The following is a 57,168-nucleotide window of genomic DNA, read 5'->3' as shown; positions in this document are numbered from 1 at the left end:
CGAGGGCCCAAGATAATTCGCTACCAGGCGATCGGCAGGCCGCGCCGAATGGCCTCCAGAGCCGCACTGGATGTGCCGTCTTCCTGATGCGTCACCAACGGCGCCAGCAGCCTGACCGGCCCGCGCTTCAGGCCCTTTCGCCCCCGCACCAGAACACGCCGGGCCTCCTCACGCTGCTTTGACGCGATGGGCAGAACCGTAATATCGCCGGTCTGACGCTCAAAGACGGACAGGATACGCGCTAGTTCAGCCGCGCGGTGGATTATGACCAACGGGGCACGCGGCCTGGCGGCAAAGGCCATCGCCTTGATCCAGCTCTCCAGGCTGAGGGATTCCAGATAGGCGACCTGCTTGCCTTCGCCCGGCGCGGTAATGCGTCCCGGCTGGAAATAAGGGGGATTGGAGAAGACGAGATCAAACCGGTTTTCCTTGCCACGCACCCAGAGGCCAGCATCGCTCGTCTCGACGCTTACGCGGTCTGTGAAATTGTTGGCATCAGCCGCCTGCCTGGCCAGAGAAGACATGCCATCATCAATATCAATCCCGGTGAATGTGACACCCGGCAAACGGAAGGCTGCCGTCATCAGCGCGCCGCCGCATCCGCAGCCAACCTCAAGGGCGTGGCCTTGCGGTTTTTCCGGCAGCGCAGCCGCCAGCATCAACGAATCTGTCCCTGCCCGGAACCCCTTCTCCGGCTGGAACAGTTTCACCCGCCCCTGATAGACAGTATCCTCTGTAATGCCGCGCACTAGCCGCGCTCTACCTCTGCGAGGGCAGCCTCAGCCTGAGCCTTCAGCTCTTCCGGTACCATTACGCGACGGGGAAAAGCGCCAATATTACCCTCCACAGCGGAAATGTGCTGATCCGCAATGAAATAGCGGATACCGGCTTCCTGTAGCAGATGCTCGATATAGCTCAGCTTGACCATGTCATTGGTCCGGAAAACTTCTTCCATTATTGCATCGCACTTCGCAGATTGATCTCGACAGAACGGGCATCATAGGCATTCGGGTTATCCGGCTTTTCGCCTGTGCCTGTTACGATTTCCAGCACTTCCGTAACCGTACCTCCCGTACTGCCGCCAAGCGGAAGGCCGATCCCGACGCCCACACCGACACTACTGCTGCGACCATAGGATCCCGTGCCGCCGCCAATCGATACGGAGGACCGGCTGCGCGGCTCCTGCGCCACATCGGTATAGCCGCTGACAACTTCGAACCAGTCCCCGCCTTCCAGCAATGTCAGTTCAGCCGCGCGTAGCAGCGCATAGTCACGCGCGCGACGTGGATCACTATCAGTATAGGCGATCTGGAAGCGGTTCGTCTCAATCTGTTGGGTTGTGTATCCATCCGCACCGGCCTTGGCTGCCGGGCCATAGGGCGTGGTTGTTGTACATGCTGCCAGAAGCAAGGCGGCGGACAGTCCAATCAGAATTCTCATGCGTTTCTCTCCCAAGGCTCATTTGCTGTAACTGTCGCATAGGCAAGGCTGCCGTACCATAACAGATATAGGTCAACCTGCGGCCCGCTGCCACGTCGAGCTTGAAGCCCATCGCGCCTAAGTATATTTCCGGAAGCACTGCATATAGGACAGGAGCCTTCAAAACGTGACCCTTTCGCCCAAGCCAAAAGGCAAAGCGGCCATCGGTTCCATTGTGGAGCGGATGCAAACGCTGGTGTCCGAAGACCTTGCGGCAGTCGAGGCACTGCTGGCTCAACGGGCCGCCAGCCCTGTCGCCATCATTCCTGACCTGTCCGGCTATATCGTCTCTGCAGGCGGCAAGAGGCTGCGCCCGCTGATCACGCTGATTGCTGCCCACGCCGTGGGCAAGGCCAACTCGGCAACCCATGCTCTGGCCGCCGCTGTAGAGTTCATCCACACGGCCACCCTGCTGCATGATGATGTCGTCGACGAAAGCGACCTGCGACGCGGCAAGCCCGCCGCAAAAGCCATCTGGGGCAACAAGGCCTCCATCCTGGTGGGGGACTTCCTGTTCGCCCGCGCCTTCAATTTGCTGGTCGAAGCCAACAGTCTGGACATTCTGAACCGGCTGGCCACGGCGTCTACCATTATTGCCGAAGGCGAAGTCCGCCAGCTGGCCGCCATGCAGTCTGGCGAGCTGCCGACTGAAGATTACCTGGCCATTGTAGAAGCCAAGACGGGCGCCCTGTTTGAAGCGGCGGCTGAAACAGGCGCGATGTCTGCCGTTGGAGACCAGTACGCTCATGCGCTGGCGACCTATGGCAAGAATCTCGGGCTGGCCTTCCAGATCATTGATGATGTGCTGGATTATGGTGGCACGACGTCTGTGATCGGCAAATCCGTCGGCGATGACTTCCGCGAGTGTAAAATCACCTTGCCTGTGATCATCGCCAAGCGCCGGGGCTCTGATGAAGACCGGGAGTTCTGGGAAAAGGCCATGAACCCGGATACGCAGGAAGAATCAGATCTGGCCCATGCCGTTCACCTGATCCGCGCAACCGGTGCAGCCGAGGCCACGGTTCAAGAGGCGGAAGCCTATGCCGGTCTGGCGAAAAGCGCGCTGCGCACCCTGCCGGATACGCCCTATCGCGAAGCACTGGAAGATCTCGCAGATTTCTGCGTCAGCCGCGCTTACTGATCGGCCGGGATCGCTCCCATAGCCAAAGCCCTAGACCAAGCCCTGTCAGACCCGCCAAAACGCCTGCCTGCAGCAATGGGACATAAGCGGCCTGCCCCCCCCCTCTCACCTGCATCTCGAAGAACAGTGTAAAGGTCGCTGCAACCATGCAGACCACCGTCATGCCCCACCAGACGAGCGCCGCTTTGACATGGCCCCACCCTTTGGCCCGGAGACGCTGATAAGCGTGATCTGTATGGGCCACGAGCAGGTTTCGCCGCTTCAGGCTCCGCCATGCCAAAGTCAAAAGCACATCGACCAGAAATGGCAGGCATAGCGTGAGGGAGAACAGCGCCGCGCGCAGCCCCTCCATGCTGGCAGAGACGAGATAGAGTCCCATCAAACCGAACAGGCCACCCGCACCGAGGGATCCGCAATCCCCGGCATAGAGCACCCCCTGCATGTTCCAGAACAGGAAACCCACAACCGCGCCAAAGAAAGCAAATTGCGTCAGCAAGGCGAGGCCGCCCACATGATCTGGCCGACATGCGACCCAACACATCATCGACACCGCAAACAGAGGGAACAAGCCAAGCACCATGAGGCCGGAAGACCCAATCGCAAGCCCGTTTGATCCATCCATGAAGTTCGTAGCGTTTGTGATTACAATGAGCCAACCGATAGCCAGAATGCCGGTCACACCTCCCATGAACGTTCCGGATAGAAAAAATGGCGATGCAGCCGCGATAGCCCATACCAGTAGCAGGCCAAGCTTGGTCAGAGCGCGCAAGCCAAACCAGTCATCTGCAAATCCGATCAGAAAAGGCGTGATCACCAGCGCGACGGCCCCAGCCACTCTCCAGAATGACGAGCCGTCCTCGCGAAAAAGACCGTGGACCGCCGCACCAATGGCGACAATGATGCAAACCGTCAGCAGGATACCCAGCCCACCCGTACGCGGGACAGGCGCAGCCTGCTGCTTGCGCCCGCCATCTGGCGCATCCAGCAGAGGCAGATATTTTACCAGCCCGCACAGCAGGAAGGAGACGACTGAGCCCCCGGCAAACAGGACGAGCGGATAGTTCATCGCGCATCTCCCAGTATGGTCGCACGTACCCACCAATCCGGCCGCGCCTGACACATTACGACTTCGGCAGCCGTGGCGGCACCCTGTGTCTCAAACAGGGCAAAACATGTTGCGCCCGAACCGCTCATCCGCACAAGACGCGCGCCTTCAAGGCCGGAGAGCGTTTCCAGAACAGTCGCAATGGCAGGTACATTCGAAATAGCCGGTGCCTGAAGGTCATTCCGTTGGTCCCGTAGCCAGTCGATCAGTGCTGGCGCATCCACAAACTCTGGCAGGGCGGAAACCTCGCGAAAGCCATCGCCGCCCCCTGCTTCATCATAGGCCCGGAAGATCGGCCCGGTTGGACAATCCAGCCCCGGATTGACCAGGATGGCGGGCAGTTTCGGCAAGCCACTGACAGGGCTGACCCGTTCGCCTTCTCCTTGCATCAACGCGGTGCAGCCGATCAGTGCAACCGGCACATCCCCGCCGAGCCGCGGCGCGATTTCCTGCGCCAGCGCCGCATCAGCTTCCCACAGCTCCGTCAGAAGACGTAGCGCGGCGCCAGCGTCTGCTGAGCCGCCACCAATTCCTGCAGCAACCGGCAAATGCTTCTCAAGATGCAGGCGCGCGCCATGTTGCGTGCCAGCAGCGGCATTCAGGGTTTCGGCGGCCCAAAGAACCAGATTGCTGGCATCGGCCTCCAGCTCCTCGCCGCGCGGGCCGGACACGCTGAGAGTTAGGTCTTCAGCGGCCTCCGCCGTCACAAGGTCAGCCGCCTCCGGGCCAGCGAAAACAACCAGCGAGTCAAGCGGATGTCGCCCATTCGGCTTAATGGGACCCACATGCAGGTAAAGGTTCACCTTGGCTGGCGCACGGGATGTCAGCATATCCGGAGGGCCGCCCTATGGCTGTTGCGGAATCGGCAAGCCATTGCTGTCCGATTCTGCGTGCTTTACGGATGACGTGCCCGGGCCGCTGACCAGTTTCACTTCGATCCGTTCCCGATCTGCAATTGATGGGTTCAGGCGCAGCGAGCGCTGCCACTGGAATCGCGCTTCCAGCTTACGACCTGTCTGCCAATAAGCATCGCCGAGATGGTCGTTCAGTACGGCATCCCCGGGCTCCATCTCGACAGCACGCTCCAAATAGCGCACAGCCATTCCATAGCGCCCCAAGCGGTAATGAGCCCAGCCGAGGCTATCGAGAATAAAACCGGACTCAGGCTCGATTTTTGCCGCCTTGCGGATCATGTCGATTGCGGCATCGAGATTTTTGCCCCGATCGACATAGGAATAGCCCAGCGAGTTCAACAAGGCAGCATCATCGGGATTGAGCGCGAGGGCCTCCACCATATCCATTTCAGCTGCCGGCCAGCGGCCCATCTTTTCCCGCGCAAGGCCGCGCGCAAACAGAAGGCGCCAGTCCTGCCGGTCAGCCTCCGCATCCTCATCAATTATCTGCGTTAGAATGGTGTCAGCCTCACCATAGCGGTCAAGCGAGCGGTAAAGATCTGCCAGCTGCACTTTCAAGGCACGGTCAGGCTGATGCTTCAGGGCTTCGGCAGCCACTGACAGGGCTGCTTGGTTACGCCCGCTATGGCGCAGGGCCCACGCAATCTGGCCACGTGATGTGGCATAAAAAGCCGAATTCTCCGGCACACTGGCCAGCACAGCAATCGCCTCTTCATGCCGCCCTGCATTGTCCAGCGTTTGCCCCCAGAGGGAACGAGCGACATGCAGATCAGGGTCGAGCGCCAAGGCTAGTACGAAATAGACCGCCGAGACATCATCTTCGGTCTGCGTCATCAACGCCGCCGCCGGAATGTATACAGCCAGCGCAGCCCCTTGCGACGGCTTCAGCCGCCTGACCTTGATTTTATCGCCTGCTTCAATAGCGGCGCGCAGCCAGTCGAGCGAGGCATTCGTGCCAACTTCAGAGCGAAACGCGCTGAGCAGACCAAGCGCTTCTGCCCTCTGCCCGCGGTTGGCCAGCAGGCGGGCATGCGCCTCGACACCAACCGCCAGCCGGGCGCCGGACTGCCACAAGGTTTCAAAGGTCGAGAGCGCAGCATCATCCTGTCCGGCCGACAATTGCACCAGCCCCATCATATAGAGCGTTGCGCTGTCCAGCCGCGGATCGCCCGTCAGGCCTTCATTCAGATACCGGACCGCCGCAGCTGAGCCTTTCGTATCCACGACGCGCCAGGCGGAAAGCCCGCGTGCGACCACGCGATTGAAGGGCCCAAATCGGGTTTCGTCCAGCATTTCCTGCGCGGCAGAATCCTTGCCTCTGCGCAGGGCATCCACGCCAAGGGTCAGCCGAACAAGCGCTGCATCACTGCCGAGCCCTTCGGCCCGTCGCGCCAGCTTCACGCCCTCATCATAATTGCCGGACAGCAAGGCCGCGAACAGCGCCCGATCTGCAATGCCGGACTTTTCCGGTGCGCTATCAATGGCGGCCGCATAATGCGCTGCCGCGATTTGCGGGTCATTCGTCATCGCCGCATAGCGGGCAATCAGGAAGTCACTATAGGCCTTTGCGTTATCGGGTCTGCCTGACTGGATCAGATTCCGGTCCAGTACGCCCAAACTCTCCGGAGTGCTCACGCAGGAACTCGCCAGCGCCAGACAGGCTGGCAAAATCAGGAGACGTAGTGACATCATCAGGTCCAGCTTCTCAGCAACAGAGTGCTACGGCAAGGGAATTCAAAGGGCTCATCCCTGCCCTGCCAGCAGGACGTCCTGCTTGTCAAAAAACCGGTCGATGCCGCGCTTGACCGCCCCCATGGCCTTGTTCATGGCCTTGTCGGATTGCAGGCGCTTGGCGTCTTCACGATTGGTCACAAAGCCCATTTCCAGCAGCACAGCCGGTACGTCCGGCGCAAGCAGGACATAGAATCCGGCATTGCGGTGTGTATTGCGCAGGACAGGTCCGGACTTTTTCAGCTCCGGCAAGAGCATCTCGGCAAACTCGGCTGAGCGGGTCTTTGTTTCCCGTTTCACGAGATCTTCCAGAATACCACTCAGCTGTTTAGGCGCACCATCCTCAATCGGGATGCGCCAATTGTTCTTGTTGGCTTCCTTGTCGATCCGGCGCTCGCCATTGGCAGAGATCGTGTAGACCGAAGCGCCAGCCGTTTCGGAGGATCTGGCCGCGTCCGCGTGAAGGGAAATGAACAGGTCAGCGCCCCAATTGCGTGCCATGGTCACCCGGTCTTCATGCTCGATATAGATATCCGTGTCGCGCGTCAGACGCACGGAATAGCGCGGGTCCACTTCCAAGTGCTTCTTCAGCGCCAGCGCCGCACGCAGGGTGATATCCTTCTCCGTGCCACCCGTAATGGGCAGTGACCCCGGATCCTTACCACCATGCCCTGCATCAATCACAACGACATATTTCTGGCCTGAAGCGCGCCGTGAAGAAACAACCGGCTCATCCGGACGAAGCGAGGCCATTTCGCGGTTCATGGCCGCCTTCTGCTCCTCGGCCCGAAAGGCGCCCAGCTTGCGCATGTCACGCTTGGCGACACTGCTGAAGCGCGCGGCTGAAACAGTCTGCAAGTCAATAATTACACGGTGAAGAGGCTCATTTCCCGCGGGCGGCAGGCTGAGTACGCGCGCCACCATCAACGGCTTATCGAGGGCAAAGCTGAGCGTGTCATTGGACAACGCCCAGGTTTCCACACCGCCCATGCCATCCCCGGAGCGGGGGGCAACGACGTCATTCAGGGGCAGGATCAGGCTGCGCGCACCACCGGATTCCGCCAGGAAAGCGCGGGCATCCTGGGCTGTATCGCTCCAGATCGTTATCCGTGTGGGCTCTCCATTGCCCACAACCTGCACCCGGCGCACCTCTGCAGAGGCGGACAATGCTATGCAGAGACAGGCAATAGAAAGGAAAATCAAACGCAAACAGGGCATCAGGCGATCACTCAAACCGGATTAGAGTGACTCTCCCTAACAGACCGAATATTAACCCAGCATTGACTACAGGAAACGTAATACAGCTGTTACTGCTCGCATTTTGGTCTTTTCTTGAGGCACAAAATTGGGCAGTATCAGATGGTAGCCGACAGATTGGCCTACCAAACAAGTTTCCCATAGTCGCGACAGCGATCCTGGCTTCACCGAAAAGGCAAGCGGGCGCCGCGCTCCGGAAAGCAAAGAAGATGTATATGGGTGCCGTAGTCAAAACCAACGAACCTGTGCTGCCATTGCTGCAGTCGGGACGGTATGACACCACCCTCCCCTTAAATTTACAGACCGGCCCTGAGGCTGGCTTGAGGTGCCCAAAGGCACCCTATGCCGCCCTGCCGGCTCAAAAGGTTCTCATACATGAGCAAACTCATGCTAATCGACGCCGCCCACCCGGAAGAGACCCGTGTGGCGATCGTCAACAATGGTCAGGTCGACGACTTCGACTTCGAGACAACTGGTAGCGAACAACTCCGCGGAAACATTTACCTGGCAAAGGTGACGCGCGTTGAGCCGTCCCTGCAGGCAGCTTTCGTTGAGTATGGCGGCAATCGCCATGGCTTCCTGGCCTTCAGCGAGATCCACCCGGATTACTACCAGCTTCCTGCCGAAGACCGCGAAGCCCTGCTCCGTGAAGCTGCCGAGGAAGCCGCTGCCGCCATCGAAGACGATGACGAAGATGATGATGACACCTCCGAGAATGGCGATGATGAGGCAGATGAGTCTTCCGCTTCGGACGAGTCCGATAGTGATGACGAGGAAGAGGATGACTCCGAAAGCAATGGAGAGGCCAAGTCTGAAAAGGCCCGCAAGCCAAAAAAATCCAGCCGCACCTCCATCTCCAAGCGCTACAAAATCCAGGAAGTCATCCGCCGCCGTCAGGTGATGCTGGTGCAGGTCGTGAAGGAAGAGCGCGGCAACAAGGGCGCCGCCCTGACCACCTATCTCTCACTGGCTGGCCGCTATTCCGTGCTGATGCCGAACACGCCACGTGGCGGGGGCATCTCCCGCAAGATCGTGAATGGCGCTGACCGCCGCCGCCTGAAATCCATCGTTGCCGAACTGGATGTGCCGGACGGCATGGGCCTGATCGTGCGGACAGCGGGCGCAAAGCGCACCAAAGCCGAGATCAAGCGCGACTATGATTATCTCTCCAAACTTTGGGAAACCATTGTAGAGAAGACGCTCTCCTCAGAAGCCCCGATGCTGATCAATGCCGAAGGCGGGCTGGTCCACCGCGCGATGCGGGACATGTTCGATAAGGAAATCGAGGAAGTCCTTGTGCAGGGCGAGGACGCCTATCGCGAGGCCAAGGATCTGGCCAAGCTGATTATGCCCAGCCAGGCCAAGAAAGTTCAGCACTGGAAGGATGAAGACCCGATCTTCGTCGCCGAGGCGGTCGAGCAGCAGCTCGATTCCATCTACTCCCCGGTCGTTCAGCTGAAATCCGGCGGCTATCTGGTAATCAACCAGACCGAAGCGCTTGTCGCAATTGACGTGAATTCCGGTAAATCCACCCGCGAACGCAACATCGAGCAGACGGCTCTGCGCACCAATCTGGAAGCGGCCGAAGAGGCCTGCCGCCAGATGCGCCTGCGCGATCTTGCTGGCCTCATCGTGATCGACTTCATCGACATGGATGAGAACAAAAACAATCGCGCCGTCGAGAAGAAGCTGAAAGAGCATCTCAAAGTCGACCGCGCGCGGGTGCAGCATGGCCGCATCTCTCAGTTCGGCCTGATGGAAATCTCCCGCCAGCGCCGCCGCCAGGGCGTCCTGCAGGCAACATCTGATCCGTGCGAAGCCTGTAATGGCACAGGCCGCCGCCGCTCCATTCCATCTGCTGCGCTGCAACTGATCCGGGCCATCGAGGCACGCGCCTCCATGGGCGGCCTCAAGGCAATCTCCGTGAAGGCGCCGACAGATGTCGCGCTTTACCTGCTGAACAATAAGCGCGAGGCGCTGGTGGAAGTTGAGCGTATGGCCGGCTTTGCCGTCTCCATCCATTCTTCCGAAGACATGCTGCCGGGCGACTTTGTGATCGACGCAGAGCGCGACCCGAACGGCAAACCGAAAAAACGCAAACCCCCGCGCTCGCTCGCCAAGCCTTCCAAGCAGGAGGTTACTGAGGACGAGGCAGACGAGGACGAAGAAGACACCACCGCCGACTCCTCCGAACAGGAAGAGGAAAACACGGGCGGTCGCCGCAAGCGTCGTCGCCGTCGTGGCGGACGTGGCCGCAAGTCCGAGAGCGCCGAAACGAGCGACGAACAGTCCGCCGAGGACAGCGAGGACGATGACAGCAATGACGACGAGGCGGACACCTCTTCGGAAAGCGACACGAACGAGGATGGCTCACCTCGCAAGCGTCGCCGCCGAGGCCGTCGCGGAGGCCGTCGGCGGCGCAAGTCCAACGAAAACCGCATCGACACAGGCGACGAAGCCCCCACAGACGGCGGCGCCTATCTGGACGGCTTGTCTGCGAGTGCTGCGGAAATGCTCGACGATGTTCCGGCGAGCGAAGTAAAAGCCGCCGAAGAGGCTGAAGCCGCCAAGGCCGCAGAAGCTGAACGCGCCGCCAAGGCAGAAGCGGATGCAGCAAAGGCTGAAGCGAAAGCCGAGGAGAGCGCCGCCAAGGCCGAAGCACAGGACGACGCGAAGTCTGACGAGACATCATCCGAAGAGAAACCGAAGCGCGCCCGCCGCTCTCGCAAAAAGCCAACCAAAGCTGAGGCGGAGGAGGCTCCGGCCGCTGCAGAGAAAATGCCTTCCAAAGAAGACAAGGCCCCGGAGCTTGAGTCTGAGAAGATTGAACCTGCGGACGAACCTGCTGAAGCTCATGTTGCGGAAAAGGCTGAGCCTGCTCCCGCACCGGAACCTGAAGCCAAGCCAGAACCAGAGCCTGCAGCCGAACCCGAAACGGTCGACGCGGAGCCCGTCATGGCTGAGGCTGCTGAAACCAAACCTGCTGAAAGCGCCGAACCTGAGAAAAAGGACACGCGTCCCAAACGCACCGGCTGGTGGGCCCGCGCCAAGCGCGACTAGTGCCTCCTCTCTACAAGGTAAAACAAAAAAGGCCGGAGCAATTTTGCTCCGGCCTTTTTCTATATACTAGTCTGTTGGCTGATATCAGGAACCTGTTTCAATTTCTTCAGTAACAGTTTCAACGACCTCTTTAGTTGCCGGTTTGACTTCCGCATCACCAGCCGGGACAAGCGTTGCCACCATCGGGTTTGGCTTGAGATCATTCATCGCACCTGTAGACGCATCTACGGCCGCACCGATAACACCACCCAGAAGAATATTCCCGGCCATGCCTGCAGTTCCGTCGCCAGACAGTTTCGGCTCCAACAACTGCACCCAGGTTTCATAACCTTCCTTCGCTATCTCAACCGAGTATGTGTATTTCCGGTTCAATTCCATTGTGCACGGAGTTGTACATCCTGGTTGATTGATACGTCCGCTCACCTCGTTGAACGTCACGGTCGCCCCCGCAGGCGTTGATTCAAATGAGACAGTATCATCCGTTCCCTTCGTGACAGTCGCGCACGCACCAAGGCTCAGGGCTGCGCCCAGCACTACGAATAGCTTCATGGAATTCTCCCAGTTATTCCCCACGACCCATCTGATCGTAGAAATGTAATTCTATCTACAGTTTCTAAAGTCAATATAAAAAAGAAGGCTGTCACCCAATATTTGCGACAGCCTTCTCTATTGCGGGAAAATACTCGCGAAGAACTCGCCTAAAGAAGCTTACGCAGCTACTTTCTCAGCCTTACCAGCAGGCGGGAAGCGATCGTAGAAGCCTTCGCCTTTTTCGGCCATGTCGCGCAGCAGGGCTGGCGGCTCAAACCGTTCACCATACTTCTTGGCCAGACGATCTGCTTCGGCCACGAACTCCTTGATGCCCCAAATGAGATCCACATAGGAACAACAGCCACCCGTGTACGGCGCGAAGCCCCAAGCCAGGATGGAGCCGATGTCTGCGTCGCGCGCATCCGTTATGACGCCTTCGTCAAAGCAGCGAGCCACTTCGATTGCCTGACGTACGAGGAAGCGGTTCTTCAACTCCTGCTTCAGTTCCGGCGGGCATTCGTCCACTTTCACTTCGAGGCGGGTGTTCAGGTCGGGCCAGAGCTGGTCCGGACGACCCTTCTCATTATAGTCGTAGAAGCCTTTGCCGGCCTTGCGGCCAACGCGCCCCTGGTCTTCGACCAGCCAGGCCAGGAACTGCGTACGATCATCTGTCTGCAGATCGATGCCTGCCGCTTCAGCGGTTGCGCGCGTCACTTTCAGGGCCGTATCGAGACCGACCGAGTCAGACACTTCCAGGGGGCCCATCGGCATGCCGGACTGACGCCCGACATTCTCGATGATGGCCGGCTTGATACCTTCCGCCAGCATTTCCATACCTTCGCGGGTATAAGTGCCGAAACAGCGGGACGTGTAGAAGCCGCGGCTATCATTGACAGCAATCGGCGTCTTGCGAATGGCCAGCACATAGTCGACCGCCTTGGCAAGTGTCTCTTCGCTGGTCTTCTCACCACTGATGATCTCCACCAGACCCATCCGCTCAACCGGTGAGAAGAAGTGGATGCCGATGAAATTCTCAGGGCGCTTGGAGGCTTTCGCCAGACCTGTGATCGGCAGCGTTGAAGTGTTGGAGCCGAACACCGCGGTCTCGTCCAGAACAGCCTCGGCCATGCCTGTGATCTTGGCCTTCAGCTCTTCATTCTCGAACACCGCTTCGATGACCAGGTCAGCGCCTTTGACATCGTCATAATTGTCCGTGGTCGTGATCAGGTCGAGCAGCTTGTCGCCTTTCTCCTGAGTGGACTTGCCTCGGGAAACGTCCTTCTCCACGAGACGGCGGGAGTAATCCTTGCCCTTCTCGGCGTTTTCCTTGGAGACATCGACCAGAACTGTCGGGATACCGGCCTTTGCCTGGACATAGGCAATGCCTGCGCCCATGAGACCCGCCCCGATGACGGCAATCTTCTTGAACTCCGTCTTCGGATAACCTGCCGGACGGTTGCCGCCCTTGGACAATTCCTGCATCGACAGGAAGAGAGAGCGAATCATTGCTTTCGCTTCAGGGCGCTGCTGGGTGTTGATAAAGTAACGTGTCTCGATACGCAGAGCGGCATCGATCGGCACCTGGATTCCTTCATAAACACAGGAAAGAATGTTCTTCTGGGCCGGATAGTTGCCATAGGTCTTGGCAGCCAGCATGGCATTCGCCATGGTCTGGACCTGACCGGCCCCAGGGCTTCTGTGCGGCACGCCGCCAGGAACCTTGAAGCCTTTTACATCCCACGGCGCTTTCGCTGTCGGGTTCGCCTTGACCCATGCCTTGGCCTTGTCGACCGTCTCGGAAGACGGCGCGAGCTCTTGCACCACGCCCATGGAGAACGCTTTCTCTGCATTGAAGCTTTCGCCCTGCAGGATTAGCGGTAAAGCCGCCTGCACGCCAACCAGGCGCGGCAGGCGCTGCGTCCCGCCAGCGCCCGGCAGAAGGCCGATCTTGGCTTCCGGCAGACCGAATTGCAGCTTCGGATTGTCGTTCGCTGCCACGCGGTAATGACAGGCGAGCGCCACTTCGAGACCGCCGCCAAGCGCCAGACCGTTCAGCGCGATGGCCACAGGCTTGCCGCAGGTTTCCAGTTCACGGAGCGTCTTGTTAAGGGAGAAGCCTTGGTCGAACTGTTTCTTTTTCAGTTCGGCTTCGGAGAGGTCTTCCTTCTTGCCGCCACCAGACCGCTCATTCATTTCCCCCAGATCAGCCCCTGCGCAGAAGCCGCTTGGCTTTCCGGAGGAGATGACGAGGCCCTTGATGGCGTCATTGGAAGCAACTTCCTGAGAGATCGCGATGATGTCTGCGACAGCTTTCGCCGTCAGCGTGTTCATGCTGCGGCCCGGCACGTCAAAGACTGCGTGCGCAATGCCGTCACCATCGACGTCCCAACCGAATGTTTCGAGTTTCATATCGTATATTCCGTTCGTCTGTATTTGATTAAACGCGTTCGATGATCGTGGCCGTGCCCATGCCAGCACCGACACAGAGCGTGATCAGCGCGGTTTCCTTGTCGGCCCGCTCCAGCTCGTCGACCATGGTACCGAGGATCATGCCTCCGGTCGCGCCCAGTGGGTGCCCCATGGCAATTGCGCCACCATTCACATTCATCTTGTCGTGCGGAATGTTGAGGTTCTGCATCATGAGCAGGACAACCGACGCAAAGGCCTCGTTCAGCTCATACAAGTCTATATCTTCCGGGTTCATGCCGGCTTTCTTCAAAACCTTCTGCGACACATAGGTCGGGCCCGTCAGCATGATGCCAGGTTCGGAGCCAATGGAAGCCATCGCCTTGATGCGTGCACGTGGTTTGAGTCCAAAGGCTTCACCCATTTCCTTTGAGCCGAACAGCACGGCAGATGCGCCATCCACGATGCCGGACGAGTTACCAGCATGGTGCACATGGTTGATCTTTTCGAGTTCCGGATAGCGCTGCTTGATAACTTCATCGAAGCCCATCGCACCCATGCCGGCGAAAGACGGGTTCAGGCCAGCCAGAGACTGCATATCGGCATCTGGGCGCATATGTTCATCATGGTCGAGGCGGATGCCGCCCATCTGATCCTTGACCGGAACAATGGACTTTGCAAAGCGACCTTCTTTCCAGGCCGTGGCGGCGCGCTTCTGACTTTCGACAGCGAAAGCATCCACATCGTCACGGGAGAAACCATATTTGGTGGCAATCGTGTCGGCACCGATGCCCTGAGGGGCGAAATAGGTTTTGAGTGCGACTTGCGGGTCAGAAGACCAGGCACCGCCGGATGCGCCCATCGGTACGCGGCTCATGCTTTCGACACCGCCGCCAATGGCCATGTCGGCTTCGCCAGTCATCACCTTGGAAGCGGCCATGTTGCAGGCCTCCAGACCGGACGCGCAGAAGCGGTCCACCTGCACACCGGCCGTGGTTTCTGCGTATTCGGCATTTAGGACAGCAACGCGTGCAATGTCTGCACCCTGCTCGCCCACCGGGCTGACGCAGCCAAGCACGACATCGTCCACCTTGGACGTGTCCAACTCGTTCCGATCACGTATCGCCTGCAGAACCTGCGTGGCGAGGCTCAGCGAGGTGATTTCGTGCAACGCGCCGGAGGACTTTCCCTTGCCGCGGGGCGTGCGCACCGCGTCGTAGATATATGCTTCAGTCATTGGAGAGGCTCCTTCTAGAACTGGTAATCATTAGGTCGGCTTAAGTACCGGGTTCAGTGTCAAACTCGCGGAAGAGCGGGCCGCTTCCTTGCCGCGGGAATCATAAAGCTCTGCTTCGGCAAACAGCATGGCGCGGCCAACATTTCTGAGGCGCGCAACAACTTCAATCTGGCCCTTGCGAACCGGACGCAGGAAGTGCGTGTGCAGATCTACCGTCGAGGGCAGCTTGCTCTTGCCAGCCTTCATTCCGGCCAGCATGCCAATTGTATCATCCATCATGGCCACAAGATAGCCGCCCTGGATCACGCCTGCGGGATTACAAAATTCCGGCCGCCCTTCAAATCGCACCCGCGTCGTCAATTCCTTCATGTCCAGGGCCAGAAGCTCAAAGCCAAGAGACGTCGAGCTGGGGCTTGGCGCAGGAAAGACATCGCGGATGAGGTCTTTATCAGGCATCGGAACTTATAGCGTCCTCGCGATCAGCATTTTCATCACTTCATTCGCACCACCATAGATGCGCTGGACGCGGGCGTCGGCATACATCTGGGCAATCGGATACTCGTCCATATAGCCGAAGCCTCCATGCAGCTGCAGGCACTCGTCTATGATCTTGCACTGCAGGTCAGAGATCCAGTATTTCGACATGGACGCCGTCGCTGCATCCAGCTGTTCTTTCAGCAGAAGATCCGTGCAGTGATCAGCAAATACTTTGGCAACGGTCGCCTCGGTCTTGCATTCGGCCAGCGTGAACTGAGTGTTCTGGAAGTCGAAAATCGTGCCACCAAAGGCCTTGCGGCCCTTCACATATTCCACGGTTTCGTGGATTGCGCGCTCGATCATACCAACGCCCTGAAGGCCAATGATGTGACGTTCCTGAGGCAGTTTCTGCATCAGCTGGATAAAGCCTTTGCCTTCCACTTCGCCCAGGAGGTTGGAGGCCGGCACGTGGACATCGTCAAAGAACAGCTCGGACGTATCGGCCGCATGCTGGCCAACTTTTTCTAGGTTCCGGCCACGGCGAAAACCTTTCACCTTATCCGTTTCAACGCCGATAATGGAAATGCCCTTGGCACCCTGGGTCGGATCGGTCTTCACGCAGAGCAGGATCAGATTGGCGGACTGGCCATTTGAAATGAAGGTCTTCGAGCCATTGATGACATATTCATCGCCATCGCGCTTGGCCGTCGTCTTCATACCTTGAAGGTCAGAGCCTGCGCCCGGCTCGGTCATTGCAATGGCGGTGACGATCTCCCCGGTGCAGATGCCCGGCAGCCAGCGGCGTTTCTGCTCTTCCGTGCCATAGGCGGTGATGTAGGGCGCGATAATGGCGTTGTGCAGCGTGATGCCGAAGCCATCGACACCTTTCCATTGCTGCTGCTCAATGATGATCGCCTCATGACGGAAATCACCGCCCGCACCGCCATATTCTTCCGGTACGGATGCCCCCAGCAGGCCTATCTCGCCAGCCTTCTTCCAGATTTCGAGCGGCACCTTGCCATCCTTGCGCCATTGCTGGACATGCGGCACACATTCTTTCTCGAAGAACTGGCCTACCGCATCGGAGAATATGTCGAGTTCCTCTTCCTGACGCCAAGCTGGCTTCGGGACATCCAATGGGCTCTCGTACATATTTTCCTCCAGTATTTTATCCGGCTCAAGCTTGCCGCTTACGTTCACGTAAAGATGTAGCGGCTGGTCCAGTCTTTTCCCAGCCCTCCCGTTGCGTCAAAACGGCTGGAATGACATGAAATTTTTGTGGGGTGACGGATGAGCTGGTCGCCTCACCCGCCACTCAGCTTGGACGTTTATCAGAAAACCTCTGCCGGCAGAGCCATCATGGAGCCTGCGCCGGTCTTCACCTTGGCTAGGTGCGCGGCAGCATCCGGAAGCATCCGGTCAAGGAAATAGCGGCCGGTGGCCAGCTTTTCTTCATAATATGGATCGCCGGAACTTTTCTGCTCCACGGCAACCTTGGCCATGCGGGCCCACATATAGGCCAGCGCCGTAATGCCGAAGAGATGCAGATAATCGTGGCTGGACGCGCCGGCATTGTTGAAGTCCGTCATACCGTTCTGCATCAGCCAGGTTGTGGCTTCCTGCAGCTGGCCTTTCACCTCTGCAAGCCCCTCCGCAAACTGCTTCAGCTCTTCATTGCCCTCGATGTCGCTGGCAAAATCATCCAGCTCGGCAAAGAAGCTGAAGACCGCACGGCCGCCATTCGCGGCAAGTTTGCGCCCCACCAGGTCCAGCGCCTGAATACCATTCGTGCCTTCATAGATCAGCGTGATCCGGCAATCGCGAACAATCTGCTCCAGACCCCACTCGCGGGTGAAGCCAGACCCACCATGCAGCTGCAGCCCCTGATTGGCCGTTTCAAAGCCCTTGTGGGTGAGATAGGCCTTCACGACAGGCGTCAGCAGGGCCATATAGTCGCCCGCTTTCTCACGCACTTTCTCGTCCGGAGATTTGTGCTGCAGATCACCCTGGAATGCGGTCCAGTAGGCAAAGGCGCGCGCGCCTTCAATAAAGGCCTTCTGGTCCATCAACATACGGCGCACATCCGGGTGCACAATGATAGGGTCGGCAGCCTTCTCCGGCTCTTTCGCGCCGGTCAGCGAGCGGCCCTGAAGGCGATCTTTCGCAAAGTCTACGGCATTCTGATAGGCGATTGAGGCTTGCGCCAGGCCCTGCAGGCCAACGCCGAGGCGCGCTTCGTTCATCATGACGAACATGGTGCGCATGCCTTTATGCTCTTCGCCGACGAGCCAACCCGTCGCGCCATCATAATTCATGACACAGGTGGCATTACCATGAATGCCCATCTTCTCTTCCAGGCCGCCACAGGAGCACGCATTACGCTCACCCAGTGAACCGTCTTCGCCGACCATGTATTTCGGAACGAGGAACAGGGAGATGCCCTTGATGCCTTCCGGGGCACCTTCGATGCGCGCCAAGACCAGGTGGATAATATTCTCGGTCAGATCCTGCTCACCGCCGGAAATCCAGATCTTCTGGCCGGTCAGCTTGTAGGAGCCGTCAGGTTGGGGCACCGCCTTAGTCTTGATCAGACCAAGATCCGTCCCGCATTGCGGCTCAGTCAAATTCATCGTACCGGCCCATTCGGCAGATGCCATCTTGGGCCCATATTTCTGCTTCAGCTCATCAGAGCCGCCGGCCATAAGCGCCTGAAACGCGCCATGGGTGAGGCCCGGATACATGCCAAAAGCCATGTTCGAAGAGGACACCATCTCGGTCCACGCAATGTTCACAACGTGCGGCAGGCCCTGCCCGCCCATTTCCGGCGTGGTGGACAGCAGCGGCCAGCCACCTTCCACCAGCTGGCGGTACGCGTCCGGAAAGCCGTCAGGCGTCTTCACGCTGGCATCGTCATTGCGCTTGCAGCCCTGCTGGTCGCCCACAGCGTTCAGGGGAAACAGAACCTCTTTGGCAAACTTGCCACCCTCTTCCAGAATGGCGTTGATCAGGTCTGGCGTTGCTTCTTCAAAGCCCGGGAGATTTGAGTAGTTCTGGATCTGCAGCATCTCCTGCAGGATGAACTTCATATCGCGGACGGGAGCATCATAACGGGGCATGAAAATTTTCCTGTTAAGTATGGAATGAATGGCTACGCTGAATAGCGCGCCATTCTGGAAAAGTCGTTCTAGAGACCACTGCCTTCCGCAAATGGAAGGGCAGCCAAGGTCCTAAACCTCGTCAAGTTGCCTGCGGGCAATCTCGTCATAAGCGGCCAGCTGCCGCTTGTTCTCATCAGACGGTCCGGTGTTTGCAATTTGCGTTTCCAGCCAGGCGATGCCCTTGCGCAACTCTGTGAGAGCAGTGTCAATGTCGCTGCGCTGAATTTCCAGCTCCTTGGCCTGCTTGCGGAATTTCTCCAGCGACATGCGCATCTGCGCCCGCTGGCCGTCATCCAGAACATAAAGGTCAAGGATTTCGCGGATATCCGCGAGCGGCAGGCCGAGCCGTTTCAGCCTGACGATGATGGTGAGCCGGGCCCGGTCCCTGTTCGAATAGACGCGCGTCATGCCATCCCGTGCCGGGTGGAGCATGTCCTTGTCTTCGTAGAACCGTAGCGCCCTTGGCGTTACGCCGAACTCGCGAGCAAGCTCGGAAATTGTGTAAGTGCGAGAATCCGCTGCGGAGATTTTGGAGAGCTTGTGGGTCATGCCGTAAATCTAGATCAGCCCTTACGCGAACGTCAACGTAAACTTTTATTGACCAGAAAACTGCCGCCTCATCTTCGCGCCAGTATTACCAATTTCTCTGATTTTCTTTACGTTTAACCCACTTTTAATACGGCGCCTGTCATCAACAATCTAAATGTGAACGAATCCGCCTGATCGGTTAATCCCGATAGGTGATTCAACCTGTTCAGGAGATGGGGATGAGCCAGACAGGACCCTGGAGCGTAAAAGGGATCGACCAGCGCGCAAGAGATGCCGCGCGGGAGGCTGCCAGTGCAGAAGGCCTTACGCTCGGGGAGTATCTGAATCGACTGCTGATGTCAGCGGAAGCCCCGCGCCCGAACGAAGTATCTGCACCCTATGAGAGCCGCCGCCTGAGACCTGACGCGGCTTCCAGCACAATCGACAAGCTGACCAAGCGAATCGAAGCGACAGAGGCGCGCTCGACCCTGGCAATCACCGGCATGGATCACACCATACTTGGTCTCGTCGCCCGGCTTGAGGAATCCGAGCACAATACGGCTTCGATGACAGGCCATGTCGAGAGCCTGCTGGATGAGCTGCGCGAAACGCATGAGGCTCTGCAGGCCAAGGTGCGTCGCATGGAACAAGACAGTTCTGCGCGCGAAAACCTTGAAGCCCTGAAATCTCTCGAAGAGGCCCTTGGCAAACTTGCCAGCCACGTGTTCGAGGAAAACGAACTCGCGCACAACGAAGCCCAGGCCATAAAGGGCCGGGTGGAAGCAGGATTCTCAGACCTGAGCGAGCGCGTGGAAGGCATGGAAACGCGCGTTGAAAACACGTTGTCTCATGCAGTCGCCCGCGTGGAGAAGGCTGTCGAGCAGGCCGAACTGCGCGCCGAAGGTGCCGCGCGGCACCTGTCCGAACGGCTCACTACACTGGAAGGTCGGGTCAATCAGGATATTGCGCATCCTGGCAATGCCGCCCCGGACATGGAGGTGGTAAACGCCCGGATCTCCGAGGCCGTGGACTCCATGGATTCCAAGATAGAAGGCATTCAGGACCGCCTAAACCGCGCCGAAACAGCCACGGACACAGCTCTGCAGAGCCTGGAAGCGACCTACAGCCAGCTCGACGAGAAGATCGGAGCTCTGTCTGAAAGCGTTGACCCAGACATTGCCCGGAAGCTGCGCGAGGAATTCAATGCGCGCTTTGAAGACATCACCCGCTCAGTACGCGAAACGGTCGACAAGGCACGCCAAGAACTAGTGGAAGAAATTTCCCGCGCAGCCTCTGCGGATTCCTCCGAAGCCGTCGACGAGCTGTCGTCCAGCTTTGATAAGCGACTGCAGGACATCGAAAACCGCGATGACGCGCTGACCAGCGATGCCATCCGCGAAGAGATTGGCCAATTTGGCGATATGGTCAGTGAACGCATGGACGAAATGGCGGGCCATGTAGACCGGCGCGTCAAGGAAAGCGAACAACGCAGTGCTGACGCCATCTCGCAGATCGGGGATCAGGTGGCAAAGGTCGCCACGCGCCTGCGAGTGCGCCAGGACAAGGCCTTGCAAACCCTGGCAACGCAGATCGATGAAAACCGCAAGCATTCGGACAATCGCCTGTCCGATGCCCTATCCAATGTATCTGAACGTCTTGAGCAAATTCAGACCCAGACCACATCCTCGCTCTCGCCGCTCCAGAAGGCAATCACCTCTCTGGCGACGCGCCTTGAAAGCCTGGAAGACTTCACCGCGCCCGCGTATGCCGGCCGGAATTCAGAGCCATCTTCTGTTGCCCCCCGCGTGGCTGATGACGTGCCGGAAAACCTGTTTGCAACGGATAACGATGAAATAGTCGAGATTGAAGACTCTGTGTTCGAAGAGGACTTTGAACCCGGTCTTCCGGATGCGGAGTTCACAGCGGAAGAACAGAAAGAGGCCCTACGGGACAGCCAATCGGAACAGGCATCGCCCCCTCGGCAGACATCATCTCTCTATGAGTCCGCAGACGATGACTCCCCATTCGTCGAACTGGACGAAGATGAAGACAACGATGACGATCTCAGCTTCTTTGAGACGACTTCCGATTTCGGCATTCAAATGGATGCAGTTGAAGGCGAAGAAGGCACCGGAGCAACAGACCCCCTGTCTGCCCTCATGGGCCTGGACGACAGCCATACTGAAGCCCGCGATTCAGACATCTTCGATGCCGAGGACTTCGACAGCGAAGCCGATCTGCACAGCTTCATCCAAGAGGTTCAGGACACCGAAGAGCCGACATCCGAGCCCGAAGCTGTGGCCGAGACTGAAGAGACAGAAGAGACGGAAAATTATATCGCAATGGCACGCCGCGCGGCGATTGCGGCCTCTAACGGCGCACCCTCTGCGCGCAAGGACAAGATGGCGCCCGCAAAGGGAAGCCGCTCCAACAGCAAGATGCCGCTCTATGCGGCTGCGTCTGCAGTCGTAATCACCGGCGCTGCTGTCGGTGGATATTTGTACCTGCGTGGCACTCAGGACGCGCCTCATGTGTCGACAGCCGCAACGCCCGTAGTGCCTTCTGCGGCCACACCGGCCTCTGAAGAGACTGCTCCGCAGGGAGACGACATGGCTTTTAAGGCAGGCTTGCCCGAGGCCGCAGGAACAGAGGCTGAGGCGGTGCCCGCCAATGTCGATATGGAAGACATGCTGTTTGGCCGTGAAGCGGAAACGGCGCCCACCTCTGAAGCCAGTACGGAAACCAGCCCAGAAGCCACCATCGAGACCGATCCTGCCACGAAGGCCGACAACCCGTCGATCATGTCTGCAACGATTGTCCAGAAGGCCCCCGCCTATGAGCCGATCCCGGAAACAGGCACGCTGAAAGGCGCCGCCGCAGCAGGAAACCCCGTCGCACGCTACACACTAGCGCAGGCATATCTCGCCGAAGGTAGGCTTCAGGACGGCGCAGACCTCATGCAGGAAGCGGCTGTCGGCGGGCTAGCCATTGCGCAGTACAGACTTTCCAAGCTGCACGAAAAAGGCACAGGCGTTCCCAAGGACCTCTCCCTTGCACGCCAATGGACAAAGCGCGCAGCCGAGAATGGCAACATTAATGCCATGCACGACTATGCCGTCTACATGGCACAGGGCGATGGCGGGCCGCAAAGCTATGCTGGCGCGGTTGAATGGTTCCGTCAGGGTGCGGAGTATGGCATCGTCGATAGCCAGTACAATCTCGGAATCCTGTACGAGGAAGGACTCGGCATCAGCCCCGATCTGGAAGAAGCGCTCTATTGGTTCAACGTGGCCGCCCGCAATGGCGACGCAGGCGCGCCGGCGAAAGTACGTGAGCTGAGCGCCAGGGTTTCACCGGAAGCCGACGCACGCGCCCTGAACCGCGCGGATCTGTGGAATGCTGCGCCGGCCAATGCTACAGCAAATGGTCGGTTCGAGCTTCAGTCTTGGCAGTTGGGGAACCCTCAGCAGGTAAAAGCCATTCAGGCCGCCCTGAACACGATGGGCTACAACGCCGGCACTCCGGATGGCATTCTCGGGACTGGCACAGCCGCAGCGATCCGCGAATACCAGTCCGACACCGGACTTGCCGCCACAGGCCACGTGACGCAAGAACTGATCGAGCAACTCAACGCAGGCGCCTGACCCGCGTTGAGCCTTTGATCTATCAGGGTTTGTGATACGCCATGGGGCGCTCGCTCTCATCCAGATTGAGATACCGGTCCCGCAGACGTGTCTGACGGGACTGAAGCGATTGCGCCTCTCCATCAATGATGACCGCGACGGGGCTCGAAGTAACTTCCAGCGGATCACCATCCCATGCCACAACATCGGCATGTGCGCCCGGAGCAAGTGTTCCATATCCGGTCATGTTGAAGATCTCTGCCGGAACAACCGTCAGGGCAGCAAGCGCCTCATCAAAATCCAGCCCATTGGCCACCGCATTGCCTGCAATTTGGCTCGCCAGACGGGCCTGCTGGGCAGAATCGCCGACATTCGCAATCGCAAAGGCAACGCCCGTTTCAGCCAGCCGGCTGGCATTCTCTGATGTTGCCGCCAGACGCTCAAAGCTGGAAGGCAGGTTGGAAAAGGCGTCTACGATAACAGGAATATCCAGTTTCGCCAGTCGCGGCGCAACCCGCCAGGCCTCATCCCCGCCCACAATCACGAACTTCAGATTCGGCTGTTCTTCAGCCAGATCCATTACCGCGTTAAGGTCGCTAGCGCGATGCGCCTGAACCATAATCAGTTGCTGGCCGCGCGCTGCCGGGCTGAAGGCCTGCGCGTCCAGACGCTTCAGCGCATCACCCTCGCTATTGGCAATGTAGCGCGCAGGATAGGTCCGGCCATCATCCAGCGCGGCTTTCAGCGTTGCCATGGCAGACGCCCGCGACCCACCCGTCAGCCCTGCTCCAGCTTCGCCAAGCGCGATGAAGGTGAATGCCTTCTCCGTAAGCGGCGTATCGAGATCACCGCTCGTGTCGGCAATGAAGCCCTGTCCACCAAACATGGTGTTGCCTGTCTGCGGCGCAACGACTAGGCGCGTAAACCCTTCGATACGGGTTACATCAATCGCCGTCGAATCCGGATTGAACCCGTCTGCCGCATTGAGCGAAATGGAATAGACTGATGCCGCGGCCAACGCATCATTGGTCGGGTCTTCCGCGCCAACCTCAACCAGCCCCGTCTGCGAATAGGCTGAGATCAGGCCGGGCGTGACCCATTTTGCGGAAATTTCAGAGGCCCCATCCGGCACGGCCATACTGGCCCCGCCAACGGCTGTGATGCGATCATCCTCGATCACAACAACACCATTCTTGATGGTTCCCTGGCTTGTACCTGTCCAGACGCTCTCCCCACGGATCACATATGTATCTGCCAGAGCGGGTGTGGTCAGCCAGGTAAAGGCCGCGAGGGCTGTTGCAAGACTCTTCCTCATTTTCGGTCTCCTTCGCCAGGCTGGCCAATTTCAAAGTCCGTCACCGGATCAGATTCAGGGGTGCTGCGATCATACATCAGGGCGCCATCAATGAAGACCTGATCTGCCTTGGTATAGACACTGAACGGATCGCCGGACCAAATCACCACATCGGCCATTTTGCCGGGTTTCAGGCTGCCCGTGCGGTCATCAATACCAAGCGACTTTGCTGGATTGATGGACAGCCAGGTCCAGGCTTCCTCCTCCGGAATGTCGATGCCGATCTTGCGGCCATCAGACCATGCCTTGGCGGCTTCCTGGTTCAAGCGCTGGATGCCAACATCGCTGTCAGAGTGCACAATCGCACACGCGCCCGCCTTGTGCACCAGCGGGATGTTCTCGCGAATACCGTCATAGGCTTCCATCTTGAAGCCCCACCAATCCGCCCACATGGACGAACATGCGCCATACTCGGCCAGCTTGTCGGCAATCTTGTAGCTTTCGACAGCATGGTGGAAGGAGGCGACCTTGTAGCCAAACTCCTTCGACATATCCATGATCTGGGCCATTTCGTCGGCGCGATAGCAGTGCATGTGCACTAGGATGTCACCATTCAGCACACCCGCAAGCGTGTCCAGTTCCAAATCGCGAGCCGGTGGCTCGCCGCCCTCTTTCTCATACTTGTCCCATTTACGCTTGTACTCCGTCGCGCGGATCCAGGCTGAGCGATAGCCCGCCATATTGCCCATGCGGGAATATGGCGCGCCGCCCGGAAAACGTCCGCCGCCATAGCCATAGACTCGCTTCGGATTCTCGCCGCATGCCATTTTAAGCGTGTAAGGCGCATTGGGGAATTTCATGCCCTGTACGGTGCGGCTCGGCACATTCTTCACAATCACACCTCGACCGCCAATCAGGTTCGCACTGCCCGGCAGGATCTGCAGAGACGTGATGCCACCAGCCAGCGCGCGGGTGAAGCCTGGATCCTGTGGCCAGACGCCATGCTCGGACCAGACCTCAGCCGTCACCGGCGCGGAAATTTCGTTACCATCCCCGTGCGCACTAACGCCAGGGGATGGGTACACGCCCAGGTGGCTGTGATTGTCGATAATGCCAGGCGTTACCCAACGGCCTGACGCATCAATCGTCATCGCACCTTCCGGGGCCTCCAGGTCGCTGCCAATGGCGGAAATCTTGCCGTCTTCCAGCAACAGGCTGCCATTCTCGATCCGTGCCCCCTCGCCATCCAGGATGGTGGCATTGGTGATCAGAACTGGCGCATTGGGATAGGGTGAATAAGTGGAAGGATACGGGTTCTTGTCGAACGTAATTTCCGCCTCCTTTTTCTCCGCAGCTTCATCCTTACCACCACCGCAAGCCGACAGCATGAATGCTGCCGCCACGCCGGCAACCAGTCGGTGTGATATTCTCATCTCGTCTGAGCCCCGTATAACCGCAATTCTGCGGCTATAGTGCTTACATTTGCAACTATCGCAAGTGTGTCAGCCTTTCGGCTCTGCATCCGATGGCTGAAAGCGCACGCCGGTCAGCAATTTAGACACTATCTGCCGTCTGGATGAACATCTCGCTTCTCGCGCCCGAACACGAGCCGCATCAGCCAGTTCGGGGCGAAACGCTCAACCCGGGGATGACGGGCCAGCACGCTCTCCATCCATCGGCGCCCCCACATCGCATTGCGGCCCAGCAACACGACGCCGAGAATGGCGATTGGCAGGCCAACCGGAATCACCGGTGTGAGAAACGCAATCGGAATGGCAACAGCAATCATGATGAGGCCAAGCAGGGCCAGCACCTGACGGAAAGCCACATACACCCCGTTACGCAGGGGGCTGATCGGTTTGGCTGTGATTGTACTCTGTTGATTATCCACGGAAGTCTCGTCGTCCAGCATTTCCGAAATATGATACTCGTGTCAGGCCGCGCCACATAAAACAGCAGGTTGTCTTCAAAGTCTGGCGTGGACGTTACCTGATTGCTACACCACCTTGAACTCCCAAGTGGAGACCTAGTTGCGTGAGGCCCCTGATGAAGCTGCAGTCTGTCCAGGTATTGAGAGGTTTGGCTGCCCTCATCGTGGTGCTCTATCATATCCGGTCTCTTGAGAGTCTGGGGATTGAAGCCAACGGCCTGACCGAGCACGGTATTGTCAGTGGCATTTTCTCAAATGGCTATGCAGGCGTGGATCTGTTCTTCGTTATCTCCGGCTTCATCATGGTCTACGTCACCAATGACCTGAAGACCGGCGTGAAGAGTTCTACTGACTTCCTGTTCGCTCGAATCACCCGCATCTATCCGGTCTGGTGGCTTTTTGCCGGCATGATGACTGTATACATGGTGTGGATGCATGGCTTATCCGGCCATGGCCAAGGCTGGCAGGCCATCTCGCGCAGTGAACCGCTGATCCCGTACCTGCTGAAATCCTTTGCCCTTCTGCCACAAGGCGAGCACCCGATTCTAGGCGTTGGCTGGACCCTCGTGCATGAGGTCTACTTCTACTTCGTTTTTGCCATTCTGCTTCTGCTTCCGCGGCGATGGCTGCCGGCCCTGCTGCTGATCTGGGGCGGCTGGGTTATCGCAGGGTCTCTTATGGGCCTGTCCGGCCCGCTAGCCGTCGATCTGCCTGCCCTGTTCTTTTATCCGATGACAATGGAGTTTATCCTGGGCGCTGCCGTTGGCCTGATTGTCATGTCCGGCCTGCATTGGCGAGCAGGGGCGGTGACACTTCTGGCCACGCTGTGGCTGATGGCGGCGCTCTGCTACCAGGGTCTGGAAACAGCTCATACGTTGCAATGGGGCCGGGTGATGTGGTTCGGTCTACCAAGCGCTGCTCTGATCTACGGACTTGCGATGCTGGACCTGCAACAGCGTCTCGCCTGGCTTGTACCCGCAGCCACAGGCACTCTCGCCTGCACGGTGATCTACCAGCTCTACGGCCTGGATGACAAAAGCGCCGACGCCATCCGCTTGAGTGCCACCATATTGGCGATCAGTGTCGGCGCGATCACCATGATGGTGACGATCTGGCTTGGATGGCTGGCGGGGCAGTCAATGCCTGAACGGATGCTTGCGCTGAAAGGGCCGCTGAACAAGGTACTCGCCGCCTGTGTACGACTCGGCGACTGGTCATTCTCACTCTATCTGTGCCACATGCTCGTCTTGAGCCTGCTTCGGCGCATCTTCGACCATCTGGGCAGGATTGACGCGCTGGCACCTGTGTTCCGTCTCGGGGTCCCCGGCCCACTGGACAATATCGCCTTTGTCGTAATCGGCGTCAGCCTCAGCATTGTTGCCTCGGCCCTGGCCTACAGATTCTATGAGAAGCCCTGCCTCATCATTTTCGGTCGGCTTCGCAAGAAGATGTTTGGCCGTGACAAGCGCGAACTCGCTGAACCTGCCACGGCCTGATATCTATTCCGCGGCAACGCTGTCCGCGTTCGCTTCCACCCATTTGAGAATGGGTTTCCGGGCGGCTTTGGTCTCATCCAGACGCCGCATCGGGGCAAGGTATGGCGCGCCCTTCAGCGTGTCATCGCCCTGGGCCGCACGGCGGGCAATGGACTCCAGCGAGTCGCAGAAGCGATCCAGCTCGGCCTTCGACTCCGATTCCGTCGGCTCGATCAGCATCGCGCCGTGCACCACCAGCGGGAAATACATCGTCATCGGGTGATAGCCCTCATCGATCAGCGATTTTGCGATGTCGATGGTCTCAATGCCCTCTGCCGTGAAGGCGTCAGAGAACAGGGCCTCGTGCATACAATAGCCATCAAAAGCCGGCGTCATGACAGATTTTAGACGCGCCTGAATGTAGTTGGCATTCAGCACGGCATCCTCGGAGGCCTGCTTCAGCCCGTCTGCGCCATGACTTAGAATATATGTCAGCGCACGCACGAACATGCCCATCTGGCCATGGAAGGCCACCATACGGCCAAAGCTTTCGCTGGCATCGCCTTCTACATCCTCGACCAGACGGAACACGCCGTCCTCATCCTTCACCACGAATGGCACTGGTGCATAGGGCGCCAGCGCTTCGGACAGCACGGTCGGCCCAGAGCCAGGGCCGCCACCGCCATGCGGGGTCGAGAAAGTCTTGTGCAGATTGATGTGCATCGCATCAACGCCAAGATCGCCCGGACGCACCCGGCCGACAATGGCGTTGAAGTTTGCGCCGTCACAATAGAAATAGCCGCCCGCCTCATGGATCAGGTCGGCAATCTCGCGAATGTCGCTTTCGAACAGGCCGCACGTATTGGGATTGGTCAGCATGATGCCGGCAATGTCGTCAGCATTATGCAGCTTCTCGCGCAACTGATCCATGTTCACGCGGCCACGCTCATTGGCCTTGATCTCGTCAACCACAAAGCCGCACTGCACTGCCGTCGCCGGGTTTGTTCCGTGGGCGGAGGCCGGCACCAGAACGCGCTTGCGGGTTTCCCCCTCACCGCGCGCGATCAGGGCCTGACGGATAGCCATCATGCCGCAGAACTCGCCATGCGCGCCGGCCTTAGGGCTCATCGCCACAGCCGGCATACCGGTCAGCGTCTTCAGCCAGGTGGCCAGTTCGTCGATCAGCTCCAGTGCGCCCTGCACGGTGGCTTGCGGTTGCAGCGGGTGAATGTCGGCAAAACCCGGCAGGCGGGCCAGCTTTTCGTTCAGGCGCGGATTGTGCTTCATCGTGCAGCTGCCCAGCGGGAACAGGCCAAGATCGATGGCATAGTTCTTCTGGGACAGGCGCATATAGTGGCGCACCGCCTGCGGCTCGGACAAGCCCGGCAGGCCGGTGCCTTTCTTGCGCGCAACACCGCCGAGGCGGCCGGTACGGTTCTTCGGCTTGGGTAGGTCCACGCCGGTCGTCTCAGGGGTGCCGACCTCGAAGATCAGGCCCTCATGCTGCAGAAGCCCGCGGGAACCGGAGACCGTCTCGACATTCCGGTCAGACGGAACATGATCAGGAGACGTAGGGCGGCCGTGATTGTTCATGGTCATCAGATAATCTCCTTCAGCGCTGCGGCATAGGCAGCGATGTCTTCAGGCGTTGTGCATTCGGTGGCGGCGCAGAGGATCATGTCGCCCATATGACCCTCCGGGAACAGACGGCTGGCGCGAACCCCGCCGACCACGCCGGCTTCGTCCAGCATGGCAAGCACGGCTTCGGCATCCATCGGCGTGCGGAAGGCAAACTCGTTGAAGAAGCGCGGCGTCAGGATCTCGACCCCGTCAATCTCGTCCAGCGCGTCAGCCAGGTCGCAGGCCGCTTCATGGTTCAGAAGGGCCATCTGCTCCAGGCCCTTGCCGCCCAGCAGTGTCATGTGCGCCGTAAAGGCCAGTGCGCAGAGGCCGGAATTCGTACAGATATTGGAGGTCGCCTTGTCGCGCCGGATATGCTGCTCACGCGTCGACAGCGTCAGCACAAAACCGCGCTTGCCGTCGGCATCTTCTGTCTCACCGCACAGGCGGCCCGGCATCTGGCGAACCAGTTTCTGCGTGCAGGCAAACAGGCCCACATAGGGCCCGCCAAAGCTCAGGCCATTGCCAATAGACTGGCCTTCACCAACAGCGATGTCTGCGCCCATTTCGCCCGGAGGCGTCACCAGGCCCAGCGACACCGCTTCGGTGAACACAGATACCAACAGCGCGCCTTTTTCGTGCGCGGCGTCGGCAGATTTGGAGAGATCCGTCACCGTTCCGAAAACGTTCGGACTCTGACCAATCACACAGGCCGTTGCATCATCGACAGCCTCAGCCAGCGCGTTTTCATCGTCGATCGCTACCGGCAGCTGAACCACTTCAAAGCCCTGTGCCTCGCACACCATTTTGGTGGCGGCGGCATAGTGCGGGTGCAGGCCACCGGACAGGATCACCTTCTTGCGGCGCGTCACGCGGGTCGCCATGATGGCGGCCTCGGCGCAGGCGGTGGAGCCGTCATACATGGAGGCGTTGGCCACATCCATCGCCGTCATGGCCGCAACCTGCGTCTGAAATTCGAACAGGGTCTGCAAGGTGCCCTGTGCGATTTCCGGCTGGTATGGCGTATAGGTCGTCAGGAATTCCGACCGCTGAATGATCATGTCCACCGTGGCCGGCACATGGTGCTGGTAAGCGCCAGCGCCAACAAAGAACGGACCTGAAGAGGCAGACCGGTTCTTCGCGGCCAACTTCGACAGGTGACGCTCGACGGCCAGCTCCCCCTGATGGTTCGGCAAGCCTTCGATGGTGCCTTTCAGGCGGGCGGCCTCCGGTACATCAGCGTAGAACTCATCAACGGATTTGGCGCCGATGACATCCAGCATCTCGGCACGGTCTTCCGGACTTAGGGGGAGGTATCTCATACTCGTAACTCCGTCAGAGTGACAGGGACCTTACAGGCCTTCGCAGAATGCCTTGTAGGCTTCTTCATCCATCAGGCTGGCGATCTCAGCGCCATCCTTGATTTCCAGGACACAGAACCAGCCTTTTTCGCGCGGGGACTCGTTCACCGTCTCCGGCTTGTCTGCCAGCACAGCGTTCACTTCGACCACCTTGCCGGCAATCGGTGCGTACACGTCAGATGCAGCCTTCACGCTTTCAACGACGGCCATGTCGTCGCCGGTCGCAAACTCAGCGCCGACGTCGGGCAGTTCGACGAACACGATGTCGCCCAGCTGGTTCTCTGCGTAATGCGTGATGCCGACTGTAGCGAGATCGTTATGAACGGTCACCCATTCATGTTCCTTGGTGTAGAAAGTGGTAGGCTGAGTATAGCGGGTCATTAGGGACGCTCCTATCGCTTGTAATTATGTGGAACAAATGGAAGCGAAACCACTTCCGCCAGGCGGGCCTTGCCCCGCACCATAAGATCAATCTTCGTGCCGGGCCCTGCCAGATCGCTGCGCACATAGCCCATCGCCACCGGGTGATCGACGCTGGGACCAAAGCCGCCTGAGGTGACGATGCCAACCGGCTGCCCATCCACTTGGATCATTGTGCCTTCACGGGCCGGGGCGCGCTCCAACGGGCGAATGCCCACACGCTTCTCGGCTGTGCCTTCAGTTCGAGCCTTCAGGATACGCTCCGCTCCCGGAAAGTCTGCACGCTCACGGCGCACCTTCTGGATCACCCAGGCAAGGTCTGCTTCCACCGGGTCGCGGGTCGGGTCCATGTCATGACCATAAAGGCACAGCCCGGCTTCAAGGCGCAGGGAGTCCCGCGCGCCAAGGCCAATCGGCTTCACGCGCTCATCCGTCAGCATTTCATTGACCAGCGGCAGGCCGGCCTCAGGCTTGACCAGCACTTCAAAGCCGTCTTCGCCCGTATAGCCACAGCGGGACACGATGCAGCTCGTGCCATTCAGTTCGAACGGCATGTGATGCATGAATTTCAATTCCTCGCAGCCGGGGAAGAAATCGCTCATCACGTCGACGGCTTTCGGCCCCTGCAGGGCGAACAGAATGCGGTCATCGGCGCGCGTCAGCACAGCCTTGCCCTGAAAGCTCCGTTCAAAGAGCGCCCAGTCAGCATCCTTCACCGCGCCGTTGACGACAATGTAGAGAGAGCCTTGAGCCGCCTCGCCAATCGGGCGGGTGATAATCAGATCGTCCAGAATGCCGCCATCCTCGTTCAGCAGAACGGTCAGGCGGGCCTGGCCTTCCTTCAGACCGGCAATGTCTGACGGCACCAGAGTCTCGACCAACGCCGCGATCTTCGCATGCGCCTCGTCTCCGCCGCCAATCCCGTCTTCAAGGGACAGGAAGCATGGGCCCATGTGAGAGACATCAAACAGACCGGCTTGCTCGCGGGTCCACAGATGTTCGTCCTTCACGCCCATCGAATATTGCACAGGCATCTCATAGCCTGCGAACGGCACCAGTTTCGCGCCATGTTCCACATGCACATCATATAGCGGTGTGCGCTTCAGGTTCTCTGTCGTCGGGTCAGACATGACGCCCTTTCATAGGTGACGGAGCAGCCCCATGGCTGCACTTCGTCGCCCCCGCTGTCTTGGGCGCCTGAGAGATTCCGCCCGGCATGCGGGCTTGCTCCTTCGGCGAGACGGCACTTGTCGCCCGTCTCTTTCCAGCGTGTTTCCTTCTCTCCCGGCCCTTTTGCCTGAGCGTTTCCGGGGCGGTTGCGCCTTCGGCGGCGGGACTTGATACCCGCTCTCTCCCGGGAGGAAGCTTATTCTGCGCTTCGGTTAGCGCGGATTCCTGACATCAGCAAGCGCGTCTTCGCCAAATATCTGTCGTAAAATGCCGTCTGCCAGCCCGATGGGCATTATTGAGCGCTACCGGGCGCTGCGGCCCCATCGCGGTAACGCAATTTCAGGATCACAGGCTGATGGTCTGTATACTCAAAACCGAGGTCCAGTCCCTCAGCCGAGACGATCTCGACATTCGGCGACACGACCAGCCCGTCGATATTGGTCGTGTAGTTCACGCCGGGCGTATAGGGCTGCTCATTGGTGCGTACGCTCGGTACACTCGTATCGACCGCGACCTGCCAGCCTTCATCCAGTTCGTCGCGCGGGAAGTCATGGATCCAGAACTGCGCGGAATCGTCTGCGGTATAGGCATAATCTGTCGGCGCAAGGCGCATGTTCCAGTCGCCGCCCACAGCCACCGCCTTGCCAGCTGCGTAATATGACTGCGCCAGGTTCAGCACAGCGGTCAGTTGCTCCATCCGTGTGTTTGCGCCTTCATCGAAGGCAGACAAATGCACATTGATCAGCGCCCAGTCCTGCCCATCCGCCGTCAGCTCCGTCACCTGCACATGATAGCGGCGGCGGACAAGGCCCATCATCGCTTCCGGTTCTTCCGGAATACGTTCGATATGGGTGCCGTCATTCTCGACACTCAGAAACGTGCCCAGGCCGTGCTTCAGCGATAGCGGCCCCGGAAACAGGCGCGTGCGAATGTCTGAGGAGAAGAACATTGAATAATCCGGCAGCGCCTGCTTCACGCCGCCCAGTACATTCACGCCGCGCGTGAGAAAGCCCGGCCCGGCCAGTTCCTGCATCAGCACGACATCAGGCTGCCGCTCGCGCAGCACGCCCTGGATACCTTCAAGATTCTTGCGGACGATCGCCTTGCTCGGCGGGCGGAGCATGGAGCCGCCATCGGCCTTGAAATCCGATTCCTTGCCGAGGCCAGAATAGCCGATATTCCACGTCATGATGGTCAGCGGCTCGCTCGCTGGCTTCAGCGCGATCGCAGGGCTGGCCTGCTGAACGGGAATGGATTTGTCGGTCAAGGTCACACACCCCGCTAGCGCCAGATAGACGATGGCTAAGCCAATCGCGATGGTCGGTATATAGAGTTTCCGCATCATGCCTCCGCCGGCTCATGAGCATGCGCCGGGCTTTCCTCCTGCTCGGGACGATTGAACTGTTCCACAATCCACTGTGTCACACCGAGGACGGCGGCGACACCGCCCCATTCATTGCTAATCCGCGTCACAAAGCCCAGCAGGGCCTTCTGATCTATCATCTCGACATAAATATCGGAATACCGCTCCAGCGCGTCAGGATTGGCCTTCACGATGAAGCCACGAAACTCCGTCAGCGCTTCCAGATAGTCATTTATGAAGGAGGAATAATATCCAATATAGGTCCACGCGCCGACCACCAGAACGGCAATCACGCCAATGATGGTCGTCACCATAGTCAGCAGCACGGCATTGTTGATGAATAGGCTGCGCAGCGGGGTCAGGCGGATCGCCAGATTAATCGCGAAGATACCCGCCATGAACACAAAGACCGGAGACATGCTGTCCTCGGCTTTCGACAACAGCAATTGCGTGTCCAGATAGGACAGCTCCAGCCCGCGCTGAAGCGTGTCCGTGTCTGCTTCGCCGGACATTGGCAGCTGCGCGATGGCCGCTTTCGACAGTTCAGAAAAATTACTCGCATCGGCCAGCGCCTGCGTCACGACCAGCGCGATCAGGGCGAGACCGCCCGCAAAGAAGACTGTGCTGAACACGCCGTAGATCGAATAGGTGAAGCCGAGGCGCCCACGCTCTCCGGTCTCGGCAGCCATCGCTGTGCGGATACCATGCACATATACGACCAGCGCCACGAGGATCACCGCGCCGAGCGAGACCATGGGTCTCGCCATGACCAGTTCGTCCACCGTTGTGCTCGGGCTCGACTGGTCGATCAGGTAGACCAGCATGGCGCCAAACGTCACCAGCGCGATCTCGCCATACATGCCGCTGCACCGGCGCAGTGTATGGCCCACCCGGAACCGCAGCGAATGCCGCTTCACCCAGATCGGCCCGGCGATGACATATCCAATGGCTACGGTAATCACCGCGATTGCCCAGCCTACAAACAGGATCATGCTGCGCCCCTCCTCTACAGGTCCACCAAGCCCGTCTGACTTTGTGCCAAGGAAACCGGCTTCACGCAATCATGGGACGAACAGGGGCCCCGCGCCGCGTCAGGCGTTCGAAGGCTTGCGCCCGAACCAGCTCTGCACCAGCGACCAGGCATTACGAGAGCCTGACATGGTCCTCTCCGCTGCCCAAGCCGCGCGGGAGGTCAGCCCCCCACATGCCTTGAGCAGATCGGTCGCGACCGAGCCGGATTCGCGCTTCACCCGCTCCAGCGCCTCGGCAGAGATTGACCGCGCCTGACGCGCCGACCAGCCCTTGAAGGCGCGGCAGCGGCGCTTGGCCAGATAGCCGAGCTTTAGCGTTAGCATGGCGTTCACCGCGCCATCCATCACCGGCCCGGCGATCAGCCCGCCCATACGCCCCAGCAATCCGCCGATCACATCGCCGGTCATATCGGTCACGTCTTCCAACGCGCGGCTGATCACGACAATCGCCATCACATCGCGCAGGATCAGCAGCGTGCCACCCAGATGCGGCCGCCCGAAATAGATCTGGGAAATCTTTGCCACCAGATTCACATTGCGCCATAGCACGATGAAGGCATCGACCGTGCCATTCATCGAGAACGCCGTGGCGACGCCTACGCCGACCGCTTCGGAATGGATCAGCTTTTCGACCCGCGCGTCCAGCTTGCGCAGGTGCGCCTCGATATGGGCCTGCTGGAAGGCCTCCAGCGCCTTGGCCAGCTCCGCCGCCTCGCTCAGCTGCGCCTTGCCCATGCGCGCCAGCAGGGCCCGGCCCTCGCTCAGGCCATCCTGCATGGCCAGCAATTCCTCCTTCAGTAGCGGATTGCGCTTCAGCATGTTCAGATATTTGAGATCATATTTCAGCCGGTCCGACAGGATCAGAATGTCCGGATCTTCAATATCGAACAGCGTATGCGGCGGCTTGGCCGCAACTGGCATCGACAGGAAAGACGCGACCGGCCGCCCCACAAGTAAGATCAGCAGCGCCGCCAGCAGCAGGATGAAGCCATAGCCCAGGAAAGGGTGCACTTCATCAAACATCCGGTAGAACAGAAAGCCCTGTCCGATCACCGTCAGGAAGGCCAGCGTTAGCAGGGCAAAGCCGGACCATTTGATCACGCGCCAGGCCTTCGCCCATTGCGAGGCAAACTCCCAGTCCGGCGTGGGGCGCGCGGCTGCGTCTGGAATTTTGGTTACCTGCGTGGCCATGTCTGAACTCCTCCATGGGCTGTTTCAGATAACAGCTTAGAGGGATCGGGCAGGATCGAACATCCCGCCGCTGACAGGCCGTAGCGAGACGGCGCTACATGCGTTCCGGAATCTTGATGCCCAGAATGCCAAGACCCGCTTCCAGTTGGTTCAGCACGGCAGCAGACAAAGACAGGCGGCTTGCGCGCAGGGCGGGGTCTGTTTCAGACGCAATCGGCACAGCGGCATAGAGCGCGCTGAAGGCCTGCGCCAGATTGTAGACATGCTCGCACAGAATATGCGGCATCCGCTTCTCGCGGGCCTGCATCAGGGCCAGCGCGAAGCCGTCCAGCTGCAGCACCAGCGCGCGTTCGGCGTCATGACCGATCAAGATCTCGCCCTGCTCCAGCCCCTCTTCCTGCGCCCGACGCAGCAGGGATTTCACCCGCACCGCCGCGTAGAGCAGGTAGGGCCCGGTCTTGCCTTCAAAACTGGTGAAGCGATCAAGATCGAACACGTAGTTACCGGTCCGCGTATTCTGCAAGTCAGAGAAACGAAGCGCCGCCAGCGCGACTTTCTTCGCGACATCAAGGCGCTCATCCTCCGGCATGTCTTCCGGCAGTTTGCCCGCCTCGGCGATCTTCTTCTGTGCCTCTTCCAGCGCCATCGCGTTCAGATCGGCCAGCCGCAGCATGCCGCCTTCGCGGGTCTTGAAGGGCTTGCCGTCAGGGCCATTCACCGTGCCGAAACCGATATGTTCGAGATGGCCTTCGTCGATCAGGCCCAGCCGCTCAGCAGCGCGGAACACCTGCGTAAAGTGCAGCGCCTGACGCTGGTCGACAACATACAGCATCAGTTCCGGCGTCGGCTTCAGATTTTCCATCCGGTCTTCGATCGTTGCGAGGTCCGTCGTGTGATAGCCCGTCCCGCCGCGGCTGTTTACCAGCATGATCGGCGGCATCGGATTCTTCAGATTGACCTTGCCGTCCTTCTCGACCGGCACGTTCTCGCCCTCGCGGGCCACATCGACAATCCAGGCACCATCATCCTCGCGCGCCAGGTCCGCCGCCTTGAACTTCTCGATCAGGCCAGGGATCAGATGGTCGACATCGCTTTCGCCCTTCCACAGGTCGAAATGCACGTTCAGGAATTCATAATCGACTTTCAGCGCGGCGACCGAAACGTCGATGAAATGCTTCAGCAGCGCGCGATAGCCGGGGCGCCCCGCCTGCAGCTCCGCGACGGCCTTCTGGCTGCGCTCCAGCCGTGCCGGGTCTTCCTTCGCCTTGGCGCTGGCGGCCGGATACATCCGGGCCAGGTCTTCAATCGTCACCGGTGGATCTTCAGGATACGGGCCCTCATAGCTCGCATCGAAATAGATTAGGTCCGGTTGCTCATCATGCAGCTCCGTCACCAGATGGCCCATCTGCAGGCCCCAGTCACCCAGATGCGTATCGCCGGTGACATGATCACCCAGAAAGCGCAACAGGCGCACCAGCGTATCGCCGATCACGGCAGAGCGCAGATGGCCGACATGCATGGGCTTAGCCACGTTCGGGCCACCAAAATCGATCACCGTGACTTTCGGGTCCGTCGCAGGCTCGCCGCCCGCCAGTTCACTGGTCAGAACATTGGTCGCGCGTTCGGCCAGCGCCTCGTCAGAGATGCGGATATTGATGAAGCCAGGCCCCGCCACTTCTGCAGACAGCACGAACGGGTAGGCCTTCAGCGTCGAGGCCACTTCGCTGGCCACTTCGCGCGGATTCTTGCCGGCAGATTTCGCCGCGCCCATCGCGCCATTGCATTGGAAATCCGCAAATTCAGGCTTGTCGGACCGGCGCACCTCGCCCCACCGCGCCTCAAAGCCCAACGCTTCAAAGGCGGCACTCGCGGCCGCCGTCAGGTCTTTCGTCAGGCTGGCCATGATTACTGTCCGGCATCCAGGCGGAAGCGATTGCCCGCGCGGTTGAACTCCAGCTGCTCCGGCGTCAGGTCATATCCGACGATGACTTCGAAGTTCGATCCGGAGATTGATTCGTCAACGCGCGGGATCTTTATCTTGTTGACCACCTCGGTCTTGCCATCCAGCTTGCCGCCATTGAAATCCGCGCTGACGCTGAAATATTTCTTCGCCAGCACTTTGCCATTCCTGCGGGTCACAGCGACATAATACGGATAGACATGGTCGTCAGAGGTCGCCGCCGGGCCCTTGCCGAAAGCGAAATCCACCTCAATCTCAGCTTCCAGCGGGTTATCGCCCACATAGCGGCAATACAGGCGCGCGCCGATGATTTCCCCAGTATATTCAATGTTCGTGTAGAGTTTTCCTTCGCCATCAAACTCCACATAGCGCGCTGAATCATACAGTGCCGCGACAGGGGGGCACGGACCTGCATTCTGGCGTGTATCAAGGCTTTCAGCGATTCTGCTGGCACAACCTGTCGTAAGAATGGCCGCGGCGAGAAGTGGGGCATATTTGATCATGCGTCGGCGAGTCCTTCTTGGCCTTGTGCAATGGCGTGTCCATGTGTTGGTGGAGATGTGTTAAAGGCCCAATCGCCTCGGCGCAACGCCTGCAGGCAGGAGACTGGATGAAATGACCGACCGCCGCCCCCTTACCATACGCCTGGCCGCCCCGCGGGGATTCTGCGCCGGGGTCGACCGCGCGATCCAGATTGTCGAGGAAGCGCTCGGCAAATGGGGCGCGCCCGTCTATGTTCGTCACGAGATTGTCCACAATGCCCATGTCGTCTCCCGCCTGGAGGAAATGGGCGCCGTCTTCGTGGAAGAGCTGGATGAATGCCCGGAAGACCGCCCGGTCATCTTCTCCGCTCATGGCGTGCCGAAATCCGTGCCGGCCGAGGCCCAGCGCCGCAATATGATCTTTGTCGATGCTACCTGTCCACTGGTTTCCAAGGTGCATGTCGAGGCAGAGCGCCACCACCGTGAAGGCCGCGAGATCGTCCTGATCGGCCATGCCGGCCACCCGGAAGTTATCGGAACGATGGGCCAGCTGCCAAATGACACGATAACCCTGATCGAAACCGTGGAAGACGTCGAAAGCTTTGAGCCGAGGGACCCTAGCAATGTTGCCTTCGTCACCCAGACCACCCTGTCTGTGGATGATACGGCAGACATCGTCGCCGCGCTTCAGGCCCGCTTCCCCGGCATTGCCAGCCCCCACAAGGAAGACATCTGCTACGCCACGACAAACCGCCAGGACGCGGTCAAGGTGATCGGCCAGGGCGCAGACCTCGTTCTGGTGATCGGCGCGGAGACCAGCTCCAATTCCAAGCGCCTGGTTGAAGTGGCCCTGCGCGCCGGGGCCAGCCGCTCCGAACTGATCGCCAGCGCCGAGAATATCAACTGGGACTGGTTTGAGGGGGTGGACCTGCTCGGCCTCACCGCCGGGGCCAGCGCGCCGGAAGATCTTGTTCAGGGCGTGATCAATGCCTGCCGGGAGCGTTTCGACGTCACGCTCGACAGCGTCGAAACCGCCCGCGAGACTGTCACCTTCAAGCTGCCGCGTATCCTGTCAGAGCCTGAAAAGGCCTGAGCTCACCACAGGGGCCTCTGTACCGTATCATTCAAATTCGCCCCGTAATCTGCCATAAGTACCGCCATGACCTACACGATTGCCGCCTTCTACAAATTCTTTTCCTTTCCGGACTTTGAGTCCCATCGCGCCCGACTGGCGGACACGCTGGACGCGGCTGGCGTAAAGGGCACGGTCCTGATCGCGGCCGAGGGCGTCAACGGCACGATTGCCGGCCCTGCCGAGGGCATTGAGACCGCGCTTGCCACGCTGCGTGCCCTGCCCGGCGCCGAGACACTTGAAGCGAAATTTTCTCAGTCGGACGAGATGCCTTTCCTGCGCCTGAAAGTGCGCCTTAAGAAAGAGATCGTCACCATGGGCATCCCGGGCACAGATCCGAATGCCCTGGTTGGCACCTATCTGGACCCGGACGCCTGGAACGAGTTGATCTCAGATCCTGACACCGTGCTGATCGACACGCGCAATGATTACGAATACGCCATCGGCACGTTCGAAGGCGCGATCGACCCCCGCACCAAGACCTTCCGCGAATTCCCGGACTGGTTCCGCGACTTCCGAAGCAAACTGGAATCCGAAGGCCGCACGCCGAAGATCGCCATGTTCTGCACCGGCGGCATCCGGTGTGAGAAGGCGACCAGCTTTGTGAAAGCCGAAGGCATTGATGATGTCTACCATCTCAATGGCGGCATCCTGAAATACCTCGAAACCGTGCCGGAAGAGAAAAGCCTGTGGCGCGGGGAGTGCTTCGTCTTTGATGAGCGCGTCTCCGTAAAGCATGATCTCACCCCCGGCAGCTATGACATGTGCCATGCCTGCAAGCGCCCGATCACCGAGGAAGACAAGCAGGCCGCGGCCTATGTGCCGGGCGTCTCCTGCCCGCACTGCGTGGACGAGATGACGGACGAACAGCGCGCCCGTTTTGCCGAGCGCCAAAAACAGATCGACCTTGCCCGCAAGCGCGGCCAGCAACATATGGGACCAGAGGCGGAGGCCCGCCGAAGCGAGGACACCGGCAAAACCGAAGAAGAGGCCAGAACCGAGAATGCTTGAAGGCAGCTGCCTCTGCGGCGTCGTCCGCTATGAAGTGGACACCGAAGCCGGCCCGATTGTTCATTGTCATTGCCAGACCTGCCGGAAGGCACATGGAGCGGCATTTTCCTCAGTCATGCCTGTGCCGCGGAGCGCATTCCACTGGACCGCAGGCAAGGAAGCGCTGAACCGCTTTGAATCAAGCGCAGGCAAGTTCCGGAACTTCTGTAGCAAATGCGGCTCGCAAATCATGGCGGAGCGGATGGACCAGCCCGTCGTGCTGTTGCGGCTTGGCTGTCTCGATACCGAAATCGAGGGCAATGCGCTAGGCCATATCTGGCGGTCAGATTGCGCCAGTTGGTACGATCCGAAACAGCAGCTTCCGGAATTTCCGGAAGGCTTCCCCACAAAATGACGCCAGACTCCGCCGCCCCGCATACTCTCTACAGTTTCCGCCGCTGCCCCTATGCCATGCGCGCCCGGATGGGCCTGTCCATGGCCGGAATTCCCGTCCGCGTCCGCGAAATTGTGCTGAAAGACAAGCCCGCTGAGATGCTTGAGGCGAGCCCGAAAGGCACTGTGCCGGTTCTTGTCACCCTGTCTGGCACCGTCGTCGATGAGAGCCTGGACGTCATGCGCTGGGCCCTCGCACAAAATGACCCCGAAGGCTGGACAGCCGCAGACCCGCAGACGACCGCAGAGCTGATCGCCCGCAATGACGGCCGCTTCAAGCAGGCGCTGGACCGCTACAAATACCCAAACCGCTATGCGGCCGAGAGCCTCGTGCCGGGCGCCGCACGCGCGGAAGGGCTGGAAGTGCTCGCCGACCTCGACTCGCGTATCGCCGCGAATGGCGGACAGCTCGTCCGCAAGACGCGCAGCCTGGCCGATATCGCCATCTTCCCCTTCGTGCGCCAGTTCGCCCATACCGATATGGACTGGTTCAATGACCAGCCCCTGCCCTATGTCCAGGCCTGGCTGGAGGGCCACAAGCAGAGCCATCTCTTCAAGGGTATCATGACAAAATACGAACCCTGGAGCCCCGGCGCGGACGAGCCACTGCTTCCTGTTGTCGGCTAAACCACCGAAACTCAGATTGCCCCCTTGCAAATTCCGCACGCAGGCGTAAACACCCCGTTCTTCGGCACGGAGTGTAGCTCAGCCTGGTAGAGCACTGTCTTCGGGAGGCAGGGGCCGGAGGTTCGAATCCTCTCACTCCGACCATTTCATCACGGTCCGGCTTTTGCCGGACTTTTGATGCAGTGAAGCCACCTTCAGACAAGATCAAAAGCACAACATCCCTTGGTCAAATGCCAAATGCCACGCGCTGACGCCAAGCCTGAGGCCCAACCTCACCATGCCCTGATGCCTAATTGACACGGCCACCACTCCGGCCTATTGGCCTGCGCAAGGTTCTGAACACCTGCCGCCTGCAGACATGTGTCCCGGTGAAGTTCAGTCACAAGATGATCTCCCCTCCCTCACCCTCGAAGTATTTCGGCGGTGGGCAATGCAGGCCCCCATCATGATCGGAATGCGCTCTTGAGGAGTGAGTGATGTCTCTGCAACCATCACCCAATAATACATTTCTGCGCCAGCCGGTGTTGCGCGTCTTCATGGCAAACGCCTTGCCCATGATGCTGATCATGCTGATGAACGGCCTGCTCAATATCATTGATGCTGCCTTTCTTGGGCGGTTCGTTGGCGCGGACGCGATGACGGCCATTGGCCTCGCTTTCCCGGTCATCATGGTTCTGATTGCCATGTCGACACTTGTCAGTGGCGGCATGTCCAGCCTCCTCGCACGCCAGCTCGGCGCGGGGGAGACTGACGCGGCAGGTGCCACGTTCGCGCGCGCCCACGGCCTGGCCCTTACCCTTTCAGCCATCACGATACTGATCTTTGTCTGCCTTGGGCCCGGTCTGATGAAACAGCTTGCGGCCCAAAACGAGCGCGTCGCACAGATGGCGCTTGTCTATCTTGGCATCACGGTCGCCGGCACACCGCTTCAGTTTGCCCTCGGCCTGCACGCAGACACCTGGCGTAATGAAGGCCGCGCCGGACTGGTGGCCCTGCTATCGGTGGGCGTGACTTTCGCGAACATTGTCTTGAACTATGTCTTGATCAGACAGCTGAACATGGGCGTTGCAGGCTCCGCCTGGGGCACAGTATTGGCCCAGGGCGCGGGGCTCGGCCTGCTCCTGTTCCTCCGCGCACGCGGGATGGGTACGCTTCCCATCTCCAGCCTGCTCACCAAAAGCTGGAGAGGAGGCTGGGCGAACATCCTTACCCTCGGCGCACCGCTGAGTCTCAGCTTCATCGGCATGGCGCTTGTTTCCTTCTGCGTGATCCTCGCCTTGCGGCTGACCGCGACTGAGGCCTACGCCGATACGATTGCCGCCTATGGCATCGTGACGCGCGTTATGGGGTTTGCCTTCCTGCCCAACATGGCTTTTGCCTTGGCCTTGCAAAGTGTCGCCGGAAACAATTGGGGCGCTAGCGAGATAAGTCGAGCACGGAGCGCGTTGAAAGCCGCCATGCTGACCGGCTTTACCTATTGCGTTGGCATGGAATTGCTCTTCCAGTTTGCTGGACATTCCATAGCAGGGCTGTTCATTCAGGATGAATCTGTCATAGCCCAGGTCGCGAGCATTCTCCGCTACATGGCCGCGATCTATTTCCTGACCGGCCCCATTCTGGTGCTCGCCCTCTATTGCCAGGCAATTGGTCGCCCCGAAAAGGCCGCCCTGCTCACCCTGACAAAATCCTTCCTGCTGCTGCCTGCCCTGATCGCGGCCCTGGCAGCTGGCGCAGGCGCGCAGGCCATCTGGCATGCCTTCCCGATCTCGGACATGCTGATCGTCTGCCTGGCCATCCCGATTTTACTGTCCCTGTTTCGGGCCACACCCAAGACGGAGGGCCAGACCCTCTAAAACGACGCGCCAGGCGAAACTGACCGCTTAGGAAGGACCGGCTTGGTTTCCCCTCGGCAGGCAGCTACACCCGGCGCATGGAACATCGCGCCCTCTGGTATCGAAATTTTGGCCCGCCGCAAGACTGCTTGTCTCTGGAGAGCGCGCCGCTTGGCTCGCGTCCGGAGGGGACGCTGCGCATTGAAATGCGGCTGGCGCCGGTTAACCCATCGGACCTTATCCCGATTACCGGCGCCTATCGCCACCGCGTGCAGCCGCCCCAAGTCGCAGGCTATGAAGGCGTTGGTCATGTGACCGATGCGCCAGCAGCATATCAGCATCTGATCGGCCGGCGCGTCCTGTCCCTGCGCGGGAATGGCACATGGCAAACACATATCGATGCCGCCCCCGCCCTTGCGATTCCGGTGCCGGATGACATCCCGGATGTGCTGGCCGCGCGCGCCTACATTAATCCGCTTGCGGCACATTTGATGTTGAAGACATGGCCCGTCAAAGACCGTCACGTCCTGCTGACCGGGGCCGGCTCCACCTGCGCCAGCCTGCTGGCCCAATGGGCCTGGCGAGACGGCGCGCGGAGTGTCACCGGCGTCTACCGCTCCGATAGTCGCAAGGCAGAACTGGAAGCCATGGGCGTTGAACCTGTTTCGCTTGTCGATACCAGCCGCGTCAGGACAGTCGCCGAGAAAGCTGATCTCACCTTAGACGCGCTTGGCGGTGAGACTGGCTCCATCATCCTGAATGCCATGCCTGCAGGCGGCGCCTTTGTCAGCTACGGCCTTCTCTCTGGCAAGCCGGTCATGGCAGAGGCCCATGCACGCGAGACGCACACCCGATTCCACATGCGCGAGAGTCTGGGGCTGATCGCGCCGCAAATCTGGCAAACCCTGTTTCAGAATTTGTGGCCCATGCTTCGTGAAGCAAAAATGCCGGATACGGATATATACACCTTGGAAGACTGGCAATCCGCGCTTGCCGCCTATGCCAGACCGGGTAGCCGCAAGCCCCTGCTAGACCTGCAAGCATGAAGGCTAGCGCGGCAGCCGCACCTTGCTGTCGCCCGCTTGCTCTGTACCGATATCTTCCAGATTGTACGGCGTCGTCTGGTACATCTGATTGATCCAGTTTCCGAACAGCAGGAAGGCATGAGACCGCCAGCGATTTTTCGGCGTGCGCGTCGGATCATCCTCCGGGAAGTAATTCGCCGGCACGGCAATCTCCTTGCCCGCCGCGACATCGCGACGATACTCCGCCTCAAGAGAGGTGGAATCATATTCGATATGATTGAAGATATAGAGCCGGTTGCCTTGATTTTCCTGCAACAGGCAAAGCCCCGTCTCGTCGCTCTCCATCAGAACATCCAGCGAGCCATCGCTCGGCAGATCCTCCCGGCGAACTTCTGTCCAGCGGGATACGGAGATGGAAAAATCATCAGAGAATCCCGTAAGGAAAGGCGATTCCGGTTTGCGATTATGGTGCCGGTAAACACCGAAAGCCTTATGCTCCAGAAGGTGCTTTGGCACATTATGGAAATAGCTCACCGCCGCCATCGCGCCCCAGCAGATGAAAAAGCTGGAATGCACATGCGTCTTCGTCCACTCAAAGATATCCGTCAGCTCATTCCAATAGGAAACCTCCTCATAGGGAAGTTTTTCAATCGGCGCACCAGTGATGATGAAGCCGTCAAACTTGCGATGCTTCACCTCTTCCCAGGTATGGTAGAAAGAGATCAGATGCTCCTCAGACGTATTGCGCGCTACGTGACTGCCTATACGTACCAGAGTCAGCTCCACCTGCAGGGGTGTCGCGCCGACAAGGCGGGCGATCTGCGTTTCCGTCTCGATCTTGTTCGGCATCAGATTCAGCAAGCCGATCTGCATGGGCCGGATATCCTGACGCGTCGCGATGGATTCATCCAGCACCTGCACACCCTCCCGCACCAGCGCGTCACGGGCGGGCAAACCGTCAGGAATTCGAATGGGCATAAGCGATACTCCACGAACATTTCAGGCCGACATGCAGATTGCCAACAGGGTGTTCGGAGTTACCGCGCAGCCTTTTAGCAAGTTATTTAACGTGGCTGCAAGCCGACCGACCAAATCACCACGGGGCCCTTACATAAGCGCCCCGTGGCTCAAGTCAATTGCCAGCGTGTACCGGGCCAATGCCCGGCTCAAGGTACAGCCCCGTATCAGAGGCGCGCCGCTTCACGCTCACAGCGCAGCGTGATCACCTCAAACGGCATGCCCTGTTCATCCGTCCCGCTGCGCCCTACCTCCTCAAACCCGATGGATTTATAGAAGCGCTGCGCCTGATCATTCAGCGCATAAACCCCAAGGGTGAGGAACGCGCGGGCCTCAAAGGCACGGGCCAGCAGGCGTCGGCCTGTCCCCTTACGTTGCGAGGCAGGGTCGACAAACAGTCCCCCCACATAAGCCCCTCTGAGGCCAATGAAACCCACAGGTTTACTGCTCTGCACGGCCACATACGTATCCCCTTCGGGCAGATATATGCTTGCCACAAGCGCCTGCTGTGCCACCAGATGCTGATCCGGTAGAAAGCCATGCACAAGACGGGAAGCCCGCAGCCAGATGTCGCTCAAAATATCATTATCTTCCGCCCTATAGGGACGGATTTTTATTTGGGCCGTCTTCACCGAACCCTCCGATTGAATAAAAATATCTACACGCATGAAAAAGCATGCCCCGTCACGGGCGTGTCGTTCCGCCGGGGCGGGCCTCATTTTTTCCTGCGCATAAACCTCCTTCGCTCAATCGCGACGCAGTTGACGCACCTTACCCTTTGATCAGAGCCCGGACAGCCTCCAGAGCCTCTTCGGCCTTGTCCGTATCGGGACCACCGGCCTGGGCCATATCCGGACGGCCTCCGCCGCCCTTACCGCCCAGCGCCTCGCTAGCCGCCTTGACCAGGTCCACAGCGGAAAATCTGTCGGTCAAATCCTTTGTCACACCCACGGCCGCGCCTGCCTTGCCATCAGCCACGCCGACGAAGGCCACGATGCCGGAGCCAATCTGCGCCTTGGCCTCATCGACCAGAGTGCGCAGCTCCTTGCCGCCAACACCTTCAGCCACACGGGCCAGAAGCTTGATACCGTTGATTTCTTCCGGACCAACAGGCGCAGAGCCTCCACCGCCCATGGCCAGCTTGCGCTTGGCTTCGGCCAGCTCCTTCTCCAGGCTACGACGCTCATCACCCAGAGCCGCGACACGGCGCGGAACATCCTTGAGCGGAACCTTCATCTGCTCGGCCAAATCAGCTGCGATCTGCGCGCGGCCTTTCAGATATGCCAGCGCCTCAGCACCTGTCGCCGCCTCGATCCGGCGCACGCCAGCGGACACGCCGCTTTCGGACGTGATGACAAAGACGGCGATGTCGCCCGAACGCTCGACATGCGTGCCGCCGCAAAGCTCCACCGAATAGCGTTTATCATCGCCTGTCCCCATGGACAGCACACGGACTTCATCGCCATACTTCTCGCCAAACAGCGCCAGCGCACCCGCCTCGATGGCCTTTTCCGGGGTAGTCACCTGAATGCCCGTCTCGAGGTTTGCACGGATCTGAGCATTGACCTCATCTTCCACAGCCTCAATTTCGGCCGCAGTGAGTGGACCATTGTGGGAGAAGTCAAAGCGGAAACGGTCAGCCTCAACGAGAGAGCCTTTCTGCGTGACATGCTCACCCAGAACCTTGCGTAGCGCAGCATGCATCAAATGCGTAGCGGAGTGATTGGCCATGATGGCCTTGCGGCGCTCACCATCGACATGAAGCGAGGCCGTTTCACCAACCTTTACCTCACCGGAGACGAGCTCCCCGATATGCACATGTAGATCGCCTGCCCTTTTTTGCACGTCACGCACGATAAAGCGTGCGCCGCCATCAAACACGATCTCGCCATGGTCAGCAGACTGACCACCGGATTCAGCATAGAAAGGCGTTTCATTGAAGACGAGCTCTGCGGCGCCGGCGTGAAGCGTGTCCGTCAGCTTGCCACCAACCGCGATGGCAACCAGCTTGCCTTTACCTTCCGTACCGGAATAGCCGCCGAAATTTGTCCGGCCAGCCTCATCGCGCACGCGAAACCAGATTTCTTCTGTTGCCTGATCTCCTGAGGAGAAACCGCCAACACGGCTGCCGGCGCGCTGTTCCTCCAACGCAGCCTCAAAGCCCTCCACATCGACCGTCATGTCACGACTGCGCAGAATGTCCTGCGTCAAATCCAGCGGGAAGCCGTAAGTGTCTGACAGCTTGAAGGCGACCTGCCCCGGTAAGGAGTCTCCGGCGGACATGTTTTCCGTTTCCTTGTCCAGCAGGGACAGTCCATTGCCAAGTGTGCGCTGGAACCGGGCCTCTTCCTGCTCAAGGGCGGATTCGATGGCTGCTTTTGCGCGGCCAAGTTCCGGATAGGCCTTGCCCATTTCCCCGATCAATGCGGGGGTCAGCTTGTACATCAGTGGCTCGCGCGCACCCAGAAGATGACCATGACGCATGGCGCGGCGCATGATGCGGCGCAGCACATATCCACGGCCCTCATTGGATGGCAGAACACCATCGGAAATCAGGAAGGCCGCCGTGCGGAGGTGGTCTGCAATCACACGGAAAGAGGCCAGTTTATCCCCTTCGGCTTTCGATCCATAGAGGTCTTCTTCCGCAGCGATCAGTGAACGGAACAGGTCGATATCATAATTGTTGTGCACGCCTTGCAGAACGGCGGCAATCCGTTCCAGGCCCATACCCGTATCAATGGACGGCTTGGGCAGGTTTTCACGCGCGCCACCTGCCAGCTGATTGAACTGCATGAAGACCAGATTCCAGATCTCGATAAACCGGTCGCCATCCTCATCCGGGCTGCCGGGAGGGCCACCGGCGACATCTTCACCATGGTCGAAGAAGATTTCCGAGCACGGTCCGCACGGACCGGTATCGCCCATGGACCAGAAATTGTCGGACGTGCCGATCCGGATAATCCTGGAATCGTTGAAGCCCGCCACCTTCTTCCAGATGTCGGCCGCTTCATCGTCTTCTGCATAGACGGTCACCAACAGGCGTGCAGGGTCCAGGCCGAATTCCTTGGTGCAAAGCTCCCACGCAAATGCGATCGCCTCATCCTTGAAATAATCGCCAAAAGAGAAATTGCCGAGCATTTCGAAGAATGTGTGGTGACGAGCCGTATAGCCGACATTGTCGAGATCATTATGCTTGCCGCCGGCACGCACACATTTCTGGGACGTAGTGGCGCGCGGAGCTGGCGGAGTTTCGGCGCCGGTGAAGATATTCTTGAAGGGCACCATACCTGCATTTACAAACAGGAGTGTCGGGTCATTCTGCGGAATGAGCGGCGCGGAAGGCTGGCGCGCGTGCCCCTTTTTCTCAAAAAAGGAGAGATAGCCTTCGCGAATATCGTTAACGCTCGTCATGTGCAGCTCTCAAATCCTTGCAATCCAGTGATCCGATACCGAGTCACCCGGCACCTATATTACAATGGCGATATAAAGGCCCCTTTGCGGCACGCCAAGGAGGCTGCACCACAAAGGGGCAGTTCGCAGGTGAGAGAGTGGGGTATGACGCCGGGCAAACCCATGCCGCCCGGCGTAAAAAAGGTTGGGCCGGATCAGGCTTCCGCGGCGTCCGGTGTATCGTCTTCCTCGGATTCCATGCCGGCATTCAGCAATTCATCCGCCAGAAGCCCGGCATTCCGGCGCACGGCATCTTCGATCTCATCGGCAATCGCCGGATTTTCCTTCAGGAAGGTGCGTGTCTTCTCACGGCCCTGGCCGATCCGCTCACCATTGTAAGAGTACCAAGAGCCCGATTTCTCGATGACATCAGCCTTGACGCCCAGATCGATCAGTTCGCCTGTCTTGGAAATGCCCTCACCATAGAGGATATCGAACTCGACCTGCCGGAAAGGCGGGGCAACCTTGTTCTTGACCACTTTCACGCGCGTCTGGTTACCGATCACTTCATCGCGATCCTTGATCGCGCCGATACGGCGGATATCCAGACGTACAGACGCGTAGAATTTCAAAGCGTTACCACCGGTTGTGGTCTCCGGGCTGCCGAACATGACGCCAATCTTCATCCGGATCTGGTTGATGAAGATCACCATACATTTGGACTTGGAGATCGAGCCGGTCAGCTTGCGCAGAGCCTGGCTCATCAGACGTGCCTGCAGGCCCGGCAGGGAATCCCCCATCTCGCCTTCAAGCTCCGCCCGCGGAGTCAGCGCCGCCACGGAGTCGATGACCAGAAGGTCCACCGCGCCGGAACGCACAAGCGTGTCAGCAATCTCCAGCGCCTGCTCGCCCGTATCGGGCTGCGACACGAGGAGATCGTCCAGATCAACGCCCAGCTTGCCAGCATAGACCGGGTCCAGCGCGTGCTCTGCATCAATAAACGCGCACACACCACCATTCTTCTGGGCCTCTGCCACGCTGTGCAGCGAGAGCGTTGTCTTGCCGGAGCTTTCCGGACCGTAGATTTCAATGATCCGACCCTTGGGCAGGCCGCCAATGCCGAGGGCAATATCCAGTCCCAGTGATCCGGTTGAGACGGCCTCAACATCCATCACTTTCTTGTCGCCAAGGCGCATGACCGAGCCTTTACCGAAAGAACGTTCGATGTTGCCCAGCGCTGTCTCGAGAGCTTTCTGCTTATCCACGCCTGAATCCTTGTCCACGAGTTGTAGCGCCGCTTTGGCCATGAGTCGTCTCCTTAGGTCTACCATGAGGGCTGATTTGGCAAAGCCCCCGATTGCCAGTCTTGACTCACATGTACCATATTTGTTCCGCAGAACAAAGCAGAAACTTTATGTTCGCGGCATCTTTTCATTGCCCAAACGATCAGGCATGATGAAGACATGCTGACACGTTCCTCTTCCCCAAGCGGCGAAGCGCGCCTTCGCTATCTCGATGCCGACGTCGAAGTTATCACGCCGGGCGATTATGTTGTCTGCGCGGTGACCGGCCGGAAAATTCCGATCCGCGCGCTGCGCTATTGGAGCGTGGACCTTCAAGAAGCCTATTGGGATGCGGAAGCGGCAAATTCCCGCATGATAAAGGCGGAGGATTGATGCGCCGCGTCCTTCTGCTTGCGCTGGCGGCCATGGGCGCAGCCTGCGCCACGGCAGAATCCCCGGTCAAGCATAAGGCCACCCAGCTGTCCGCCGTCGAGTGTGGGGGCGTGCTGACCCAGGGCGGGCTGGTCATCTGCCAAGGCCCCGCCGAGACCGTGTTCACGGTGGCCGGCATAAAGCTCACCACAGATGAGAGCGGCACGGCCCAGTTCGGCCTGTCGACCGTTGCTCCGAGCGTAATCGGCTGGTCGCATGAGAGCGGCGCTTATGGCGACCTCAAGATTGCCGAGCGCAATGATGACTATCGCGAGATCGACGGCTTTGACTGTGACAAGGTGGATGCCCGCTCTGAAGAGCAGAAGGCCCATGCCGGTCGCAGCTGGGTGAAGAAGCAGGATGCCTTTGCCCGCTTCAATCCCGGCCCTGGCGCGGTCACCGGATTCATCAAGCCGTCGGCTGCCCCGACCTCATCGCCGTTCGGCCCGACGCGGAAATATACCGGCGTCTCCAAAGTGACCGGCGAGGCCTGCGAGAAGGTCTCGGTCCATCGCGGTTATGACATGGCCGCCCCGGTGGGCACGGAGGTTGTGGCGCCTGCGGCGGGCACCGTGACCCTGGCCGATCCGGACCTTTATTATGAAGGTGGCACCGTTTTTCTGGACCATGGCCACGGGCTGGTCTCGGTTTTCATGCATTTGTCCGAAGTGGACGTGACACCCGGCGACACGGTTCAACGCGGAGACCTGCTGGCCAAGACCGGCAATACCGGCCGTACGACCGGGCCGCACCTTCACTGGGCGGTGAAGTGGCGAAACCCCGAAAGCAAAAGCCGCGACGGGGATTTCTATATTGACCCGGCCCTGCTTCTGGACCTGCCGGTGACGGACTGACGGCCCGCGCCAGCATGGTTAGCCCCGGCTGAACCGGCCCCTTCAAAACTGACCGATTTTGCTCACGCAGTCTTCACGGGCTGAGGGCATTCTGCACCTCGACAGGGAAGAAAACAGAGGCCTGAAGGGCGGCGCACATTTCCCGCTTTTGCCCGCCCAACGCCGCCCGCCCCGCGCTCCATCAGAAAAGGCGGGGTGGGCGGTTTTTCATTTTCGCAAAACAGGACGACGCGTCACTAGCCACTGGCAGGCCGGGGCGGCGGCTTATAGGCGTCCAGATCCGCCCAATGGCAGAAACACCAGGCATCATAGAGTTTTCCCTGTAGCGGGTCTTTCCGCCTTAGCCGCCGGCAATAACCGGGCGGTCGCCCAACGCGCAGCGGATGCGTGCGGCATGGCTTTTGCCGTATCACCTGAAGACGTCGCGCTTGCCACAAGGCCATGCGGCGTGCGGCCTTTTCCGGGTCTTCGCAGGAGGCTTCCAGCCGGGCGAGCCGGCGGATCAGGCCACCTGCCTCCATCTCCTCCGGCATCTGCGGGGCTTCGGGCTCTGGCGCGCGGGGCGTGCCGAACACCCAGATGGACGGTCTGGCGCTATAATCAATCGAGCTGCGCTGACCAGGTATATAGAGCGGCCACGTATCCGCCACCGCCAATTGGCCGGGCCCTTTCGGCGTGGCCGATGTCTGGACCGGCGCAGCATGAGGGCGGCGCGCGGCCTGCCCGGCGGAAGGCTTGGGTGGGCTCCATGTCACCTCAATCTCCATGGCGCGCAGATAGATCATGCGCCGCACCAGAGATTCCAGAATGCGCAGCTTTCGCCGTGCGCCATAGTAGACCGCATACGGAACGAGGTCGCTGCCATCCCCCAGACGCTCGCGCAGCTGTACGAGCAGCCCGGCCACAAAGGGCCAGGCTTTCTCCAGCCATCGGCGCGTTACGGGGTGCATCTCGAACATGGGGTAAGCATAGACTCAACTTGCGCGGGGTAGGATAAGTTTATGATCTTCGCCGGAGAGCCCTTTCCCCGGCAGCCGCTGAAAGGCCCCAAATGCGGACTATGGCAGACCATTTGAGCGCCTTTGTGGCGCGCGCCATCGCACAGGCGGGCGGCGCGGTGCCGATCCTGTTTGTGTCGGGCGCGCAGGGCATCGGCAAGTCCACGGCGCTGAAGCGCGTGATCGAAAGCGCACCGCACCGAATTGCCGGCATGAGCCTGGATGATTTCTATCTGACCCGCGCCGAGCGCGCGCAATTGTCGGAAAGCGTGCACCCTCTCAGTGGAACTCGCGGCCCGCCCGGCACGCATGATGTGGCGCTGCTGGGGCAAACGCTGGACGCCCTGCGGCATGGCAGTGAAGGCGTGCCTGTGCCGGTGTTCGACAAGCGACGGGACGACCGTCTGCCCACAGAAGAGTGGCGCGCCCTGCCCGCGCGGCCGGATGCGATCCTCGTTGAAGGCTGGATGATGGGCGTGCTGGCGGATTTTGCCTCTCTGGAAACCCCGCCGCTGAACGCCGTGGAGGCAACGCCGGGCGCGCTCGCCTGGCGGCGCTGGCAGGAGGAACAGCTCGCCGGGCCCTATGCCGCACTATGGGACATGGCAGACGCTTTCTGCCATCTCGACGCGCCGGGCTTTGACTGCGTGCTGCGCTGGCGCACCGAGCAGGAAGCGCAAAATCAGGGCATAGCGCTCGTCGACCTGCCCGAGGCGCGTAAGGATTGGCTACGGAATTTCATCGCTCATTATGAACGCCTCACCCGCCGCATGCTCAACGGCGGGAGGCGTGATGGCGTTGTGGTGAAGGTGAGCGTGGATAGAAGGGTTATGGTCGAGTCGTGACCCACCCTACGGAATTAATACCGTTGCGCCTGTCGTTGTGCCGCTTTCTATGGCTTCGTGGGCCTTGGCGGCGTCTGTGAGGGGGAAGCGTTGGCCGATGTCGGCTTTCAGGGTTCCGGCCTTCAGGGCACTGAAGAGCAGGCTAGCGCCGCGGGCGAGGCTTTCCGGGGTCTGAATGAAGCTGAACAAAGTCGGTCGCGTCATGACGAGCGACCCGCCTTGTGCGAGCCGCCCCGGCGGGATCGGGTCTACCGGCCCCGAAGCATTACCATAGGTGACGAACCAGCCCGCCGTGCGCAGGCTGGACAGACTTTCTTCCGCGCTGATCTTGCCGACACTGTCATAGGCGACATCCACGCCGCGCCCATCCGTCAGATCACGCACTTTGCGCGCAACGCCTTCATAGCCGACAATCACGTCTGACGCGCCGAGCGCCCTGGCCTTTTCGGCCTTTTCATCGGTCGAGGTGACGGCGATGACACGCGCGCCGAGGCTGGCCGCCCATGGCACCAGCAGGCTGCCAACGCCGCCGACCGGAGCCCAGACCAGCGCCGTCTCGCCCGCCTGAATCGCGCGCACCTCAAACAGCAGGGCCCAGGCCGTCAGCCCCTTCAGCAGAACGGCAGCAGCCTCTTGCGGGGGCACTTCCGCCGGCAGGGCCAGCATACGGTCTGCCGGGCCGGTGAAGTGGCTGGCATAGGTGCCCGCGCCGAGATAGGCGACCGCATCGCCAGGCTTCAGGCGGGTGACGCCCTCACCCACTTCCTGCACAATGCCCGCGCCTTCCTGGCCCGGCGTGAAGGGCAGGCGCACGGGGTAGAGACCCGTGCGGTGATAGGTGTCGATGAAATTAAGGCCGGAGGCGCTCTGGCGGACAAGGACTTCGCCAGCGCCGGGCTTGCGGGGCTCAAACTCTTCAACCTTCAGGACTTCCGGCCCACCGGTCTCATGCATCTGGATGCGATATGGATGTGTCATGCCTGCAGTTGAAGCGCGGAGCGCGCTGGAGCGCAAGAGCGACTCGCGTTTCTGTGGCGAGATGAGTGGCAGTCTTCTTCTTGTGGCGGGCGTCGATGAGGCGGGCCGGGGCCCCTGGGCCGGACCGGTGACGGCGGGCGCGGTGATCCTGGACCCGGCACGACCGATCCAAGGCCTGACCGATTCGAAGAAGCTGACCGAGAAACGCCGAGAAGCGCTGGCCCCGATCATCCGCGAGCGGGCGGCGGCCTGGTGTGTTGCGCATGCCAGCCCGGAGGAGATCGACCGGCTGAACATTCGCGAGGCGACTTTCCTGGCGATGGTCCGCGCGATTGAGGGCCTTGGCCTGACGCCGGAAGAGATCCTGATTGATGGCAATGCCCTGCCAAAAGGCCTGCCCTGCCCGGCGACGGCCATTGTGAAGGGCGATCTCACGGAGCCCGCAATCTCTGCAGCCTCGATCCTGGCGAAGACGACGCGGGACGCGCTGATGCGCGAGATGGACACCGCCTTCCCGGCCTATGGCTTTGCCGGACACAAGGGCTATGGAACGGCTGCCCATGCCGCAGCGCTGACCCTGCACGGCCCCTGCCCGCATCACCGGATGAGCTTTGCGCCGGTCAAACGTGCCCTGCAAAACGCCTGAGTCCCCCCTGCCGGTTTAACAAATTGGGCAAACTTGTAAGGAATTGACCCAAGCAAGGCCCGGAAACAGCCACATTTTAACCCCTGATTAACCAAGGCGGTAGAGCTTCCCGCATATCTGGAGGGACACGCGATGTGGATTCTTTTTGGCTGGCATACCTGGTGGGGGGAATCCGGGCGGCCGTACCGATTCAAGATCACGCTGACAAAGAACGGCCTGCCCGATGGCGGCGGCATCTATGTGTTCGTGCGGCGCCGTTTCGTGTTCTTCCTGTTCCCGCTCTATATCGGCAAGGCGACGAACTTCAAATCGCGGCTGATCGGCCATGAGCGCTGGTGGGAAGCCTGGTGGAAGCGCGGCGCGACAGAGCGGCACGTGCTGGTCATCAAGAAACCGGGAGACCGGGCGCGCGTCGAAGAGGATCTGATCCGCAACTATCAGCCACGCATGAATGACATCCTGATCCCGCGCGGCACCCATGACGGCCCGAACAATCCCCGGCTGCGCCGCTGGTGGAAAATCAAGCGCTGGTTCCGCATCCCGTTCTTTGGTTAGGCTGCCGACTCCTGGAAACGCGATTTTCGTGATATTTCCGGCAATTGGCAGGCTCGTGGCGTGGTGCTGGCGGGCACGTGACGCATACATGGCGTGGCCCGTCAGGGCTTTTTCCGCTGTCTGGATGGGGTAAGTTTCACCCTGCGCTGGAGACAAGACAGATGCAATTTCAGGCCGACACCAACAAGATCAAACGCTGGAGAGAAGAGCGCCATTGGTCGCAGGAACACCTTGCGGACCTCGCCGGGATTGGCCTGAGAACGGTGCAGCGCATCGAACGCGGCGACAAGGCATCCGGCGAATCCCTGAAGGCGCTGGCGGCGGCGTTCAATGTCGACGTCATGGCACTGACACTCGACGCAAAGACCGAGGCCGAAGCGCTGGTGCGCCAAAAGCAGGCCAAGGTGACCGCAGGTATGCGGCTAGCCTTCTTCATCCACCTGGGCAGCTATCTGTTCGGCATGCTGCTGTTCGCCGGCATCAGCCTGGGCATAGGCGGTGACCATTATGTGATGCTGTGGCCAACTATCTGGTGGACCGTAGGCTTCGCCGGCCATGCCCTGACAGTGGTCATCGTGGAACTGACCTATCGCTATGAGCGGGAAGTCGGCATGGGGAAATGACGCGGAGGCGGTTTCTGCGCCGGGGTCTTCCTGTTTTTGGCATCTCGTGAGATAGGGCGAGCATGGCAGATGATGCATCCTCCTTCTCCACGGCGCCGCCCCTGTTTGCAGATGCGCCAAGCGGCGTCAGCTTCAAGAAGCTGCGCAAGCGGCTGGTGCGCGGTGCGCTGAAGGCGATCGACGACTACAAGATGGTCGACCGACGCGCGGTGGATGCCGGTGAGGCAAAGCGCCCGAAATGGCTGGTCTGCCTGTCAGGCGGCAAGGACTCTTATGGCCTGCTGGCCGTTCTGCTGGACCTGCAATGGCAGGGCGCGCTGCCGGTGGACCTGATCGCCTGCAATCTAGATCAGGGCCAGCCGGGCTTTCCGAAACATGTGCTGCCGGAGTGGCTGGACAAGGTGGGCGTCAAGTATCGGATCGAGACGCAGGACACCTATTCCATCGTCACCGAGAAAGTGCCGGAGGGGCGCACTTTCTGCGCGATGTGTTCGCGCCTGCGCCGGGGCATTCTCTACCGCATCGCGCGGGAAGAAGGCTGTGACGCCATCGTGCTGGGCCATCACCGCGACGACGCTCTGGAAACCTTCATGATGAATTTCGTGCACGGCGGACGGCTCGCCGCGATGCCGCCAAAATTGCTGAATGATGAGGGCGACTGCTTTGTGCTGCGGCCGCTGATCACCGCAGCGGAGGACGACCTCGCCAAGTTTGCCGAAGCGATGGAATTCCCGATCATCCCGTGCAATCTGTGCGGCAGTCAGGACGGGCTGCAGCGCGTGGCGATGAAGCAAATGCTGGACGAGTGGGAACGCAAGAAGCCGGGCGTGCGCCAGGTGATGGCCCACGCGCTGGCGACGGTACGACCGAGCCACCTGCACGATGCGCGCGTGTTCGACTTTGCCGGTCTGACAATTGGCGATGCAGGCGAAGACGACCCGAATGTGCCATTCTAAAAGCCGCCCTCCCTGCAAAGAGGGAAGACGGCAGATGATTTCAGACCCGAAAGCTAAGCCGTGGCATCAGCCCTGAACCTGTTGAGTAATTCCGGTACGGATCAGTCCCACTGAATGCCGGTTTCCGGTTTGTGGGTTGGATAGCTCGTGTCGCGGTATTTGCGGAATTCGTTGCGCGCAATCGCCCGCAAATGCACCTCATCCGGACCATCGGCCAGGCGCAGGGTACGAATCTTGGCATAACTTTCCGCCAGGCCGAAATCACTGGTCACGCCGCCGCCGCCATGCGCCTGAATGGCGTCATCAATGATCTTCAGGGCCATGCGAGGGGCGGCGACCTTGATCATGGCGATCTCATTTTTGGCGATCTTGTTACCCACCGTGTCCATCATATAGGCCGCTTTCAGCGTCAGCAGGCGGCACATTTCGATCTCGACACGCGCCTCACCGATACGCTGTTCCCAGATGGAATGGTCTGCGACGCGCTTGCCAAAGGCCTGACGGGTGAGCAGGCGTTTGGCCATTTTCTCCAGCGCGACCTCTGCCGCACCGATGGTACGCATGCAGTGGTGGATGCGGCCAGGCCCG

General features: G+C 59.7%; 50 protein-coding genes, 1 tRNA gene and 2 riboswitches. Of the genes, 18 read left to right on the top strand and 33 right to left on the bottom strand.

Translation table 11 applies throughout. The annotated features are described in order from the left end of the window. Nucleotides 1–20 precede the first annotated feature (20 nt). The 3 genes from HY2_RS01290 to HY2_RS01280 are packed head-to-tail and all read right to left on the bottom strand — an operon-like array spanning nucleotide 21 to nucleotide 1,440. The gene (locus tag HY2_RS01290; RefSeq protein ID WP_034823917.1) at nucleotides 21–749 is read right to left on the bottom strand and encodes a tRNA1(Val) (adenine(37)-N6)-methyltransferase; all 729 of its coding nucleotides are present in this window, start codon (nucleotides 747–749) and stop codon (nucleotides 21–23) included. Next, nucleotides 749–955: a putative signal transducing protein gene (locus tag HY2_RS01285; RefSeq protein WP_034823915.1), complete on the bottom strand. Its 207-nt coding sequence runs from the start codon at nucleotides 953–955 to the stop codon at nucleotides 749–751. Before HY2_RS01285 ends, HY2_RS01290 begins: the two co-directional genes overlap by 1 nt. Further along, a complete protein-coding gene (locus HY2_RS01280) occupies nucleotides 955–1,440 on the bottom strand; it encodes a CC0125/CC1285 family lipoprotein (RefSeq protein WP_034823913.1) in 486 nt (161 codons plus the stop codon). The genes HY2_RS01285 and HY2_RS01280 overlap by 1 nt, the downstream gene beginning before the upstream one ends. Before the next feature lie 166 nt (nucleotides 1,441–1,606). Here HY2_RS01280 and HY2_RS01275 point away from each other — a divergent pair, with 166 nt between their 5' ends. Further along, a complete protein-coding gene (locus HY2_RS01275; RefSeq protein WP_034823911.1) occupies nucleotides 1,607–2,620 on the top strand; it encodes a polyprenyl synthetase family protein in 1,014 nt (337 codons plus the stop codon). Here HY2_RS01275 and HY2_RS16540 read toward each other — a convergent pair. From HY2_RS16540 to HY2_RS16535, 4 genes are read right to left on the bottom strand one after another with little or no spacing between them, the layout of a single operon-like run. Continuing rightward, a complete protein-coding gene (locus tag HY2_RS16540) occupies nucleotides 2,604–3,686 on the bottom strand; it encodes a glycosyltransferase family 4 protein (RefSeq protein WP_051594595.1) in 1,083 nt (360 codons plus the stop codon). The two genes, HY2_RS01275 and HY2_RS16540, sit on opposite strands and share 17 nt — an antisense overlap. Further along, nucleotides 3,683–4,555, bottom strand: coding sequence for a 4-(cytidine 5'-diphospho)-2-C-methyl-D-erythritol kinase (locus HY2_RS01265; protein WP_034823908.1), 873 nt, complete (start codon nucleotides 4,553–4,555; stop codon nucleotides 3,683–3,685). Before HY2_RS01265 ends, HY2_RS16540 begins: the two co-directional genes overlap by 4 nt. A 15-nt stretch (nucleotides 4,556–4,570) precedes the next feature. Beyond that, the gene (locus HY2_RS01260) at nucleotides 4,571–6,331 is read right to left on the bottom strand and encodes a tetratricopeptide repeat protein (protein WP_034823906.1); all 1,761 of its coding nucleotides are present in this window, start codon (nucleotides 6,329–6,331) and stop codon (nucleotides 4,571–4,573) included. Nucleotides 6,332–6,382: 51 nt separating this feature from the next. Then, nucleotides 6,383–7,537, bottom strand: coding sequence for an N-acetylmuramoyl-L-alanine amidase family protein (locus HY2_RS16535; RefSeq protein WP_158533978.1), 1,155 nt, complete (start codon nucleotides 7,535–7,537; stop codon nucleotides 6,383–6,385). A gap of 465 nt (nucleotides 7,538–8,002) precedes the next feature. On the opposite strand from HY2_RS16535, the gene HY2_RS01250 reads away from it, so the two are divergent. Next, nucleotides 8,003–10,687: an Rne/Rng family ribonuclease gene (locus tag HY2_RS01250; RefSeq protein ID WP_051594593.1), complete on the top strand. Its 2,685-nt coding sequence runs from the start codon at nucleotides 8,003–8,005 to the stop codon at nucleotides 10,685–10,687. A gap of 84 nt (nucleotides 10,688–10,771) precedes the next feature. Here HY2_RS01250 and HY2_RS16975 read toward each other — a convergent pair whose 3' ends face one another. The 7 genes from HY2_RS16975 to HY2_RS01215 form a co-directional block, all read right to left on the bottom strand. Then, nucleotides 10,772–11,236 carry a PEGA domain-containing protein gene (locus tag HY2_RS16975; protein ID WP_064773852.1) on the bottom strand — a complete coding sequence of 155 codons (465 nt, stop codon included), beginning with the start codon at nucleotides 11,234–11,236 and terminating at the stop codon, nucleotides 10,772–10,774. Nucleotides 11,237–11,395: 159 nt separating this feature from the next. Then, nucleotides 11,396–13,627 (bottom strand): 3-hydroxyacyl-CoA dehydrogenase NAD-binding domain-containing protein, encoded by a 2,232-nt coding sequence (locus HY2_RS01240; protein WP_034823904.1) that lies wholly within the window; start codon nucleotides 13,625–13,627, stop codon nucleotides 11,396–11,398. 28 nt (nucleotides 13,628–13,655) lie between these two features. Further along, the gene (locus HY2_RS01235; protein ID WP_034823902.1) at nucleotides 13,656–14,861 is read right to left on the bottom strand and encodes an acetyl-CoA C-acetyltransferase; all 1,206 of its coding nucleotides are present in this window, start codon (nucleotides 14,859–14,861) and stop codon (nucleotides 13,656–13,658) included. Between the two features lie 30 nt (nucleotides 14,862–14,891). Then, nucleotides 14,892–15,317, bottom strand: coding sequence for a PaaI family thioesterase (locus HY2_RS01230; RefSeq protein ID WP_034823900.1), 426 nt, complete (start codon nucleotides 15,315–15,317; stop codon nucleotides 14,892–14,894). A gap of 6 nt (nucleotides 15,318–15,323) precedes the next feature. After that, nucleotides 15,324–16,490 carry an acyl-CoA dehydrogenase family protein gene (locus HY2_RS01225; protein ID WP_034823898.1) on the bottom strand — a complete coding sequence of 389 codons (1,167 nt, stop codon included), beginning with the start codon at nucleotides 16,488–16,490 and terminating at the stop codon, nucleotides 15,324–15,326. Nucleotides 16,491–16,669: 179 nt separating this feature from the next. Next, nucleotides 16,670–18,454, bottom strand: a complete 1,785-nt coding sequence (locus tag HY2_RS01220) for an acyl-CoA dehydrogenase C-terminal domain-containing protein (RefSeq protein ID WP_034823896.1) — start codon at nucleotides 18,452–18,454, stop codon at nucleotides 16,670–16,672. Nucleotides 18,455–18,565: 111 nt separating this feature from the next. Beyond that, nucleotides 18,566–19,045, bottom strand: coding sequence for a MerR family transcriptional regulator (locus HY2_RS01215; RefSeq protein WP_051594591.1), 480 nt, complete (start codon nucleotides 19,043–19,045; stop codon nucleotides 18,566–18,568). 218 nt (nucleotides 19,046–19,263) lie between these two features. On the opposite strand from HY2_RS01215, the gene HY2_RS01210 reads away from it, so the two are divergent. Next, nucleotides 19,264–22,668: a peptidoglycan-binding protein gene (locus tag HY2_RS01210; RefSeq protein ID WP_034823895.1), complete on the top strand. Its 3,405-nt coding sequence runs from the start codon at nucleotides 19,264–19,266 to the stop codon at nucleotides 22,666–22,668. Nucleotides 22,669–22,690: 22 nt separating this feature from the next. Here HY2_RS01210 and HY2_RS01205 read toward each other — a convergent pair whose 3' ends face one another. The 3 genes from HY2_RS01205 to HY2_RS01195 form a co-directional block, all read right to left on the bottom strand. After that, a complete protein-coding gene (locus tag HY2_RS01205; RefSeq protein WP_034823894.1) occupies nucleotides 22,691–23,962 on the bottom strand; it encodes an amidohydrolase family protein in 1,272 nt (423 codons plus the stop codon). Beyond that, nucleotides 23,959–25,374: an amidohydrolase gene (locus tag HY2_RS01200; protein WP_034823893.1), complete on the bottom strand. Its 1,416-nt coding sequence runs from the start codon at nucleotides 25,372–25,374 to the stop codon at nucleotides 23,959–23,961. The genes HY2_RS01205 and HY2_RS01200 overlap by 4 nt, the downstream gene beginning before the upstream one ends. A 128-nt stretch (nucleotides 25,375–25,502) precedes the next feature. After that, complete coding sequence (locus HY2_RS01195; RefSeq protein ID WP_233346068.1) at nucleotides 25,503–25,832, bottom strand: hypothetical protein; 330 nt, start codon at nucleotides 25,830–25,832, stop codon at nucleotides 25,503–25,505. Between the two features lie 155 nt (nucleotides 25,833–25,987). Here HY2_RS01195 and HY2_RS01190 point away from each other — a divergent pair, with 155 nt between their 5' ends. Beyond that, nucleotides 25,988–27,367, top strand: a complete 1,380-nt coding sequence (locus HY2_RS01190; protein ID WP_034823891.1) for an acyltransferase family protein — start codon at nucleotides 25,988–25,990, stop codon at nucleotides 27,365–27,367. Nucleotides 27,368–27,370: 3 nt separating this feature from the next. On the opposite strand, the gene gcvPB is transcribed toward HY2_RS01190, so the two are convergent. From gcvPB to HY2_RS01145, 9 genes are all read right to left on the bottom strand, one after another. Further along, nucleotides 27,371–28,945 carry an aminomethyl-transferring glycine dehydrogenase subunit GcvPB gene (gene gcvPB / locus HY2_RS01185; RefSeq protein WP_034823890.1) on the bottom strand — a complete coding sequence of 525 codons (1,575 nt, stop codon included), beginning with the start codon at nucleotides 28,943–28,945 and terminating at the stop codon, nucleotides 27,371–27,373. Beyond that, nucleotides 28,945–30,288, bottom strand: coding sequence for an aminomethyl-transferring glycine dehydrogenase subunit GcvPA (gene gcvPA, locus HY2_RS01180; RefSeq protein ID WP_034823889.1), 1,344 nt, complete (start codon nucleotides 30,286–30,288; stop codon nucleotides 28,945–28,947). The genes gcvPB and gcvPA overlap by 1 nt, the downstream gene beginning before the upstream one ends. A 30-nt stretch (nucleotides 30,289–30,318) precedes the next feature. Then, nucleotides 30,319–30,708, bottom strand: coding sequence for a glycine cleavage system protein GcvH (gene gcvH / locus HY2_RS01175; RefSeq protein ID WP_034823888.1), 390 nt, complete (start codon nucleotides 30,706–30,708; stop codon nucleotides 30,319–30,321). Nucleotides 30,709–30,719: 11 nt separating this feature from the next. Further along, complete coding sequence (gene gcvT, locus HY2_RS01170; RefSeq protein WP_034823887.1) at nucleotides 30,720–31,877, bottom strand: glycine cleavage system aminomethyltransferase GcvT; 1,158 nt, start codon at nucleotides 31,875–31,877, stop codon at nucleotides 30,720–30,722. 145 nt (nucleotides 31,878–32,022) lie between these two features. After that, nucleotides 32,023–32,114, bottom strand: a riboswitch (glycine riboswitch). 95 nt (nucleotides 32,115–32,209) lie between these two features. Next, complete coding sequence (locus tag HY2_RS01165) at nucleotides 32,210–33,262, bottom strand: endonuclease/exonuclease/phosphatase family protein (RefSeq protein WP_034823886.1); 1,053 nt, start codon at nucleotides 33,260–33,262, stop codon at nucleotides 32,210–32,212. Continuing rightward, nucleotides 33,259–34,272 carry a hypothetical protein gene (locus tag HY2_RS01160; protein WP_034823885.1) on the bottom strand — a complete coding sequence of 338 codons (1,014 nt, stop codon included), beginning with the start codon at nucleotides 34,270–34,272 and terminating at the stop codon, nucleotides 33,259–33,261. Before HY2_RS01160 ends, HY2_RS01165 begins: the two co-directional genes overlap by 4 nt. A gap of 99 nt (nucleotides 34,273–34,371) precedes the next feature. Beyond that, nucleotides 34,372–35,502, bottom strand: a complete 1,131-nt coding sequence (locus tag HY2_RS01155; RefSeq protein ID WP_034823884.1) for a DUF697 domain-containing protein — start codon at nucleotides 35,500–35,502, stop codon at nucleotides 34,372–34,374. 94 nt (nucleotides 35,503–35,596) lie between these two features. Then, nucleotides 35,597–37,405 (bottom strand): arginine--tRNA ligase, encoded by a 1,809-nt coding sequence (gene argS, locus HY2_RS01150; protein WP_034823883.1) that lies wholly within the window; start codon nucleotides 37,403–37,405, stop codon nucleotides 35,597–35,599. Nucleotides 37,406–37,407: 2 nt separating this feature from the next. Further along, nucleotides 37,408–37,965 carry a hypothetical protein gene (locus HY2_RS01145; protein WP_233346069.1) on the bottom strand — a complete coding sequence of 186 codons (558 nt, stop codon included), beginning with the start codon at nucleotides 37,963–37,965 and terminating at the stop codon, nucleotides 37,408–37,410. A gap of 112 nt (nucleotides 37,966–38,077) precedes the next feature. Here HY2_RS01145 and ispH point away from each other — a divergent pair, with 112 nt between their 5' ends. The 7 genes from ispH (at nucleotide 38,078) to HY2_RS01110 (ending at nucleotide 44,024) form a co-directional block, all read left to right on the top strand. Beyond that, nucleotides 38,078–39,037: a 4-hydroxy-3-methylbut-2-enyl diphosphate reductase gene (ispH, locus tag HY2_RS01140; protein ID WP_112061176.1), complete on the top strand. Its 960-nt coding sequence runs from the start codon at nucleotides 38,078–38,080 to the stop codon at nucleotides 39,035–39,037. 66 nt (nucleotides 39,038–39,103) lie between these two features. Further along, on the top strand, nucleotides 39,104–40,087 hold the full coding sequence (gene trhO, locus HY2_RS01135) for an oxygen-dependent tRNA uridine(34) hydroxylase TrhO (protein WP_034823880.1): 984 nt from the start codon (nucleotides 39,104–39,106) through the stop codon (nucleotides 40,085–40,087). Further along, the gene (locus HY2_RS01130; protein ID WP_034823879.1) at nucleotides 40,080–40,481 is read left to right on the top strand and encodes a GFA family protein; all 402 of its coding nucleotides are present in this window, start codon (nucleotides 40,080–40,082) and stop codon (nucleotides 40,479–40,481) included. Before trhO ends, HY2_RS01130 begins: the two co-directional genes overlap by 8 nt. Continuing rightward, a complete protein-coding gene (locus HY2_RS01125; protein ID WP_034823877.1) occupies nucleotides 40,478–41,146 on the top strand; it encodes a glutathione S-transferase in 669 nt (222 codons plus the stop codon). Before HY2_RS01130 ends, HY2_RS01125 begins: the two co-directional genes overlap by 4 nt. 67 nt (nucleotides 41,147–41,213) lie before the next feature. Beyond that, nucleotides 41,214–41,290, top strand: a tRNA-Pro gene (locus tag HY2_RS01120). A gap of 332 nt (nucleotides 41,291–41,622) precedes the next feature. Further along, nucleotides 41,623–42,999 carry an MATE family efflux transporter gene (locus HY2_RS01115; RefSeq protein WP_034823875.1) on the top strand — a complete coding sequence of 459 codons (1,377 nt, stop codon included), beginning with the start codon at nucleotides 41,623–41,625 and terminating at the stop codon, nucleotides 42,997–42,999. A 77-nt stretch (nucleotides 43,000–43,076) separates the two neighbouring features. Beyond that, nucleotides 43,077–44,024, top strand: coding sequence for a zinc-dependent alcohol dehydrogenase family protein (locus HY2_RS01110; RefSeq protein WP_034823874.1), 948 nt, complete (start codon nucleotides 43,077–43,079; stop codon nucleotides 44,022–44,024). 3 nt (nucleotides 44,025–44,027) lie between these two features. Here the strand turns inward: HY2_RS01110 and HY2_RS01105 are convergent, their stop codons facing one another. The 4 genes from HY2_RS01105 to recA all read right to left on the bottom strand — a co-directional run bounded on the left by HY2_RS01105 (nucleotide 44,028) and on the right by recA (nucleotide 49,717). Continuing rightward, the gene (locus HY2_RS01105; protein ID WP_034823873.1) at nucleotides 44,028–44,981 is read right to left on the bottom strand and encodes a homoserine O-succinyltransferase; all 954 of its coding nucleotides are present in this window, start codon (nucleotides 44,979–44,981) and stop codon (nucleotides 44,028–44,030) included. Between the two features lie 54 nt (nucleotides 44,982–45,035). Next, a riboswitch (SAM riboswitch) is annotated at nucleotides 45,036–45,113 on the bottom strand. 74 nt (nucleotides 45,114–45,187) lie between these two features. Continuing rightward, on the bottom strand, nucleotides 45,188–45,598 hold the full coding sequence (locus HY2_RS01100; protein WP_206740969.1) for a GNAT family N-acetyltransferase: 411 nt from the start codon (nucleotides 45,596–45,598) through the stop codon (nucleotides 45,188–45,190). A gap of 193 nt (nucleotides 45,599–45,791) precedes the next feature. Then, nucleotides 45,792–48,431, bottom strand: a complete 2,640-nt coding sequence (alaS, locus tag HY2_RS01095) for an alanine--tRNA ligase (protein WP_034823872.1) — start codon at nucleotides 48,429–48,431, stop codon at nucleotides 45,792–45,794. A gap of 194 nt (nucleotides 48,432–48,625) precedes the next feature. Further along, a complete protein-coding gene (gene recA, locus HY2_RS01090) occupies nucleotides 48,626–49,717 on the bottom strand; it encodes a recombinase RecA (protein ID WP_034823870.1) in 1,092 nt (363 codons plus the stop codon). 156 nt (nucleotides 49,718–49,873) lie between these two features. Here recA and HY2_RS01085 point away from each other — a divergent pair, with 156 nt between their 5' ends. Together HY2_RS01085 and HY2_RS16525 are read left to right on the top strand one after the other, a co-directional pair. Continuing rightward, nucleotides 49,874–50,086 (top strand): DUF2093 domain-containing protein, encoded by a 213-nt coding sequence (locus tag HY2_RS01085; RefSeq protein WP_034823869.1) that lies wholly within the window; start codon nucleotides 49,874–49,876, stop codon nucleotides 50,084–50,086. After that, nucleotides 50,086–50,979, top strand: coding sequence for a M23 family metallopeptidase (locus tag HY2_RS16525; RefSeq protein ID WP_051594589.1), 894 nt, complete (start codon nucleotides 50,086–50,088; stop codon nucleotides 50,977–50,979). Before HY2_RS01085 ends, HY2_RS16525 begins: the two co-directional genes overlap by 1 nt. Nucleotides 50,980–51,215: 236 nt before the next feature. Here the strand turns inward: HY2_RS16525 and HY2_RS01075 are convergent, their stop codons facing one another. Beyond that, the gene (locus HY2_RS01075; RefSeq protein WP_034823868.1) at nucleotides 51,216–51,938 is read right to left on the bottom strand and encodes a hypothetical protein; all 723 of its coding nucleotides are present in this window, start codon (nucleotides 51,936–51,938) and stop codon (nucleotides 51,216–51,218) included. Between the two features lie 101 nt (nucleotides 51,939–52,039). Here HY2_RS01075 and HY2_RS01070 point away from each other — a divergent pair, with 101 nt between their 5' ends. Continuing rightward, nucleotides 52,040–52,822 (top strand): hypothetical protein, encoded by a 783-nt coding sequence (locus HY2_RS01070; protein ID WP_051594588.1) that lies wholly within the window; start codon nucleotides 52,040–52,042, stop codon nucleotides 52,820–52,822. A 6-nt stretch (nucleotides 52,823–52,828) separates the two neighbouring features. Here the strand turns inward: HY2_RS01070 and HY2_RS01065 are convergent, their stop codons facing one another. Then, the gene (locus HY2_RS01065; RefSeq protein WP_034823866.1) at nucleotides 52,829–53,800 is read right to left on the bottom strand and encodes a quinone oxidoreductase family protein; all 972 of its coding nucleotides are present in this window, start codon (nucleotides 53,798–53,800) and stop codon (nucleotides 52,829–52,831) included. Between the two features lie 61 nt (nucleotides 53,801–53,861). Between HY2_RS01065 and rnhB the strand changes: the two genes are divergently transcribed. The 4 genes from rnhB to ttcA all read left to right on the top strand — a co-directional run bounded on the left by rnhB (nucleotide 53,862) and on the right by ttcA (nucleotide 56,580). Beyond that, on the top strand, nucleotides 53,862–54,446 hold the full coding sequence (gene rnhB, locus HY2_RS01060) for a ribonuclease HII (RefSeq protein ID WP_034823978.1): 585 nt from the start codon (nucleotides 53,862–53,864) through the stop codon (nucleotides 54,444–54,446). A 132-nt stretch (nucleotides 54,447–54,578) separates the two neighbouring features. Then, nucleotides 54,579–55,001, top strand: a complete 423-nt coding sequence (locus HY2_RS01055; RefSeq protein ID WP_034823864.1) for a GIY-YIG nuclease family protein — start codon at nucleotides 54,579–54,581, stop codon at nucleotides 54,999–55,001. 161 nt (nucleotides 55,002–55,162) lie between these two features. Further along, nucleotides 55,163–55,624, top strand: coding sequence for a helix-turn-helix domain-containing protein (locus HY2_RS01050; protein ID WP_034823862.1), 462 nt, complete (start codon nucleotides 55,163–55,165; stop codon nucleotides 55,622–55,624). Between the two features lie 62 nt (nucleotides 55,625–55,686). Further along, complete coding sequence (ttcA, locus tag HY2_RS01045; RefSeq protein WP_051594587.1) at nucleotides 55,687–56,580, top strand: tRNA 2-thiocytidine(32) synthetase TtcA; 894 nt, start codon at nucleotides 55,687–55,689, stop codon at nucleotides 56,578–56,580. Nucleotides 56,581–56,681: 101 nt separating this feature from the next. On the opposite strand, the gene HY2_RS01040 is transcribed toward ttcA, so the two are convergent. Continuing rightward, on the bottom strand, nucleotides 56,682–57,168 hold a 487-nt coding region (locus HY2_RS01040; RefSeq protein WP_034823860.1), incomplete at its 5' end, for an acyl-CoA dehydrogenase family protein.

The organism is Hyphomonas pacifica (assembly GCF_000682675.1).
Classification (GTDB): domain Bacteria; phylum Pseudomonadota; class Alphaproteobacteria; order Caulobacterales; family Hyphomonadaceae; genus Hyphomonas; species Hyphomonas pacifica.
This window is presented reverse-complemented; position numbering and strand designations above follow the sequence as displayed.

Excerpts from the sequence above, each read along its gene's own strand:
- HY2_RS01050 (WP_034823862.1), top strand. The coding sequence starts at position 55,163 with ATGCAATTTCAGGCCGACACCAACAAGATCAAACGCTGGAGAGAAGAG.
- HY2_RS01260 (WP_034823906.1), bottom strand. The coding sequence starts at position 6,331 with ATGATGTCACTACGTCTCCTGATTTTGCCAGCCTGTCTGGCGCTGGCG.
- HY2_RS01220 (WP_034823896.1), bottom strand. The coding sequence starts at position 18,454 with ATGCCCCGTTATGATGCTCCCGTCCGCGATATGAAGTTCATCCTGCAG.
- gcvT (WP_034823887.1), bottom strand. The coding sequence starts at position 31,877 with ATGTCTGACCCGACGACAGAGAACCTGAAGCGCACACCGCTATATGAT.
- ispH (WP_112061176.1), top strand. The coding sequence starts at position 38,078 with ATGACCGACCGCCGCCCCCTTACCATACGCCTGGCCGCCCCGCGGGGA.
- gcvH (WP_034823888.1), bottom strand. The coding sequence starts at position 30,708 with ATGACCCGCTATACTCAGCCTACCACTTTCTACACCAAGGAACATGAA.
- HY2_RS01165 (WP_034823886.1), bottom strand. The coding sequence starts at position 33,262 with ATGATGCGGAAACTCTATATACCGACCATCGCGATTGGCTTAGCCATC.
- HY2_RS01075 (WP_034823868.1), bottom strand. The coding sequence starts at position 51,938 with ATGTTCGAGATGCACCCCGTAACGCGCCGATGGCTGGAGAAAGCCTGG.
- HY2_RS16525 (WP_051594589.1), top strand. The coding sequence starts at position 50,086 with ATGCGCCGCGTCCTTCTGCTTGCGCTGGCGGCCATGGGCGCAGCCTGC.
- HY2_RS01055 (WP_034823864.1), top strand. The coding sequence starts at position 54,579 with ATGTGGATTCTTTTTGGCTGGCATACCTGGTGGGGGGAATCCGGGCGG.
- HY2_RS01235 (WP_034823902.1), bottom strand. The coding sequence starts at position 14,861 with ATGACTGAAGCATATATCTACGACGCGGTGCGCACGCCCCGCGGCAAG.
- HY2_RS01240 (WP_034823904.1), bottom strand. The coding sequence starts at position 13,627 with ATGAAACTCGAAACATTCGGTTGGGACGTCGATGGTGACGGCATTGCG.
- HY2_RS16540 (WP_051594595.1), bottom strand. The coding sequence starts at position 3,686 with ATGAACTATCCGCTCGTCCTGTTTGCCGGGGGCTCAGTCGTCTCCTTC.
- trhO (WP_034823880.1), top strand. The coding sequence starts at position 39,104 with ATGACCTACACGATTGCCGCCTTCTACAAATTCTTTTCCTTTCCGGAC.
- HY2_RS01070 (WP_051594588.1), top strand. The coding sequence starts at position 52,040 with ATGGCAGACCATTTGAGCGCCTTTGTGGCGCGCGCCATCGCACAGGCG.
- HY2_RS01280 (WP_034823913.1), bottom strand. The coding sequence starts at position 1,440 with ATGAGAATTCTGATTGGACTGTCCGCCGCCTTGCTTCTGGCAGCATGT.
- HY2_RS01110 (WP_034823874.1), top strand. The coding sequence starts at position 43,077 with ATGGAACATCGCGCCCTCTGGTATCGAAATTTTGGCCCGCCGCAAGAC.
- HY2_RS01145 (WP_233346069.1), bottom strand. The coding sequence starts at position 37,965 with ATGATCAAATATGCCCCACTTCTCGCCGCGGCCATTCTTACGACAGGT.
- HY2_RS01230 (WP_034823900.1), bottom strand. The coding sequence starts at position 15,317 with ATGCCTGATAAAGACCTCATCCGCGATGTCTTTCCTGCGCCAAGCCCC.
- HY2_RS01155 (WP_034823884.1), bottom strand. The coding sequence starts at position 35,502 with ATGGCCACGCAGGTAACCAAAATTCCAGACGCAGCCGCGCGCCCCACG.
- HY2_RS01125 (WP_034823877.1), top strand. The coding sequence starts at position 40,478 with ATGACGCCAGACTCCGCCGCCCCGCATACTCTCTACAGTTTCCGCCGC.
- HY2_RS01130 (WP_034823879.1), top strand. The coding sequence starts at position 40,080 with ATGCTTGAAGGCAGCTGCCTCTGCGGCGTCGTCCGCTATGAAGTGGAC.
- HY2_RS01210 (WP_034823895.1), top strand. The coding sequence starts at position 19,264 with ATGAGCCAGACAGGACCCTGGAGCGTAAAAGGGATCGACCAGCGCGCA.
- HY2_RS01160 (WP_034823885.1), bottom strand. The coding sequence starts at position 34,272 with ATGATCCTGTTTGTAGGCTGGGCAATCGCGGTGATTACCGTAGCCATT.
- HY2_RS01285 (WP_034823915.1), bottom strand. The coding sequence starts at position 955 with ATGGAAGAAGTTTTCCGGACCAATGACATGGTCAAGCTGAGCTATATC.
- HY2_RS01265 (WP_034823908.1), bottom strand. The coding sequence starts at position 4,555 with ATGCTGACATCCCGTGCGCCAGCCAAGGTGAACCTTTACCTGCATGTG.
- alaS (WP_034823872.1), bottom strand. The coding sequence starts at position 48,431 with ATGACGAGCGTTAACGATATTCGCGAAGGCTATCTCTCCTTTTTTGAG.
- HY2_RS01250 (WP_051594593.1), top strand. The coding sequence starts at position 8,003 with ATGAGCAAACTCATGCTAATCGACGCCGCCCACCCGGAAGAGACCCGT.
- HY2_RS01085 (WP_034823869.1), top strand. The coding sequence starts at position 49,874 with ATGCTGACACGTTCCTCTTCCCCAAGCGGCGAAGCGCGCCTTCGCTAT.
- HY2_RS01065 (WP_034823866.1), bottom strand. The coding sequence starts at position 53,800 with ATGACACATCCATATCGCATCCAGATGCATGAGACCGGTGGGCCGGAA.
- HY2_RS01115 (WP_034823875.1), top strand. The coding sequence starts at position 41,623 with ATGTCTCTGCAACCATCACCCAATAATACATTTCTGCGCCAGCCGGTG.
- HY2_RS16975 (WP_064773852.1), bottom strand. The coding sequence starts at position 11,236 with ATGAAGCTATTCGTAGTGCTGGGCGCAGCCCTGAGCCTTGGTGCGTGC.
- HY2_RS01225 (WP_034823898.1), bottom strand. The coding sequence starts at position 16,490 with ATGTACGAGAGCCCATTGGATGTCCCGAAGCCAGCTTGGCGTCAGGAA.
- HY2_RS01205 (WP_034823894.1), bottom strand. The coding sequence starts at position 23,962 with ATGAGGAAGAGTCTTGCAACAGCCCTCGCGGCCTTTACCTGGCTGACC.
- HY2_RS01215 (WP_051594591.1), bottom strand. The coding sequence starts at position 19,045 with ATGACCCACAAGCTCTCCAAAATCTCCGCAGCGGATTCTCGCACTTAC.
- HY2_RS01190 (WP_034823891.1), top strand. The coding sequence starts at position 25,988 with ATGAAGCTGCAGTCTGTCCAGGTATTGAGAGGTTTGGCTGCCCTCATC.
- HY2_RS01200 (WP_034823893.1), bottom strand. The coding sequence starts at position 25,374 with ATGAGAATATCACACCGACTGGTTGCCGGCGTGGCGGCAGCATTCATG.
- ttcA (WP_051594587.1), top strand. The coding sequence starts at position 55,687 with ATGGCAGATGATGCATCCTCCTTCTCCACGGCGCCGCCCCTGTTTGCA.
- rnhB (WP_034823978.1), top strand. The coding sequence starts at position 53,862 with ATGAGTGGCAGTCTTCTTCTTGTGGCGGGCGTCGATGAGGCGGGCCGG.
- gcvPA (WP_034823889.1), bottom strand. The coding sequence starts at position 30,288 with ATGAGATACCTCCCCCTAAGTCCGGAAGACCGTGCCGAGATGCTGGAT.
- HY2_RS01105 (WP_034823873.1), bottom strand. The coding sequence starts at position 44,981 with ATGCCCATTCGAATTCCTGACGGTTTGCCCGCCCGTGACGCGCTGGTG.
- gcvPB (WP_034823890.1), bottom strand. The coding sequence starts at position 28,945 with ATGACCATGAACAATCACGGCCGCCCTACGTCTCCTGATCATGTTCCG.
- argS (WP_034823883.1), bottom strand. The coding sequence starts at position 37,405 with ATGGCCAGCCTGACGAAAGACCTGACGGCGGCCGCGAGTGCCGCCTTT.
- recA (WP_034823870.1), bottom strand. The coding sequence starts at position 49,717 with ATGGCCAAAGCGGCGCTACAACTCGTGGACAAGGATTCAGGCGTGGAT.